This window comes from Pelagibius sp., assembly GCF_028281305.1.
Taxonomy (GTDB): domain Bacteria; phylum Pseudomonadota; class Alphaproteobacteria; order Kiloniellales; family Kiloniellaceae; genus Pelagibius.
Genome location: NZ_JANQKD010000023.1, coordinates 56,588 through 112,595 on the forward strand (window position 1 = coordinate 56,588; position 56,008 = coordinate 112,595).

The following is a 56,008-nucleotide window of genomic DNA, read 5'->3' on the forward strand; positions in this document are numbered from 1 at the left end:
CGCATCGCCGCCGCAGGACGACCGGGCGCCCACTCCCAAGACCGATGGACCTTCCCTATGACCGACCGCATTCTCATTCTCGACTTTGGCTCCCAGGTCACCCAGCTCATCGCCCGGCGTGTCCGCGAAAGCGGTGTCTACTGCGAGATCTTTCCCTTCAATACCGACCCCGCGAAGATTGCCGACTTCGCGCCGAAAGGCGTGATCCTCTCCGGCGGCCCGGCCTCGGTCACCGGCAGCGACACGCCGCGCGCGCCCCAAGCGGTCTTCGACCTGGGCGTGCCGATCCTCGGCATCTGTTACGGGCAGCAGACGCTCTGTGCCCAGCTGGGCGGTGAAGTCGAGGGCTCCGACCATCAGGAGTTCGGCAAGGCCTTCGTCGAGATGCAGGAGAGCTGCACCCTGACCGAGGGCGTCTGGGCGCCGGGCGAGAAGCACCAGGTCTGGATGAGCCACGGCGACCGGGTGGTGCGCCTGCCGGAGGGCTTCAAGGTCTATGGCACGTCCGAAGGCGCACCCTATGCGGTGGTGGCGGACGAGGCGCGCCGCATCTATGCCGTGCAGTTCCATCCGGAGGTGGTGCATACGCCCGACGGGGCGAGGCTGCTCGCCAACTTCACCCACAAGGTTGCCGGCTGCGGCGGCGACTGGACCATGGCGGCCTTCCGCCAGCAGGCCATCGAGGCGATCCGCAATCAGGTGGGTGACGGCCGCGTCGTCTGCGGCCTCTCGGGCGGCGTCGACTCCTCCGTGGCGGCGGTGCTGATTCACGAGGCGATCGGCGACCAGCTCACCTGCATCTTCGTCGATCACGGCCTCTTACGCCTGAACGAGGCGGAGGAGGTCGTGAGGGTCTTTCATGACCACTACAACATCCCCCTGGTGCACCGCGACGCCAGCGCCGTTTTCCTCGGTAAGCTGGAGGGGGTCGCCGACCCGGAGCAGAAGCGCAAGATCATCGGCTCCACCTTCATCGACGTTTTCGAGGAAGAGGCGCATGAGATGGGCGGCGCCGAGTTCCTCGCCCAGGGCACGCTCTATCCCGATGTCATCGAATCGGTCTCCTTCACCGGCGGGCCCAGCGTGACCATCAAGTCGCACCACAACGTGGGCGGCCTGCCGGAGCGCATGAACATGAAGCTGGTGGAGCCGCTGCGCGAGCTCTTCAAGGACGAGGTGCGTGCCTTGGGGCGGGAACTGGGCCTGCCGGAGCGCCTGGTCGGCCGTCACCCCTTTCCCGGACCGGGCCTGGCGATCCGCATTCCCGGGCCGGTCACCCGCGAGCAGGCGGACATCCTGCGCAAGGCCGATGCGGTCTATCTGGACGCCATCCGCAAGGCCGGGCTCTACGACGCCATCTGGCAGGCCTTCGCCGTGCTGCTGCCGGTCAAGACCGTCGGCGTGATGGGCGACGCCCGCTCCTACGACTACGTCTGCGCGCTGCGCGCCGTCACCTCCACCGACGGCATGACCGCGGAGAGCTATCCCTTCGATCACGAGTTCCTGGCAGCGGTCGCCACCCGCCTGATCAACGAGGTGCGCGGCATCAACCGGGTGGTCTACGACGTGACCTCGAAACCGCCGGGGACGATTGAGTGGGAGTAGGGGGACCCCGGCTTAGGCGTGGCCGACCTGGAGGCAGCGCTGGGGCAGCAGGGCGGCCATGATGCTGGCCACCTTCTCCGGGTCGTCATGGAAGCAGATGCCCAGGGTCTCGCCGCGGCGCCACACCACGGTGCCGCCGAAGTGCACCGCGCCGGCGAGGACCAGCGTCACGGCACTGCCGACCGGCACGTCGCCGGCGGTCCAGACCTTGACGCCGTTCAGGGAGGCATCGAGGACGGTTCCCTCGAAGGCGCCCCGGCGGGTCAGCAGCCGGGCGCTCAAGACCGTGGTGGCGCGGATGAAACGCCGCCGCTCGGACCCATCGGACCCTTCGTCGGGGGCCTGGTCGATCTCTGTAATCTCCGAATCCCGCGCCATGGTCTGCACCTCTCCTCAGCGGCCCGACTTCTCCCAACCCGACCCGCAAGAGGGGGCAGCGCCTGCGCCGATCTGCACGCGCGTCGATACCGGTCCTCAGGGTCGGGGTGGGCCAGCGGCAGTTGGGGGAGTCCGCCGCTGGCCCGATCGAGACAGATACTCTTCCTCAAGCCGATTGGGGAAAGCTCAGGAATTGTCTCATGGTCCCACGAAGAGATTGCCCGCAGCTTAAAGGTTTAGGTTAAGAATTCTATCGATGCGATAGCGGGCAAATACGCTTCCGGCGTATCTAATCAGTATTTTATGAAGTATCTCGGGGAAATGACTTGAGGATTGGACACACCGCGATCACGCGGTGTGAGTGTGCCTTAGGAGACGACCTTCAGGTGATTTCTGAAGACTTTAAGAGCGTCCGACAAGGTCTTGGCCCGCTTCAGTTTTTCGCGGCCGGAGAAGACCACGAATTCCGGGCTGCGGCTGCTGCCCTGCTTGGCGATGGAGAACAGCGGCGCATCATGGGTGTGCCGGAACACCGAGAAGATGGCGGTGCCGCCGATCTGGTCGATGGCGTAGTCGCGCCAGTTCCCATTGGCGACGTTGCGGCTGTAGAGCGACAACAATTGATTGAGTTCGGAGCGGCTGAAGAATACGCGCCTGGGCGCTTTGCGGTGTTCGCTGAAGCGGTACAGCTGGCTCATGGACGCGGACAATCTCCCAGGCGTCATAGTCCCTAAGGCTTTTAGTGTTCCCGAATTTTCAGCCGCCGTCCAGAGAGGACATTTGTGCGGTGCGGCATGACGGCAGGTTTCCGCCTGAGGTGCCTAAAGCCAGGGCCGGCAGGGCTGCGGCTGGGGTGCCGTCGGGGGATCCGCGATCAGCGGACCCGGGCCTGGGTGCTGGCGAGACTGTCGGCCTCGCGGAAGCAGTTGATGGCGCCTAGCGTCCGATAGCAGTAGATGTTGGCCTGCTGGGCTGCGGCGGCCGCTTCGGCGGCGCGGCGCTCCTCCTCGGTGACGAAGCGCTGGCAGTAGGGCTCGCCGTCGGCCGCATAGAGGACCGAGCAGTCCTGGTCGAAGGCCCAGGTGGCCATATGATCCCCGAGCGTCTTGTCGGTGTGCACGAAGGTCACGAGGCTGGCGCCGGCCAGCATGGCCTGGGAGGCGGGATCGCAGGCGCCCAGGCTGAGCCCCAGTACAGGGACGGCGGTGCGCAGAAGGGCGGACAGGCGACGGCGTCTCATACCTTGATCCTCTCGGGCCTGGGGTTTTCCGCGACCTGCATCCTGCAGATCCGGGCCAGCCTAGGGCCAAACCCCCAGCCGTCAGTTTGTCCTGCCGCCTTGAAAAAAATGTTAACGTGCGCCGCTTGTCAGAAGCTGTCATACCAACCACCTAAGCTTCTGAATTAAAAGACTCTTGTGGAGGACAAAAGATGGCGGCGGTGCCACCGATTTGCGACTTTGGATGGAAGGCGGTCGACTTCTCCCTGCAGGGGATCGACGGACGGACCTACAACCTGGCCGACGTGGCGGGCCCCAAGGGGACCGTGATCGTTTTCATGTGCAACCACTGCCCCTACGTGCGCTCCGTCGCCGGGCGTCTGGCCGAAGAGGCCCGGGCCCTTCAGGCGATCGGGATCGGCTTTGCCGGGATCAACGCGAATGACGCCTCCGCCTATCCAGAGGACTCCTTTGAAAACATGAAGGAATTCGCCAGGGAACACGGCTTCGGCTTCCCCTACCTGGTGGATCCGACGCAGGAAACGGCGCGGGCCTACGATGCGATCTGTACCCCGGATTTCTTCGGCTTCAATGCCGACTGGGAACTGCAATACCGCGGACGCCTGGACGAATCCCGGACCACGCTGGTGCCCGACGCCCGGCGGGAGCTCTTCGAGGCCATGCAGGCGGTGGCCGAAACCGGGCGCGGACCGGAAGAGCAGGTCGCCTCAATGGGCTGCAGCATCAAATGGAAGGCGGCCTGATCCGCCGAATCTGATCCGGGCGGGCTCGCTTGGCTGCGGGACGGGCGCGGCCTGGTAGCACGAATAGAAGGTTGATGACGGCCCCCCGGGGCATTATCAAACGGGGCGCGGTCGTGTTGCAGAACGATGACCCGCTGGGATGAATCCCTGGGATAGCTCCCTGGGATAGCTCCCTGGGATAGCTCCCTGGGATAGATCCCTGGGATGACCTCCGGACTCGTGAATGAGAACCCCATGCGGGGCAGTCTTGAGGCCGGTCGGGGAGAGAGCGTCGAGGAGTCTTGAGTGTCCGACATCTTTAAGGAAGTCGAAGAGGACCTGCGCCGCGATAAGGCGGCCGACTGGTGGAAGCGCTACAGCCTTTACATCTATCTGGTCGCCGCGGTCGTGGTTCTGGGTACTGCCGGCTATCAGGGCTGGCGGGCCTACGACGAGAAACTGCGCGGCGAGCAGTCGGATTCCTATTCCGCAGCCCTGGCGCTGATCGAGGACGGCAACGAGGCCTCGGGCCGACAGGCCCTCCGGGCGCTGAGCGATCCCAGCGGCAGTGGCTATGCGCTTCTGGCCGCTCTGACGGAGGCGCACCTGGCCGCCGAAGCGGGGGACCTGGCTACAGCGCAGGACATCTGGAACCAACTTGCGCAGAACGGCTCCGCGCCCCAGGCTGTCAGCGGCCTCGGCGCGCTCAACGCCGTGATGCGCGATCTGGATGACGGCGACCCGGCCGACCTGCGCGGCCGTCTACAGCCGTTGGCCGCTGCCGGCGCGCCCTACCGCTTCACCGCTCTGGAACTCCTGGCCGCGGTGGCCCTGAAGGAGGGGAATGAGCAGGAAGCGCGTGAAATCCTGACCGAGATTACCGACGATCCCGAAGCCCCCGCCAGCAGCCGAACCCGTGCCGCCCAGTTGCTTGCCGCACTGCCTGGATGATCCCGCTGATGTCTTTTCCCCGCCTGCGCGCACGCGCGCTGCCGACCCTTCTGTTCGGTCCGCTGGCCCTGGTGCTGAGCGGCTGCAGCTTCGATGATTTCTTCGGTGCGCCGGAAGATCCGCCGCTGCCGGGTGACCGGATCGCTATTCTGGCCATCGAACGCGGCCTGCGCCCGGACCCCAGCATCGCCGATGTGGCGGTGCGCCTGCCGGAGCCCTATGTGAATACCGACTGGGCGCAGCCCGGCGGGTCGGCGGCCCATGCCATGTATCACCTGTCGCTGAGCGCCAATCCGCGGCGCATCTGGAGCGCGGATATCGGCGAGGGATCCGGCGATGTGGCGCAGGTTTTGGCCCAGCCCCTGGTGGTCGGCGATCTGGTGTACACCATGGATGCGCGCTCCGTCGTCTCCGCCTTTTCCGCCAGTAACGGCAGCCGCGTGTGGCGCGTCGACCTGGAGGACGATGACGAGGATGACGGCTTCTTCGGGGGCGGGATTGCCTATCAGGACGGCAAGGTCTTCGTCGCGACCGGGTTCGCCAAGCTCTTCGCGCTGAATGCGCGCAGTGGCGAGATGCTGTGGGAGCACAAAGCGCCCGCCCCGATGCGCAGTGGGCCTGCGGTGAACGACGGCCGCGTCTTCGCCGTCACCTTCGACAACCAGATGATCGTGGTCGACGCCGACAGCGGCGACCGGCTGTGGAACCATGTCGGCGTGCAGGAAACGGCGGGCCTGCTGGGTTCCGCCAGCCCGGCCGCTGCCGGGAACCTGGTGGTGGTGCCGTACTCCTCCGGCGAGATCCTGGCCATGCTGGCCGACAGCGGCCGCGTCGTCTGGTCGGAGAACCTGAGTGCGATCCGGCGCATCGATCCGTTGGCCGACATCGCGCAGATCCGCGGCCTCCCGGTCATCGACCGCGACATGGTTCTGGCGGTCAGCCATGCCGGGCGCATGCTGGCCATCGACACGCGCCAGGGGGTGCGGGTCTGGCAGGCCGATCTCGGCGGTATCGAGATGCCCTGGCCGGCCGGTGACGTGATCTACGTCCTGACCAAGGATTCCCAGCTTGTCTGCCTGCAGCGCCGGGACGGCCGGATCCGCTGGGTTCAGCCTTTGCCGCGCTTCGAAGATCCCGACGACCAGGACGATCCGATCCGCTGGACCGGGCCGGTGCTCGCCGGGGACCGTCTGGTTGTGGCCGGCTCTCACGGTCAGGTGCTGTCTGTCTCGCCTTATGACGGCAAGCCGCTGGGGTTCTTCGATGTGGGCAGCGGTGTCGCGGTGTCTCCCGTGGTGGCGAACAACAGCCTCTACGTTGTGACCCACTCGGGCACGCTGGTGGCGTTGCGCTAGAGTGCGCCCCGGCGCGCGCATCCGGCGCCCGCCTTCAGCGCTTGCCAAGTTCAGGCCAGGACCATGACCATCACAGTCGCCATCCTGGGTCGTCCGAACGTCGGAAAATCGACCCTCTTCAACCGGCTGGTCGGGCAGAAGCTCGCGCTGGTGGACGACACGCCGGGGGTCACCCGCGATCGGCGCGAGGGGGAGGCGAACCTCTTCGGATTTTCCTTTCGCGTCATCGATACCGCCGGCCTCGAAGAGCGTTTCGACGACAGCCTGGAAGGGCGGATGCGCAGCCAGACGGAGCGCGCGCTGGAAGACGCCGACATGGCCCTGCTGGTGATCGATGCGCGCGCCGGGCTGACGCCCCTCGACGAACACTTTGCCAACTGGCTGCGGCGCAGCAACCGGCCGGTGGCGCTGATCGCCAACAAGTGCGAGGGGCGGGAGGCCGAGACCGGGCTGGCGGAAACCTACGCGCTGGGCCTGGGCGATCCCGTACCGATCTCCGCCGAGCATGGCCTCGGCATGAGCGATCTCTTCCATACCATCCGCTCCGCCCTGCCGGAGGCTGTGGACGCGGAAGCGCTGGAAGAAGGCGAGGAGGGAGATCAGGCCGGGGGGCCGCTGCAGCTTGCCATTGTCGGCCGGCCCAATGTGGGCAAGTCGACGCTGGTGAACCGCCTGCTGGGGGAGGACCGTCTGCTCACCGGTCCTGAAGCCGGTATCACCCGGGACTCCATCGCCGTTGACTGGGTTTTTGAGGACCGTCCGGTGCGCCTCGTCGACACCGCCGGGCTGCGCCGCAAGGCCCGGGTCACCGAGAAGATCGAGAAGCTCTCCACCGCCGACACCCTGCGCGCGATCCGCTTCGCCCAGGTCGTCGTGCTGCTGCTGGATGTGGACGAGGGGCTGGAGAAGCAGGACCTCACCATCGCCCGCATGGTGGTGGACGAAGGACGGGCCCTGGTCATCGGCGTCAACAAGTGGGACGCCTGCCGCGATCGCGAGGCCGCGCTGAAGGGCATCCGCGACCGGCTGGAACGCTCCCTGCCGCAGACCCGCGGTATTCCGCTGGTGACGCTCTCCGCGAAGCAGGGGCAGAACGTCGACCGTCTGATGCGCGCTGTCTTCGCCGCCTACGACGTCTGGAACCGCCGGGTAGCGACCGCCGATCTCAACCGCTGGCTGGATGCGGTCACCGCGGCCCATCCGCCGCCGGCCAGTGCCGGCCGGCGAGTCCGTCTGAAGTACATGACCCAGGCCAAGACCCGCCCGCCGACCTTCGCGATCTTCTGCTCCAAGCCGCAGGAACTGCCGACCTCCTACCTGCGCTATCTCGAAAATGGCCTGCGTGACGCCTTCGACCTGCCGGGCACGCCGATCCGCATCAACATCCGCAAGGGCGACAACCCTTACGCCAAGACCAAGACCAAGACCAAGACAAAGGCCAAGGCCAAGAAAAAGAAGTAGTCTGCCCGCGACAGGATCTGCGGGAGGCGGTATGGCGACGGTCGAAACCGAGGGGGCAAGGCTCTACTACGAAGTTCACGGCGACGGGCCGGCGGTCGTGTTCGCTCATGGCCGCGGCGGTAACGCAGCAAGCTGGTGGCAGCAGGTCCCCGCTTTCGCCGCGCGCTACCGCGTCATCGTCTTCGATCACCGCGGCTTCGGGCGCTCGCGCTGCGATGCGGCGCAGTTCGACTGCGGCCACTTTCACCGCGACATCCTGGCGATCCTTGATGCCGAGAGCATCGACAGGGCCAGCCTGGTCTGCCAGTCCATGGGCGGCTGGGGCGGCCTCAAGCTGGCCGCGACCCACCCGGAGCGCGTGGTGGCGCTGGTCCTCTCCAACACGCCCGGCGGCGTGGATGCACCCGCTGTCACCGCGGCGATCGAGCATCTGGCCTCCGGTGCGGTTCCACCCGGCACTGCCCAGCTCGGCGCCAGCTTCAAGGCGGCAAACCCGGAGGCGGCCTATCTCTGCGCCCAGATCTCCGGCCTCTACAGCAACTTCCCGAAGCCCTTCGGGCGTATCACCCGGGCCGGTTTCGTGACCGCCGAGGACCTGCGGGGCTATGCCGTGCCGACGCTGATGATCACCGCGCCGGAGGATCCGCTGTTTCCACCTGCGGTGATGGCAGAGGCCGCTGCCGCGATTCCGGGCGCGCAGTTGGTAGAACTCCCCGGGGCTGGACATTCGCCCTACTTCGAGACGCCCGAGGCATTCAATGAGGCCGTGCTGGGTTTTCTTGCGGAGTTTGGACAGGCAACCGCGATCTCGACGTAAAGGCTTCGAAGGCGGTTGGTGCCTGACGTCGCTGAAGGACGACTCCGTCACCGAGCCCTTGGTGAATGCTGATACGCCGAAACAAAAGATGTCGTCAATTTGAAGGAGTTCTGAGCGCAATGACAGACAAGGGAGCGAACGATCGCGATCACTTCAGGATCTGCCTGTGCAGTGACATCGACTACGAGCGCCTTTTTGCGGCAGTCGAGTACAAAGGGCAGGAGGTGGCTCTGATTACGCAGGAAGAAGGACGCGAAAACCTGAAGCTTGAACTGGTAACTGCTAAAGAAGTTCGTCCCGGGATCGCCTGGATCGTGGAGTTCGATGGATTTGTCGAGGCGGTACTGAAGGCGAGAGAACGGCTTCTGGAACGGTAAGATCGTGCCGTGGACGCTTGCACGATGCCGGCGTGCCGGCTTTGCCGGGCCTCACTTCGCCGTGACTGTCGCGCCGCTGCGCTGGCAGGCGGGGCTGGCGAGTTCGACGAAGAGGTCGCCGAGCGCCTCGGGCGGCTGCACGCTCGCCGGGTCCTCGCCGGGGAAAGCGGCGGCGCGAAAGCCGGTGCGCACCGGCCCGGGGTCGATCAGGTTGGCGCGCACCGCGGTCTTGCCGAGTTCCGCCGCGTAGCTCGTGACCAGCGCGTTGAGGGCGGCCTTGGTGGCGGCCAGCAGACCCCAGTAGGCCGTGTGTTCCTGCGCCGCTGCCGCGGTCACGAAGACCGCCCGCCCTGCATCGGAGAGGCGCAGCAGCGGGTCGAGGCTGCGGATCAGGCGGTAGTTGGCGGTCACGTTGACATCGAAGGCTTCCTGCCAGGCATCCGGCGGAATGTGGCCGACCGGCGTCAGCGGTCCGAGGATCCCGGCGTTGCCGACCAGAATGTCGAGCTTGCCGTAGCGCTCATTCAGGGAGGCGCCGAGACGGTCCAGCCCGTCGAAGTCGCGCAGATCGTGCGGCACCAGCACCGGCTGGCGCCCGCCGGCGGCGCGGATCTCGTCGTCCAGTTCCTCCAGGGCGCCGACGGTGCGGGCGATGAGGATGAGCTGCGCGCCTTCGGCGGCAAAGCGCCGGGCGACCGCGGCGCCGATGCCGCGCGAGGCGCCGGTGACGACCGCGACGCGGCCGTCCAGGGCTGCCGTCTCTCGTGCCATCAGGCCGCCGCCTGCTTGGTCTTGCGCCGCCGCAGGACGCGGCGCGATCCGCCGAAGAGGAGAAGGCCGACAACGGCCCCGACCCCGCCGTAGATCAGCCCTTCTGAGGTCAACGGCACGGCCGGGGCGAAGTCGCCGATGGTGGCACTCACAAGGCCGGAGTCGAAGTGCTGAGCGAAAGCCAGCGGCCGCTCAAACGTTGTGGCAGTACTGAGCGCGGTATAGGCGGCCTCCATGTCGGCCAGTTCGAAGAAGCTTTCACGCATGCGCTCGCCCTCCAGGCTGTGAGGGTCGCTGGCAGTGAAGCTTGCGATGTAGTCGGGAACGGACATGTCCTTGGCGGCGGCGTCTTCTTCGATTTCCTGCACGCGAACGCGGGCCTGGTCTATGCGCCCGCCCAGGCGTTGCAGGTAGTGGGCGAGATACTCGGGGAACTGCGAGAAACTGGCACCACCTGCGGCGGCAAAGAGGCTGTAAAAGAAGCGGGCGAACATCGGTCCTCTGTGCAGCCGTTGATCCTGGCTAGGCGCCCTCCGCCAGCAGCGAGAGCTGGGCCGGCTTGTCCGAATGTTCAAAGTCGGTCAGGCGGACCGGATAGTCACCGGTGAAGCAGGCGTCGCAGAAGCGCGGCGCTGCCGGGTCGCGCCCGCTTTCTCCCATGGCGCGGTAGAGGCCGTCGATAGTGATGAAGGCGAGGCTGTCGACGCCGATGTGGTCGGCCATGGCGGCCACATCCATGCTGGAGGCCAGCAGTTCCTCGCGCTGAGGCGTATCGATGCCGTAGAAGCAGGAGTGGGTGGTCGGCGGGGCGGCGATGCGCATGTGCACCTCTGCGGCGCCGGCGGCGCGCACCATCTCCACGATCTTGATCGAGGTTGTGCCGCGCACGATGGAATCGTCCACCAGGATAACCCGCTTGCCCTCGATGGACTGACGGTTGGCGTTGTGCTTCAGGCGGACGCCGAGGTGGCGGATCTGCTGTGCAGGCTCGATGAAGGTGCGCCCGACATAGTGGTTGCGGATGATCCCCAGTTCGAAGGGTACGCTGGCCTGCTCGGCGTAGCCGATGGCTGCCGGCACACCGGAGTCCGGCACTGGGATCACCACGTCGGCAGGGACGCCGCTCTCCTGGGCCAGCTCCATGCCGATGCGCTTGCGCGCCTGGTAGATGCTGGTGCCCTCCATCAGGGAGTCGGGCCGGGCGAAGTAGATGTATTCGAAAACGCAAGGGCGCCGCGGCGCCGGCGGGAAGGGACGCAGGGAATGAACGCCGGACTCGTCGAGCACGATCATCTCGCCGGCCTCGACGTCGCGCACGAACTCGGCGCCGATGATGTCCAGGGCGCAGGTCTCGGAGGCGACGACGTTGGCGTTGCCGACCCGTCCCAGCACCAGGGGCCGCACGCCTGAGGGATCGCGCACCGCGATCAGGCAGCTTTCGGTCATCGCCACCAGGGAGTAGGCGCCCTCGATCTGACGCAGGGCGTTGGTCATGCGGTCGATCAGCGCGCTGGCATCGGAGGTGGCGATGAGGTGAATGATCACCTCGGTGTCCATCGTGGACTGAAAGATGGCGCCCTGGTCGACCAGGCGGTGGCGCAGCTGGCGGGCGTTGGTCAGGTTGCCGTTATGGGCGAGGGCGAAGCCGCCGCAGGAAAGATCGGCGAAAAGCGGCTGCACGTTGCGCAGCGCCGTCTCGCCGGTGGTGGAGTAGCGGTTGTGGCCGATCGCGGCATGGCCCGCCAGACGCGCCATGACCTCCCCGGAGGAAAAGATGTCGCCGACATGGCCGAGGTCGCGGTGGGCGTTGAAGTGCTGCCCGTCGAAGGCGACGATGCCGGCAGCTTCCTGACCGCGATGCTGCAGGGCATGCAGGCCGAGGGCGGTGTGGGCCGCCGCGTCCTCGTGACCGTAGATCCCGAAGACCCCGCATTCCTCATGAAACTTGTCGTCGTCGGTCGTGTGGTCGTCTGGGCCGGCGCCCGATTGGGGAACCAGCGGGTTGGTGGTGATCACTGCTCGGTCCCTCCTGCTGCGGGCTCCTGGGTCATCAGGCCCTCGATGGCCCTTTCGATCTCGCCGCGCATGTCCTCGTTATACTCCGGCTCCGCTTTTGGCGCATCGGCTTTCCGGAGCGGGCTGACCAGAAGCTGATAGGTCTGTTCCTGGCGCCGCAGTTCTTCGGCGCGGCGCCGCGCATCGTCGGCCGCTTCGTTTCCGCGCTCCAGCATGCTCTCCGGCACCAGCGTCAGCAGCAGGTCGGCGCCGCGTTCGACCAGGGGCCGGCTCCTGGCTTCCTTCACCCAGTCGAAGATCTCCTCTTCCGGCATCAGGAAGGTGAGCGCCATCCAGCCCAGCACCACGATGACGCCGCCGCGGGCGAATCCGAAAAGCAGCCCCAGAGACCGGTCCAGCGCACCCAGGCTGCTTTGCTGAACCCGGTTGGAGAGCAGCCGGGTCAGCATGGAAAAGATGACCAGCGAGACCAGGAAGATCACCACGCCGGTGACCAGACTGGCGAAGAACTCGGTCGGGATGTACTGCTCGACCAGCGGCTGGGCGTGCGGGAAGGCATAGAGCGTCACGAAGGTGGCGGCAACCCAGGAGCCGATGGCAAAGACCTCGTGCACGAACCCGCGCACGAAAGCGAAGATGCCGGAAATCACCAGAACGATGATTATGAGCAGGTCCGCCAGATTGATCGGCAAGCTGTCCATCGGGTCTTTGTCTGTCCTTCGACGTCGATCTAAGGCGCTCTGGCTCTCGCTGGGCTCTAAGGCGCCGAGGTCCGGAACCCAATGGGGTCCGCCTGCGGGCGGGCCAGGCGCGCGACCAGGTCCTGAAGATGCGCGATCTCCTCGATCGCGAGGCCGCCGCTCTGCGGCCGGCCCTTACCGGCGCCTCGCTTGGCCCGGGGGGCCACCCAGGCGCGGGAGAATCCAAGCTTTTCCGCTTCTTTCAACCGCAACTCGACCTGGCTGACCGGTCGAATCTCCCCGGAAAGGCCGATCTCGCCGAAAATCACCGTTTCTTCCGGCACTTCCTGTCCCGTTGCTGCCGATACCAGGGCCGCCGCGACGGCCAGATCCGCTGCCGGCTCACCGATCCTCAGCCCGCCGGCTACGTTCAAATATACCTCTTGGCCGGCCAACGCCAGCCCGCATCGCGCCTCCAGCACGGCCAGCACCATGGCCAGGCGGCCCGAATCCCAGCCGACCACGGCGCGCCGCGGGGTGGCGAGGGGAGAGGCGGAAACCAGAGCCTGGATCTCCACCAGCAGGGGACGCGTGCCCTCCAGCCCCGCGAAAACCGCCGCCCCGGCGATGTTGCCGCGGCGCTCTGCCAGGAACAGCGCCGAGGGATTGGAGACCTCTTCCAGCCCGCCGTCGGTCATCTCGAAGACGCCGATCTCGTCGGTCGGCCCGAATCGGTTCTTGGAGGCCCTGAGGATACGGAAGTGGTGCCCGCGGTCGCCTTCGAAAGTCAGTACCGTATCGACCATATGTTCCAGCACCTTCGGCCCGGCGATCTGGCCCTCCTTTGTCACATGGCCGACCAGCAGCAGGCTGAAGCCGCGCTTCTTGGCGAGGCGGATCAACTCCTGCGTGGCGGCGCGCACTTGTGAGACCGTGCCGGGCGCGGATTCGAGGCTGTCGATGAAAAGGGTCTGCACCGAATCGACCACGACGACCGCCGGACCCTTCGGCTGGTCGAGGCTCGCCACCATGTCCCGCACCGCTGTCGCCGCCGCAAGCTGCACCGGGGCGGCCCCCAGCCCCATGCGCTGCGCGCGCAGGCGCACTTGGTCGATGGACTCCTCGCCGGAGATGTAGGCACAGCTGGCCGCCTCTTCGCCGCCCACCCCTTTATCACCGGCAGCAAGCCGGGCTGCGACCTGCAGCAGCAGGGTGGACTTGCCGATCCCAGGATCGCCGGCGACCAGTACGGCCGAGCCGGGAACCAGGCCGCCGCCGGTCACGCGGTCGAACTCGCCGATGCCGCAGGTCAGACGCGGCGGGGCCGGGCTGCGGCTCTGGAGATCGACGAAGGCGAGCCGTTGCGCCGAGCGGCCGGCGCCCGACAGCCCGCCCGGCGTCTTCTCTACCACCTCCTCGGAAAGCGAATTCCAGGCGCCGCAGCTCTCGCAGCGGCCGGCCCACTTGGCCGAGACGGCGCCGCATTCCTGGCAGACGTAGCGCGACTGGGTTTTCGCCATGATTACTGCCTGTCCTCCGCCGGCCCATGCCGCGGCGGGCACCGGAGCTTCGCATGAGACCGCGAAGCTATAGCGCCCGGACCTGCATTTGGATCGGCCCTTCGGCGCGACCGTTGATGAACTGATCGACGTAGGGATTGTCCGAGCGGTCGATCTCCGCCGTGGGGCCGACCCAAATGATGTTGCCGCGGTAGAGCATGGCGGTACGGTCGGAAATGCGCCGCGCCGAGGCCATGTCGTGGGTGATGGAAAGTGCCGTGGCGCCGAGTTGCTTCACGCACTTCACGATCAGCCGGTCGATCACATCGCCCATGATGGGGTCAAGGCCCGTGGTCGGCTCGTCGAAGAAGATGATCTCCGGTTCCGTGGCGATGGCGCGCGCGAGGCCGACGCGCTTGCGCATGCCGCCGGATAGTTCGGCCGGCATCAGGCTGCCGACATCCTCGCCCAGGCCGACTGCGGCCAGCTTCTCCAGGGCGGTCTTGCGTGCCTCGGCCCGCGGCCTGCCCTGGCCCTGAATCAGGCCGAAGGCGACGTTCTCCCAGACCGTCAGCGAGTCGAAGAGGGCAGCGTTCTGGAACAGCATGCCGAACTTGCGCCGGATCCGGTCCAGGTCCTCGCCCATCAGGCCGACCACCTCTTCACCGTCGACCTCGATCGAGCCAGAATCGGGATGCAGCAGCCCCAGAATGCATTTCAACAGCACGGACTTGCCGCTGCCCGATCCGCCGATCACCAGCACGGACTCGCCGGGAAAGATGTCGAGATTCACGTTGTCGAGAACGACCTTGTCGCCGAAAGCCTTGCTGAGGCCGCGGATCTTGATCTTTGGAGTCCGGTTGCTGCTGGCGTCGTTCATCGGGCGAAGAACAGCTCGGTGATGAAGTAGTTGAAGCAGAGAATCAGGATCGAGGCGGAGACCACCGCGTTGGTGGTGGCCGTACCCACGCCCTGGGCTCCGCCACGCGAATTGTATCCGTGATAGCAGCCCATGAGGGTGACCAGGAATCCGAAGACCGCGGCCTTGACCAGGCCCGAGACAACATCCTGGACCTCCACGAAATCACGGGTGTTCTTCAGATAGGTCGCCGGATTGAAGTCCAGCTTCTGGGTCGACACCAGATAGCCGCCGAACACGCCGATGATGTCGGCGATCAGCACCAGGATCGGCAGCATGGTGAGCCCGGCGATCAGGCGCGGCGCAATCAGGTACTTGAAGGGGTTGGTCGCCAGGGTGTCCAGGGCATCGATCTGCTCTGTGACCCGCATGGTGCCGATCTCTGCGGCCATGGAGGCACCGACCCGGCCCGCGACCATCAGTCCCGCCAGGACCGGGCCCAGTTCGCGGGTGATGGAGACGACGACCACATTGGGAATGGCGCTCTCCGCCGAGAAGCGCTCGAAGCCGGTGTAGCTCTGCAGCGCCAGCACCATGCCGGTAAAGATCGCCGTCAGCCCGACGACAGGCAGCGAGTAGTAGCCGATCTCGATCATCTGGCGGACGACGAGGCGCGGATAGAACGGTGGCCGGACGCAGTGAGAGAGCGCAATGACGGTGAAAAGGGTCAGCCGGCCGGTGGCTTCCAGAAACGACAGAAAGGTCCGGCCGATCGGCTGGAGAATCGGCATCAACAATCAGCCCAAATAAGCGCGGTGATAGCGCTTTCCGAGAGCGGTCAGAATTTCGTAGCCGATCGTCCCGGCTTCCCGCGCCAAGTCGTCGACCCCGTGCTGTGGGTCAAGGAGGTCCACCATCGCGCCCGGATGCACTTTATCCGGCGCAATCCCAGTAACGTCCAAAGTAATCAGATCCATCGAAATCCGCCCCACCACGGGAACCTCGTGACCGTTAATCCAGGCTCGCGCCCGACCCGAAAGAGAGCGCAGGTAGCCATCCGCATAGCCCGCAGCAACTGTGGCAATTCGAGCCGGCCCGGTGGCGCGGTGGGTCGCACCATAGCCAACGCTCTGGGGGGCGTCAATTCCGCGAACCTGCAGGATTCGCGCCTTCAATCCGACCACCGGAAGGACCGGATTCGGGGCTGCGGGGGTTGGGTTGACGCCATAGACGGCTGCCCCCGGCCGGGCCAGATCGAAGTGGTAATCGGGACCCAGAAAGATCCCCGGGGAGTTGCAGAGAGAGGCCGGGGCGTCCGGCAGCTTCTGCAGGGCGGCGCGAAAGGCGGTGAGCTGTTGGGCGTTCTGCGGGTGCTGTGGCTCGTCGGCGCAGGCGAGGTGGCTCATCACCAGGGTCGGGACGATGCCCTCCAGGCGCTCCGGCGCTGCCTGCAGGGTCTCCAGGTCCGCCGGCTGCAGCCCGAGGCGGCTCATGCCGCTGTCGACCTGAAGGGCCGCCGGAAGTGCCCGGCCGCGCCGGCCGGCCTCCGCGCGCCAGGCGTCGATCTCGCCCAGCGAGTTCAGCACCGGCAGAAGATTGTGCTCGACGCAGGCCGCTTCGGTGCCGGGCATGAGGCCGTTGAGGACATAGAGGCTAAGGGCCGGATGGCAGGCATCCAGCAGCGGGCGCAGCGCAATTGCCTCGTCAGGCTGGGCGACGAGGATCGAGCGGGCGCCTTCCTTCACCAGGACCGGCGCAACCTGTGCCGCGCCCAAGCCGTAGGCGTCGGCCTTCACGACGGCGGCGAGTGGCTTTTCCAGAAAGGCGGCGCGCAGGCGGCGAAAGTTTTCGGCGACGGCGGCGAGGTCGATGGTGAGCGCCCCGGCCGCCGTGGCGGGGATGGCGGCCTCGCCGGAGGTCGTTCGTTCGCGGTCAGAACTGCTCGGGGAGATGGTCATCGGCGATCAGGTCGCTGAAGCGGGTGGTGTCCCCGTCGAAGGAGAACTCGCGCGAGCCGATGGGGCCGTGGCGCTGCTTGGCGACGATGATCTCGGCTTTGCCGTAGGCGCGCTCGCAGCGTTCCTTCCAGCGCTCGAGGCGCTCGTGGAATTTGTTGTCGTCCTCGCCGTCGCGCTGTGTCGGCTCGGCGCGCTCCGCATAGTACTGCTCGCGATAGATGAACATGACGACATCGGCGTCCTGCTCAATCGATCCTGATTCGCGAAGATCGGCCAGTTGGGGATGCTTGTCCTCGCGCTGTTCGACGGCGCGCGAGAGCTGGGAGAGGGCGATCACCGGGACGTCGAGATCCTTGGCGAGCGCCTTGAGGCCGCGGGTGATCTCCGAGACTTCCTGAACCCGGTTGTCGGAACGCTTGTTGGGCGGCGGCTGCATGAGCTGAAGGTAGTCGACCACGACCAGCGAAAGGCCATGCTGGCGCTTCAGCCGGCGCGCGCGGGTGCGCATCTGGCTGACCGAAAGCGCCGGTGTGTCGTCGACGAAGAGCGGCAGTTCAAAGAGCTCGCGGCTGGCCTCGAAAACCTTGTCGAAGTCGTCGTCGCGAATGTCGCCGCGCCGCATGGAGTCGGAGCGCACGCCGGTGCGTTCCGAAAGGATGCGCGTCGCAAGCTGCTCTGCCGACATTTCCAGGGAGAAGAAGGCGACCGGCTGGCGCTGCTCCACGGGATTGCCCTCGGCATCCTTTTCGATACGCGGTGCCGAGGCCACGTTGAACGCGATATTGGTCGCCAGCGAGGTCTTTCCCATCGAAGGGCGGGCCGCGAGGATCACGAGGTCCGAACGATGAAAGCCGCCGAGCAGTCCGTCGAGATCCTGCAGTCCGGAAGAGACGCCGGAAAGCCCGTCGCGCTGCATGGCCGCTTCGGTCATATGAAGCGATTCCAGCACTGCGGAGCGGAAGCCGATCAGCCCGCCCTCTGTCTGGCCGATCTCCGCGAGTTTGTAGAGCCTGTCTTCGGCGCCTTCGATCTGCTGTGTGGCCTCGACATCCAGGTCATGCTCGAAGGCATCGTTCACCATGTCTTCGCCCAGGGTGATCAACTCGCGCCTGAGATAAAGATCGTGGATCGTCTTGCCGTAGTCGGCCGCGTTGATGATGGTGACATAGCTCGACTGAAGCTGAGCGAGATACTGTGCGCCGCCGACTTCGGCGAGCGCGCTTTCCTGCTCGAAGAGGTTCTTCAGTTGAATCGCGTTGGCCACCTGGCCACGTTCGATCAGCTTGCCGCAGGCCTCGTAGATGCGTGCGTGCACGCCGTCGGCGAAGTGTTCCGGCCGCAAAAAGTCGGAAACCTTCTCATAGGCGGCGTTGTTGGCCAGGATGGCGCCCAGCAGCGCCTGCTCCGCCTCGTCATTGGACGGGGGCAGACGCAGACTATCCCCGTTTTCAAGCGGGTCGGGGAGGGCGGTCAGGCTGGGGCTTGTCGATTCCATGGCCAGCTAGAATAGCAAACCGCGGCTGCAGTCCAAAGCGGTGGCGCCGAGAAGCTTTCGGGGATTGAGAGGAAGACGGGGATAAGCATCCTGCGATCCCGGGCCCCTGCCGGTTGACATAGAGACTGTGCAAAGAAAAAGCGGCAGTCCGATACCAGACTGCCGCTTTCGCTTTCGAAGTCGCTGATCCGGTCGCGCAGCTACGCGTCCTTCGGCGTCTCTTCGCTTTCGGCCTCGACCGGCTCGGCCGGGGCGGCTTCCTCCGCCGGCGCGGCTTCGTCGCCGGCGTTTTCCGAGTCGGCGGTCTCGGTCGCCTCTTCCTGTTCGACCGCCTCGACGACCGCCTCGATCTCTGCCTCGGCCGCCTCTTCGGCCTGTCGCAGGTCCTCGGCGGTGACCACGCGTCCGCTCTTCAGCTGGGCTTCCGCCTCTTCCTCCGAACGGGCGACATTCGCGGTGATCTCCACGGCCACCTCCGGGTGCAGCTGGACGCGCACGGTGTGGAGGCCGAGGGTCTTGATCACGGCGGTGAGGGCGACCTGCCGGCGGTCGATGGTGACGCCTGCGGCGGTCACCGCTTCGGAGATGTCGCGGCTGTTGACCGAACCATAGAGCTGGCCGCTTTCGCCGGCCTGGCGCACCAGCGTGACGGTCATGCCCTCGAGGTCGCCGACGATCCGCTCCGCCTCTTCGCGGCGCTTCAGATTGTCGGCTTCCAACTGCGCACGCTCCTGTTCGAAGCGGGCGAGGTTGCCCTTGGTGGCCCGCAGCGCTTTTTTCTGCGGCAGGAGAAAGTTTCGCGCATAGCCCGGCTTGACGGTGACCACGTCACCCATCTGGCCGAGCTTCTCGATGCGCTCCATCAGGATCACTTCCATCTCTTTGACTCCCGACTGGCCGCTATTTCAAGACGTAGGGCAGGAGCGCCAGATAGCGTGCGCGCTTGATGGCGCGCGCCAACTCGCGCTGCTTCTTGGTCGACACCGCGGTGATCCGGCTCGGCACGATCTTGCCACGCTCGGAAACGAAGCGCTGCAGCAGCCGCGTGTCCTTGTAGTCGATCTTTTGCGCCTTGGGCCCCGAGAAAGGGCAGCTCTTGCGGCGGCGAAAGAACGGACGGCGGGCTCCCCCGCCTGAGCTGACGATACGGACGGTCATTCTGCTGCTCCTTCACTGGCTTTGGCGTTGGCGCCGGCAGCGGTTGCTGCACTGCCCTCGGAGCCGCCGCGCGGTGCGCCGCCCCGGTCGCCGCCCCGGTCACCACCCCGGTCACCACCGCGATCGCCGCCCCGGTCACCGCCGAAACGGCCGCCGCCGCGGCGGTCGCCACGGTCACCCCGGCCGCCGCGGTCATCGCGGCTGTGGCGCTGCTGCATGACGATCGAGGGGCCCTCCGTCAACTCCTCGACCTTGACTGTCAGGTAGCGGATCACGTCGTCGCTGAGCCGGATGTTGCGCTCCAGCTCGTGGAGGGCCGGGGCCGGGGCCTCGATGTTCAGGAGGACGTAGTGGCCCTTGCGGTTCTTCTTGATGCGATAGGCGAGGGTGCGCAGGCCCCAGTACTCGGACCCGGCAACGCGGCCGCCGTTGTCTTCAAGGATTTTGGTGTAGTCCGCCACCAGGTTCTCGACCTGGGAAGACGAGACATCTTGGCGCGCAATCAGCACGCATTCGTAGAAAGCCATATTGTAACTCCTTTTGGCTCTTCATGGGCCGGCGCTGGCCATGCCAGCCGCCCGGCCCTAGCCGACCCCGTGAGAGAAGCCGGCAAGGAGTGTTCACGCCCCAAGGACGCGAAGCGGGCGGACTATACACACTCCCCCCCGCGGCGCAAGCCGCTATGCCCCCCAAAGGCGCAAGCGGCTATCCCGCAGCCGCCGAGGCCTTTCCGGGTCCGCGAAGCGTCTTGACAGTTAACGCAGCCTCGCTATCTCTGGGCTGCAATTGGGGGCGGCGATCGGGGCCGGCGTTCCGCCCTCCTGCAGCCGGCTGTTTCCGCCACTTTACCCAGACAAGGGTTCCGGGACCCAGACAAGGGTTCCGGGAAAGGGACCGAGAAGAGGGAGTTGTCCATATGAGCCTGGCTTTCGTCTTTCCGGGACAGGGGTCCCAGGCGGTCGGCATGGGCCAGGCCCTGGCCGAAGCCTTTCCCCTGGCCAGGCATACCTTGGAGGAGGTGGACGACGCCCTGGAGCAGCATCTTTCGCGGCTCATGTTCGAGGGGCCGGAAGAAGACCTGCGGTTGACGGCCAACGCGCAGCCGGCCCTGATGGCGGCCAGCATCGCCACAGTCCGGGTACTCGAGGCCGAGGGCGGCAAGCCGTTGGCAGAGCGGGCCGCTTTCGTCGCCGGCCATTCTTTAGGAGAATATTCCGCTCTCGCGGCGGCGGGCTCCCTGGAGCTGGCAGACGCGGCGCGCCTTCTGCGCCGACGCGGCCAAGCCATGCAGGAGGCGGTACCGGTCGGCGAGGGGGCCATGGCGGCGCTCCTCGGCCTCGACCTGGAGCCGGCGCAGGAGATTGCCGAGGCGGCGGCAGAAGATCAGGTCTGCGCTGCCGCCAATGACAACGCGCCGGGTCAGGTGGTGCTCAGCGGCCATGCAGAGGCTATCGACAGGGCAATGGCGCTGGCCAAGGAACGGGGCGCCAAGCGGGCGGTGCAGTTGCCTGTCAGCGCCCCCTTTCATTGCCCGCTCATGGCGCCGGCTGCCGATGCGATGGCCGATGCCCTGGCCACGGTGGCTGTCAAGATGCCAGCCGTACCGCTGATTGCGAACGTGACCGCCGGGCGCCTGAGCGACCCCGACGAGATCCGCCGCAAACTGGTGGAACAGGTGACCGGGATGGTGCGCTGGCGCGAGTCCGTCGCCTTCATGGCCGCGGAGGGGGTGACCAAGACCGTGGAACTGGGTACCGGCAAGGTTCTGACCGGTCTCAGCAAGAGGATCGACCGCAGCCTGGAGGCCCAATCCGCCGGCACCCCCGAAGAGATGGAAACGCTCCTGAAGCAACTCTAGCCCGCCACGCGGCCGCCGCGGCTGAGTGGCCGCAGGGGATCGCGGTGGGCTGTCCAACACAAAAACAACCTCCAGAAGCGCGGAGAAGGCGTGATGTTTGATCTCAGTGGAAAGACCGCCCTGGTGACGGGCGCATCGGGTGGCATCGGCGGGGCGATCGCCAGACAGCTGCACGCCCAGGGTGCCAGCCTGGCCTTGAGCGGCACCCGGACCGAAGCGCTGGAGGCCCTGGCGGGCGCGTTGGGCGAGCGGGCCCAGGTCATCCCCTGCAACCTGGGCGACCCGGCAGAGGCGGATGCGTTGCCCGGCAAGGCGGAGGCTGCCCTGGGTCAGCTCGACATTCTGGTCAACAACGCGGGGCTGACCCGCGACGGCCTGATCATGCGGATGAAGGACGAAGACTGGGCCCAGGTTCTGGAGGTCAACCTGACCGCCGCGTTCCGCCTCGCCCGCGCCAGCCTGAAGGGCATGATGAAGCGCCGCTGGGGGCGCATTATCAGCATCAGTTCGGTGGTCGGGGTGACAGGGAATCCGGGCCAGGCCAACTACGTCAGTTCCAAGGCCGGACTGATCGGCCTGACCAAGTCGCTGGCCCAGGAAGTAGCGACCCGGGGCATCACCGTGAACACCGTCGCGCCGGGCATGATCGAAACCGCCATGACCGACGCCCTGAACGATCAGCAGCGTGACCGCATCCTTTCCGTCATACCTATGCAACGTCTTGGGAAATCAGACGAAATTGGGTCGGCGGTGGTGTTCCTTGCGAGCGGAGAGGCCGCCTATGTGACGGGCCAAACCTTGCATGTGAACGGTGGAATGGCCATGATATGAGCAAACCCGGGGGATCCCACCTCAACTATGCGTCTCTGGGGCGTTGGCAAACCTTTAAGAACTGTGATAAGAGGCGGCGCCTTGCGCAGCAGCGGGGACGCTATCCGCAAGACCATTACCTGTTGTGACGGTATCCGTGTCCCGCAAGGATGCGCAAAAGAACCTAAGGACAAAGTCAAATGAGCAACGACATCGCCGATCGCGTCAAGAAGATCGTCGTCGAGCATCTGGGCGTCGACGATGGAAAGGTAACCGACACCGCCAGTTTCATCGACGACCTGGGTGCAGACAGCCTGGATACGGTCGAACTGGTGATGGCTTTTGAAGAAGAGTTCGGCTGTGAGATCCCCGATGACGCTGCCGAGAAGATCGTGACCGTCAAGGACGCGATCGACTTCATCCAGGAACACTCCTGAGCCGGTGAAGCAAGCGGCAGGCGTGCGGTTTCGCGCGCGGCCGCCCAGAAGTGGTGCCGTGCGAGGATTTCAGGGCGTATGAGACGCGTTGTCGTTACAGGGCTGGGATTGGTCACACCGCTTGGCAGTGGGGTAAAGCCGGTGTGGGACCGCCTGATCAACGGTAAGTCGGGACTGCGGGGTATCCAAAGCTTCGATGTCTCTGATCTGCCGTCGAAGATCGCCGGCCAGGTCCCGCAGGGCGAGACCGCTGAGGGTCTGTTCAATGCGGACGACTACGTGGCACCGCGCGACCAGCGCAAGCTAGACCGCTTCATCGTCTTTGGCATGGCCGCTGCGCAGCAGGCCATCGAGGATTCCGGATGGGTTCCTGAAGACGAGGAAAGCCTCTGGCGCACAGGTGTCATGATCGGCTCCGGCATCGGCGGTCTGGAGACTATCTACGATGGTTCCATCACCATCCATGAACGCGGGCCGCGGCGCCTCTCACCGTTCTTCATTCCTGCCGCGCTGATCAATCTGGTCAGCGGTCAGGTTTCGATCCGCTACGGTTTCAAAGGGCCGAACCATGCCGTCGTCACGGCCTGTTCAACCGGGGCCCATGCGATCGGCGACGCGGCGCGCCTGATCATGCTGGACGATGCCGACGTCATGGTGGCCGGCGGCGCTGAGGCGGCAGTCTGCCGTCTGGGCATTGCCGGGTTCTCGGCCTCCCGCGCGCTCTCCACCAACTTCAACGACACGCCGGAACGCAGCTCGCGCCCCTGGGACGAAGACCGCGACGGCTTCGTGATGGGCGAAGGGGCTGGCGTGGTCGTGCTGGAGGAACTGGAGCACGCAAAGGCCAGAGGCGCGACCATCTACGCCGAGGTGGTCGGCTACGGACTCTCAGGCGATGCGCATCACATCACCGCTCCGCCCGAAGACGGCAACGGCGGCTACCGCGCCATGCAGTCGGCGATGCGCCGCGCCGGGCTGGAGCCCAGCGACATCGACTACATCAATGCCCATGGAACCTCTACGCCGCTTGGCGACGAGATCGAGGTGGGCGCCGTGCGCCGTCTCTTCGGCGATGCCGTCGAGGACATCACCATGTCCTCGACCAAGTCGGCGATCGGGCATCTCTTGGGGGCGGCCGGGGCCGTGGAGTCGATCTTCTCGATCCTCGCCATCCGCGACAACGTCGCACCGCCGACCCTGAACCTGGACAATCCCTCGCCGGCCTGCAACGGGGTTGACCTGAACCCGCACCAAGCCAAGGAGCGGCCGATCCGGCGGGCCCTCTCGAATTCCTTCGGCTTTGGTGGAACGAACGCCAGTCTCATCCTGGCCGACTACCAGTAGAGCGCGGTTTATGCGGCGATTAGGCGGCCTTGCCGTTCTCATCGTCCTTATGCTCGCCGCCGTTTCCGGCGGCGCCTGGGTCTATCTGAAGGGGCAGTTCACCCAGCCGGGTCCGCTGGCCGGCGAGGCGATGTTGGTGATCCCGCGCGGCGCCGGGCTGGAGACGATTGCCGCCGACCTGACCGATGCAGGGGTGGTATCCGATGCCCGCGTCTTTGCGATCGGCGTGCGCCTTTTCGGAGACGCCACGGCCCTGAAAGCCGGCGAGTACAGTTTCCCTCCCTCGATCTCCATGGCCGATGTCGCGGCTCTGATCGCCAGCGGCCGTACCGTGGTTCACCGCCTGACTGTGCCCGAAGGCCTCACCAGCACCGAGGTGGTGGCGTTGCTTCAGGAGGCCGAGGTCCTCGAAGGCGAAGCAGGAGCGGTGCCGGCAGAGGGTGCGCTGCTGCCGGAGACCTATCACTTCCATCGCGGCGACACCCGGGCGGAGGTGCTGCAGCGCATGAACCGCTCCATGGAGCAGGTCGTCGCCGAAGTCTGGGAGGGCCGGGCCGAGGGCCTGCCGCTTGCCAGTCCGGAAGAGGCCGTCATCCTGGCATCGATCATCGAGCGCGAGACAGGCGTTGACGAAGAGCGGGCGCTGGTCGCCGGCGTCTTTGTCAACCGCTTGAACAAGGGCATGCCGCTGCAGTCTGACCCGACCGTGGTCTACGGAATAACCGAAGGCAAGGCACCGCTTGGCCGCTCCCTGACACGCAAGGACCTCGCGACCCCGACGCCCTACAACACCTATCAGATCAACGGCCTGCCGCCAGGGCCTATCGCCAATCCCGGCCGTGCGTCTCTGGAGGCAGCGGTCAATCCGGCGGAGACCGAGTACTTCTACTTCGTTGCTGACGGCACCGGCGGGCACGCCTTTGCCAGGACCCTGGCCGAGCACAACAGCAATGTCGCCAAGTGGCGCAAGCACCTGAAGAGCCTGCGGCGCAAAAGCGAATAGACACTCTGCTAGCCTTCAGAAGCCGGTTTTTCCGGTAGGCGGGTCAGCAGCGGATCGGTCCAGGACGGCGGCAGCAGCGAAAGCAGCCAGACCACGGCAAACAGGCGGCGCGGAAAGACGATGCGGGCCTTTCCCGCTGCGAGGCCGCGTTCGATGATGCGCGCGGCCCGTGCACTGTCCATCAGGAAGGGCATGGGAAAGTCGTTGACCGCGGTCATCGGGCTCTTGACGTAGCCGGGGCAGATGACCGAGACCGTCAGTCCCTCGCCGGCGACCATGCCGCGCAGGGCTTCGCCCCAGACCCGCACGGCGGCCTTGGAGGCGCAGTAGGCCGGCGCTCCGGGAAATCCGCGAAACGCGGCAAGCGACGACATGATGGCGATCTGGCCGCGCCCGCGCGGGCGCATCAGTGCGACGGCTGAGAGGACCGTCGAGACGACCCCGTCGACGTTGACGGAGAGAATCTGCCTGGTCTGGGTGGCGTCCTCGCCGAACGTCCCGGTTCCGGCAGAGATCCCCGCGTTCGCAATGACGAGATCCAAGGGATGGCGCCCGTCCGCTTCGCGCAGCCAGCTCTCCAGCGCCTGCTGGTCCGTGACGTCGAAGGCCGCGGTTTCTACCACGGCGCCGGCGGCCCGGCAGTCGCGCGCCACCTCTTCCAGACGGTGCGGATTGCGCCCGCTGAGCGCGAGAACGCGCCCCTGTCCGGCATAGCGGCGTGCCAGGGCCGCGCCGATTCCGCTCGACGCACCGGTGATTGCGATCGAATTGGGGTCCCGCATAACGCTCCAGCATCCCAGCCATCAGACAGATACCGGGATAGGCTGCTCCGCGGTCCCGGCGCAAGCTTGTTGTGCTTCTGGGGGGTCAGTATATATGGGGCCGGCATTCGGGGCGCCTGCCAGGCACGGCAAGGCGCAAGCGGATGCGACAGCGCGCAGAGGGGGGAAGGCTTCGGTGACCGGACAATCCGCGGTGGTGCACAGCATGACCGGTTTCGCACGCCAGGAGGGCGGCGACGACAGTGTCGCCTGGGCCTGGGAGGTCAAGACCGTCAACGGACGCAGCCTCGACGTCCGCTCGCGCCTGCCCAGCGGCTACGAGGCGCTCGATCCGATCGTCCGTAAGGCGGTGGCGGCGGTATGCCACCGCGGCAACGCCCAGGTGAACCTCGTGGTCAAGCGCAGCGAGGCCGCGCAGGCCTGGCAGCTCAACGAGGACCTTCTGCAGCAGGTTCTTGAGGTCATGGAGGGCTTGCGTGTGCGCCTGGATGCGGCGCCGCCACGGTTGGACGGATTGCTGGGCCTGCGGGGTGTGTTGGAGCCAGTCGAAGACGAGGAGAGCCCGGAGCAGCGCGACGCCCGCCTCCGGCGCATCGAAGGCGACCTGCACCAGGCGCTGAAGGGGCTGATCGGGATGCGCTCGGACGAGGGCGCGCGCCTGGCCGAACTGGTGCAGGGACACTTGGCGTCGATCGAGACTCTCTGCGCGGCGGCGGCGGACTGCGCTGCGACTCAACCGGACGCCCTCCGTCGCCGCTTGCGCGAACAACTCGATCTGTTGCTCTCCGAGACCAGTGGCATTGCTGAGGACCGCCTTGCCCAGGAGGCCGCCATTCTGGTCAGCAAGGCCGACGTTCGCGAAGAGCTGGACCGTCTGACCGCCCATATCGGGGCCGCGCGCGACCTGTTGGAGCAAGGCGGCGCTATCGGCCGCAAGCTCGACTTTCTGTGCCAGGAGTTCAATCGCGAGGCCAATACGCTGTGTTCGAAGTCCGCAGATGTGGAACTTACGCGCATCGGTCTCGACCTTAAGTCGGCGATCGAACAGCTGCGCGAGCAGGTTCAAAACATCGAGTAGCGCAGATGAACGAAGCCAAGATCAAGCGGCGCGGCCTGATGCTCGTCCTGTCATCGCCCTCGGGGGCCGGCAAGACCTCCATCTCTCGGCGCCTTCTGGAGCTGGACGAGGGCCTCTCGCTTTCCATTTCGGCAACCACGCGGCCGCGGCGCCCTGGCGAGACCGAAGGTGTCCATTACTTCTTCCTGAGCGATGAGGGCTTTGCCGAGATGGTTGCCGCCGGCGCTCTGCTGGAACATGCGACGGTCTTTGGTCATCGCTACGGAACGCCGCGCGCGCCGGTGGAGAGTGCCCTGGAAACAGGCCAGGACGTGCTCTTCGACATCGACTGGCAGGGGACACAGCAGGTCGCAGAACGGGCGCGGGAGGACCTGGTCAGTGTGTTTATCCTGCCGCCGTCAACGGCCGAGCTCGAACGGCGTCTGCACAGCCGTGCCCAGGACAGCGAGGAGGTGGTCCGCGGGCGCATGGCGAAGGCCGCGGACGAGATGAGTCACTGGCCGGAGTATGACTACATCATCATCAACCACGACATGGACGAAAGCGTCGCCCAGGTTCAGGCCATTCTGACGGCCGAGCGCCTGAAGCGAGAGCGCCGCATCGGCCTGCGGGATTTCGTCGAGGACCTGCGGCGTGGCGGTTAGGCGCCTGGCGGGTTCTTGGCCTCACCCTCTGAACGACTGAGCAGGCGCGCCAGGCAGCAGAACTGTTCGACGCTCAATGCCTCCGCCCGGGCGGTCGGGTCGATACCGGCGTCGGAAAGCGTTTCTTCGCAGCGGGCGAAGAGGGGCTTCAGGCTTTGCCGCAGCATCTTCCGGCGCTGGCCGAAAGCGGCGGCGGTCACCCGTTCAAGGCTCTTCAACTCCGCTGCTGCCAACGGTGCTTTGCGCGGCCGGAGCGCGACCACGGTCGACGTCACCTTCGGCGGCGGCGTGAAGGCGCGGGGCGGAATGTCGAACAGGGTGCGCACCTCGCAGAGCCACTGCGTAATGATCGTCAGCCGCCCGTAGTGGCGGCTGCGCGGTTCTGCCGTCAGGCGCTGCGCCACTTCCTTCTGGAACATCAACGTAAAAGCGCTGAACGCAGCAGGATTGCTGGCAAGCGCCGTCAGCCAACCGATCAAAAGCGCCGTGGAGATGTTGTAGGGCAGATTGCTGACGATCTGGCGCGGCGCCGTCCCAATCTCCGCGAGCGGCAGAGTGAGGGCGTCGCCTTCGACGACTTCAAGCCGCTCCGGATAGAGGTCAGCCAGCTCACGGAGTGCCTCCAGGCAGCGGCGGTCCTTCTCCACGGCGATCACGTGATGCGCACCCTCGCTCAAGAGGGCGCGCGTCAGACCGCCGGGGCCGGGCCCCACTTCGACCACGGTCCCGGTGTCGATCTCCGGGGCGGCGCGTGCGATCCGCCGGGTCAGGTTGAGGTCGAGGAGAAAGTGCTGGCCCAGGGCCTTGCGCGCGCCCAGGCCGTGGCGTGCGATGACCTCGCGCAGGGGCGGGAGGTTCGCCGGTTCTCCGGGGAGCGGCCTGTCAGGCATGGTCGTAAGCGGCCGACTCCTCGGTTCCGCTGGCCTGCTTGTTGGCAGCCAGTGTTCCCGCCAGGGTGATCGCCGCCAAGAGGCTCACGGGCGAGGCGAGGCCTTCGCCTGCGATGTCCAGCGCCGTCCCGTGGTCTGGTGACGTGCGGACGATCGGCAGGCCGAGCGTTACGTTCACCCCGTGCTCGAAATCCAAGGTCTTGACCGGTATGAGGGCCTGATCGTGATACATGCAGAGGGCGGCATCGTAGCCGCGCCGCGCTGCCGGGTGGAACAGGCTGTCGGCGGCAACGGGGCCGAAGGCGTCGATGCCCTCAGCCTGGAGGCGGGCCACCGCTGGGGCGATCACCAGCCCGTCTTCGGCGCCCAGCTTGCCGTCCTCCCCGGCATGAGGATTGAGCCCGGCGACGGCCAGCCGAGGGTTTGCGATCCCAAACTGCTGCTGCAGTCCGATTGCTGCTGTTCGCGCGGTCTCGACGATCAGGGCGCCCGTCAGGCTGGACGGCACTTCGGCCAACGGCTGATGGACCGTGACGGGAACGGTGCGCAGGCCTGGGGTGGCCAGCATCATGACCGACCTGCCGGGGCAGCCGCAAAGCTCCGCCAGGAACTCGGTGTGGCCCGGATGCGCAAAGCCGGCATCGAGCAGTACCTTCTTGTGGATCGGATTGGTGACCACGGCTGACGCCTCGCCGCTCAAGGTCAGGCTGGTGGCGAGCCTGATGGCCTCCAGAACCTCGCCGGCAGTCGCTGGAGAGGGCCGGCCGGGTTCGGCTTTCACGGCAGCACCCAACGGCAGGACGGGCAGGCCCCGCTCAAACGCGTCGAAGGCGGATGCCGCTGCGTCGATTGGGACCACCGGAACGCTCATGTCCAGGCTCTGTGCAAGGGCGGCAAGCCGTTCCGGGTCGTCGATCACCAGGAAGGGGGGCAGGTCGTGGTCCTTGCGTCGCTGCCAGGCGCGCAGACTGAGTTCGCCGCCGACGCCTGCAGGTTCCCCCATGGTGACCGCGAGCGGCGCATCAGGACGATGGCGTTCTTTACCAGCTTGCCCAGAGAAGCTCATGTTTCGGTGCCGGTCACGAGCGCCCGTTCACGGGTGTCGGCTCACTGTTGCCGTCTCATGGGTCCGCCTCATGGGTCCGCCTCATGGGTCCGCCTCATGGGGCCGCAGTCATATGCGAACGTCGACGTTCGCGGTTCTGCGCAGTTCCTGGATGGAGCGTTGCGCCAACTGGTTTACCCGCTGATCGGTGAGGTTCTGCTGGATTCTCTGGCGGTCAATCTCTTGTCCCTCGTTCCTGCGCATGTCGCGCAGCAAGAGGATGTGGAAGCCGGCGAGCGTGCGGATCGGCCGGGAGACGTCGCCAGGGCCCATCTGTGCAAGGGCTTGGTTCAGAGAGTCGTCCAGTTCGCCGTCCTGGATCCAGCCGCGGTCGCCGCCAAGGCGCGCGGTGCTGGACTGGGAGAACTGCCGGGCCAGCCCGCCGAAATTGGCCCCTGCGCGCAGCTGTTCGAGGAGCCGATTGGCATTGGCCAGGGCCTGCTGCTCCTGCGCAGCCGACTCGACGGCGACGAAGATTTCGGAGACGCGCCGCTCGATGGAGCCCTGGCGCGCGGCCAGCCGATCGACAACCTCCTGAACCTCCTCGCTCGAGACCACCACCGTCGGGCGCAGGCGGCGCTGGACGACGGTTTGCCAAGCGATCTGAGCGCGGATCTGGTCGATGAGCGTGGTCGGGATGACGCCCCGGTTGCGCAGCATGGAGAGGAACTGGCCTTCGGACATTCCGTTCTGCTGGGATATCTGCTGGAGCGCATCCGCCACCTGGTCGTCGGTCACTGCGATATCCAGCCGAGTGGCCTCCTGCATCTGCAGGCGCTCGTCAATCAGGCCGCGCAGGACCTGAGGGGTCAAACGGCGCCGAACCTCCTGGGAATCCTGGACACCGGCACCAATGATCGCCAGACGCACGCGCATCGACAGATCGAGGACCGAGATCACCTCGTCATTCACGACGGCAGCGGGACGAAAAGCATCCTGAGCGCGCACGGAGGAGGGCGCAGCCAGCGCGGCGAGCGCGATGCAGAGCAGCGCAAGCGCGCTAAGCCAAAGGCTTGGCGCCGGTCGGTAGGGCGGTCGGTAGGCCGGGCGGGCGAACAGTAAAGCAGCCATCGTCAGTTCCCAGAAAAAAGCACCGCGAACTATACAGTTGTCACCCGCAGGTGTTCAAACGGAAGCTGGGGTTCCAGTGCAGCTTTGAGGCGATTGCAGGTGTCAGGCAATCACCCGCCTGACGCTTCTCCAAGATGCTTGAAGACGATCCGCACAAAGATGCTGTCTTCGGCCTCCAGGTCGCGGTCCTCGAAGAAGGACCGCTCGGCGACGCCTTCGATCAGGAAGCACTCGTCCTGATAGGCAAGGCTGACCGCAGTTTCGAGCGAAGAGTCCTCGAAGAGGTCGCGGCGATGACGGAAGCCAACGGTCCAGTGCTCCGTGACCCTCGAACTGAGCGCGATCTGCAGTTCTTCGCGCTCGTCGAATTCGTCGTCACTCGCTTCCTGATCGATGAAGAAGTACGACAGGTCGAGGTTGAGGGCGTCGGGTCCAAGGCTCAAATCCACTTCGCTGCGGTCGGCGTTGAAATCGTCCTTGTCCAGGCGGAAGCGGTAAAGGAAATCGACGTGCTCGAACGGCTGGAGCAAGACGCGGCCGACGATATCGGACTCGTTGTCCTCAAGACCGGAGCCTTCGGAGAAGGCATCCCTGTTTTCCGAGAAGCGGTAGCTCTGGCCGATGAAGGCCCCAGCCGCGCCTTCGCTGCCGAAAGTCCCGGTCCACTTGACGCCATAGTCAACGCGGCTGCCGGAATCGACCCGGTCATTGCCGGCAAAGCGGTTGAGGTTGAAGAGATTGGTGTCGTCGAACTCGAAATCGAGGCTGTCCTCGTTGGGGATGGTGCCCGGGTTCGATCCGTTCGGGGCCAGGACGGCCTGGAAGATCGGCTCGATCACCTGTTGTACCGGGCCATCCCGGCGCGCCCAGGGATAGCGCCACTTGACCGCAAGCTGCGGGAAGACCCGTCCTTCCGTGTCGCTTCCGGGTGCTCCGCTGGGATTGACGTCCGAGGAACCGGACACCACACCATCGGTCCAGTATCCGTCGGTCTGAACCTGCGCGGTCACTTCGTAGATATCGCCCAGCGGACTGGTGTAGGGAATGTGATAGCCGCTGACCAGGGAGACACGCCGGCTGTCGCGGCCTTCTTCGCGGGTCAGCACCTGCAAGTTCGCATCGACCGTGTAGCGCGCCCCCGGAAGTCCGACTCCGGGCTCGCTGATGAAGTTGTAATCTGCCAGCGGCACGACGATGGGCGTTTCCGCATCGACATCCGAACTGCGCAGGCCCTGATAGGTCAGGCCGCGCACCGCCGCGTGGTTTCGGCCTTTCAGCCCCTCCAGATAGGCCGTGCTTGTAAGGGTTCGCTCGGTGTCGAAGTCGAACGCGCGCAGATAGGTATCGTCCGACGTCCGCTTGACGTCGAACCCCCAGCGCCAGGTGTCGTCCAGCTCGAACTGTCCCTCGGCATCAATGTGGCCGCGGAAGCGGTCGTCGGCGATGTTGCCGCCGCGCTCGTCACGATCGGCGATGGTTGCGCTGCCGGCGATTTCGATCTTCCCGTTCTCGAAGAGCTGCCGGTATTCGCCGGTCAGGTTGATACCCTGCTCGGTCGACAGCAGCGGCGCTATGGTCAGATCCTTGTCGTCGTCGATGACCCAATAGTAGGGAATCGTGGTCGCGGTGCCGAGAAAGTCGCTGCTGCCGATGGTCGGCGCGAGAAAACCGCTCCTGCGGTCGACTGTCGGATCGGGGTGCGAGAAGTAGGGTGTGTAGAGAACCGGGATGCCGAAGAACTCGAGCCAGGCATCGCGATAAATGATGTCCTGCGCTTCCTGATCGTGAATCACTTCGTTGGCTTTGATCTGCCACAACGGGGCGCGGCTGGGATCGTCGCGGCAGAGCTCGCAGGGACTGAAGACGCCCTTGCGGAACTCGGTCCGGTTTCCGCCGCTGCGCGTGCCGCTGGCCGCCGCGATGCGGGTGTTGTCAGCCATCAATACCCGAATGTCGCGGACGAAACCCTCCTTGAGATCGCCGGTTACCTCGATGAAGTCGGCGAAGACGGTGTCGCCGCTGGGCTCGATCAGCGTCACGTTGCCTTCGGCCGCCACGATATCGGAGTTCAGATTGTAGGTGACCTTGTCGGCCAGCAGCACCCGGCCTTCTTGCGAGATCTCCACATTGCCGGAAGCGATGACGAGGCCGTTTTCCTCGTCATAGGTCAGCTGGTCAGCCGTGATCAGGGCCGGAACGTTCTCAAGCGCGTCGATATTGACGTCCTGCGCAGCCGCTTCGCTGCCCCCGAAAAGCAGCACAACAGAAATCACGGCAGCTGCCGCTGCCGCACGCCCCAGTCCCCCCTGCATCGCCTCTAGCCTATCCGTCCTCCAAGTGAAGCAACATTGCCACCCCCAGCATCAACGACACGCCCGCCGGAGTCCAGGCCGCCAACACCACCGGTATGGTACCCGAAAGTCCGATTGCGAACACGAAATTGGATAGGAAGTACAGCAAGAAGCCTGTCAGCAGGCCCGCCATGATGACCAGGCCCACCCGGCCCCTGCGTTGCGGGCGCATGGAGAAGGTCGCAGACAGCAGGACCATCGCAGCAAAAAGCATCGGCAGAGCAAGCAGTCTATTGAGCTGCAGCCGGTGCGGAAGCGCGGAAAACCCGGCGGCATCCATGATCTCAATGAATTCCGGCAGGTTCCAGAAGGAGATCGTTTCCGGCGGTGCGAAGCTCTCCTGGATCTTGTCGACGGTCAGATCCGTCGGCAGATCGAGTGTCTCGTGAAAAGCCGAGGGCTCGCCGGGTCTGGACAACCAGGCTTCGAAGAGTTTCCACTGGCCCGACTCCAGTTGGGCGCTGTCGGCGTCGATTCGATCGAGAAAGCGGTCTTCGTCGGCATAACGGAAGACAATCACGTTGTGCAGCAGCGCCGATTCGGCGCTCACTCTCGCTGCATGGATGACCGACTGGCCTTCTGCGTCCACTTGACGCAGCCAGAGCCCGGTTTTGGAGACCGCGAGAAAGCTGGCTTCATTGCGGATATAGTTGGCCTCCATGCGTTCGAAGCGGCTGAGGAGAATTGAGGCCAAGGGGTTGAGCGCGGTCACTGTCAGGACGCCGACCAGCAGCGCACTGCCCAGAACCGGCAGCAGAAACTGCCAGACCGACACGCCCGCCGCGCGGGCTACGACCAGCTCATGGGACCGGGTCAGCCGCCAGAAGGTCGTCATGGCGGCAAACAGCACCGTAAAGGCCATGACCTCCTGGCTCAGGTGCGGCAGCTTGAGCAGCGCCATCTGAAACACGATGCCGAGCGAGGCGTCCTTGGCAGCCAGGCGGTCGATCAGATCGACGACAGTGGCCAGAAAGATGATGCCGACAATGGCGAAGGCAAAGCTGGCGAACCAGAAGAAGAACTGCCGGGCGATGTACTTCGTCAGGGTCGGCGAGATGCGCAGACGGCGCATCGCGGGCTGGGTGGCGGCGATGCTCATGCCGTCTGCGCCCCGGCCGCCGGTTCCTGGGAACGGCGAGCAGGGCGCCGCAGCAAGACGAAGAAGGCGAGGCCCAGAGAGATCGCCACGGCGGCATACATCGCCGGGATCGCCGCGACGTGGCGGCTCGCCAAATCGTGAAGCGCGAGCGAGATGCCTTCGAGCGCGGCAACGCAGGCGATCGCCGCCAGGACCCGCTTGATCTGACCGCGTCGGTTGAACTCGCCGGCCAGCAGTGCTGCCATACCGATCACTACGAACACGAGGCTGTAGAGCGGACCGACGATGCGGTGATGCCCCTCGGCCACCAGTTCCAGCCTGTAGCGCTGATCGCGCCTGTCATCCGCCGGGTTCAGCAGTTCCGGCAGGAAGCGCTCCTTCGGCTCGCGCCAGCGCGTCTGGGGCGCATTGTCGAAGTCGGACAGCTCTACGGTATAGCGGTCGAAGTACAGCAGGGAAAACCGTCCGGTTCCGGGCTGCACCTCCTGGCGGTTGCCGTTTTCCATGACCACCCGTGGTCCTGCCTCGCTGGCGACCAGGGCGCCGCGCTCCGCCATCATGGTCACCGGCTTCTCGGGATCGCGGTTGTCGTGGACCAGGATGCCGCGCAGTTCGCCCTCCGAAGAGCGTTCGCGGACATAGACGGTGATCTCGTCGGTTACCGTGGTGAACACGCCCTCCTGCAGCAGGATAGCTGAGAAATCACTTCGGAAGGCGTGCTGCAAGTCTTTGAAACTTCGGAAAGATGCCGGCAGAAAATACAGGGAGATCGCATAGACCGACAGGGTCACGATCACACCCAGGATGAGCGCCGGCCTGGCCAGTTGCAGCTGCGACAAGCCGGCGGCCCGCATAACCACCATTTCGCTGTCCATGGCCAGTTTGTGATAGACGAACAGGGCTGCCACGAAGCAGGCCACCGGCAGCACCACGCCCAGAAACGACGGCAGCAGCAAGGCCACGAAGGTGAGGAAGGTGGAAGCGGGCAGACCGCGATTGACGATGTAGTCGATCAGCCTCAGAGACTGGGTCAGCCAGATCGCAAAGGTAAGGGCCATGGTGACGAACAACGTCGCCGCCATCAGCTGGCCGAGGACGTAACGCGTAATGGAAGGCATCGGATCCAGTTGCTGCGGTCTGGAAGCCCAGAGATAGCCCGGCGGCCCGGCGTCCGTCCAGCGAATTTCCGCCAGCGAATTCCCGGGGCTTTCGGCTTCGGCATCTGCGCCTTGCGGCTGCGCATCAGGGCTGCGGGGCTTGAACTTGCGTGCCCCGGCTGACAATTTACTTTGCCAATCAAGACTCGTTCGATTTTCAATCTATCGGAGCCCCGACGGCGGCCACCCGACAAAGCTCTCCGTGAGGACTTTCATGAACATCTCCTTCGCTACGCCCAGCGTCCCGACGTCCGGTGCCCTGATCGTCGGGGTTCTGGAGGGTGGGAAACTCACCCCGTCCGCCGCCAGCCTGAACAAGACAACGCAGGGGGCGCTGGAGAGGGCCATCGACGCAAATGCTTTCTCCGGCAAGCGAGGCGAGCTTTTGGACGTGGTCGCGCCGGCCGGCCTCAACAACAGCCGCGTGCTGATGGTTGGCATGGGGGCCCCGGCGAAGCTGACGGAGAAGGACCTGCAGGACATCGGCGGCAACATCGCTGCACACCTGACGCGGGTCCGTGAACAGAAGGCTGCCGTCCTGATGGACAAGCTGCGCGGCGGAAAGCAAGCCGCTGAGCGCGCGGCGAACGCGGGCTTCGGGGCTGTTCTGCGCAGCTACCGCTTCAACCGCTACAAGACCAAGCAGAAAGCGGAAGAGAAGCCCCGCCTGAAGGAGATCCGTTTCCACCTCGACAACCCGGCCGCGGCCAAGCGGGCCTTTCAGCGGCTGGAAAAGGTGGCGGACGGCGTGTTCATGACCCGCGATCTCGCCAGCGAGCCGGCCAACATCCTTTATCCCAAGTCCTTTGCTGCCGAGGCCAAGAAGCTCACCAAGCTTGGCCTGAAGGTGCAGGTGCTCGGCGAGAAGGAGATGCAGAAGCTCGGCATGGGCTCTTTGCTGGGGGTCGCCCAGGGCTCCGCGCACGAACCGCAGATGCTGGTGATGCAGTGGCAGGGTGCCCCGAACGCAAAGGACAAGGCACCGCTCGCCTTTGTCGGCAAGGGGGTGACCTTCGATACCGGTGGTATTTCCCTGAAGCCGGCGGGCGGTATGGAGGACATGAAGTGGGACATGGGCGGCGCCGGTGCGGTGGTCGGTCTCATGAAGGCACTGGCGGGCCGCAAGGCCAAGGTCAATGCTGTCGGCGTCTGCGGACTGGTCGAGAACATGCCCTCCGGAACCGCCCAGCGGCCCGGTGATGTGGTGACCTCCATGGCCGGTCTCACCATCGAGGTGCTGAACACCGATGCCGAGGGCCGCCTGGTGCTTGCGGATGCGCTCTGGTACACCCAGGAGAAGTTCAAGCCCAAGCTCATTGTCGACCTGGCCACCCTGACCGGCGCCATCATCATCTCGCTTGGCCACGAGAATGCCGGCCTGTTCAGCAACGACGACAAGCTGTCCGAGCAACTGACGAAGGCCGGCAAGGAAGTGGGCGAGGAGGTCTGGCGCCTGCCGATGAGCGCGGCCTACGACAAGCTGATCGACTGCGACATCGCCGACATGAAGAACATCAGCGGCGGGCGCGCCGGCGGCTCGATTACGGCCGCACAGTTCCTGCAGCGCTTCATCAAGGACGGCACGCCCTGGGCGCATCTGGATATCGCCGGCACGGCCTGGACCAGCAAAGACAAGCCCACCGTGCCGAAGGGCGGCACCGGATTCGGCGTGCGGCTGTTGGACACCCTGGTTTCCAAGTACTACGAGAAATAGGGTACTACGAGAAATAGGGTACGACGAGAAACAGGATCCGGCGCGCAGAGCTTGCCAGCCAAGCCCTGCCACCTGCGCGCTGACGGTCCGGAGGACACCGCGATGACCGAGGTCCGCTTCTATCATCTGACCCGCACGCCTTTGCATCAGGCGCTGCCGCAGATGCTGGAACGGACCCTGGAGCGCGGCCAGCGGGCCGTGGTCAAAGCCGGTTCGGAGGAGCGGGTGGAAGCTCTGGCCGCGGGCCTTTGGACCTACAACGACCGCTCCTTCCTGCCCCATGGCAGCATCAAGGACGGGCGCGGCGAACTGCAGCCGATCTGGTTGACGACCGAGGATGCCGTGCCCAACGGCGCCGAGGTGCTGTTTCTGACCGACGGCAGCACCAGCGAGGAGCTTTCGCGCTTCAGCCTCTGTGCCGTTCTGTTCGACGGCAGCGATCCAGATGCGGTTTCAGCAGCGCGCGCGCAGTGGACGGCGCTGAAGAACGACGGCCATGGCGTGACCTACTGGCAGCAGGACGAAAGCGGCCGCTGGGGGCAGAAGGCTTAGCCCAGCGCCAGATTGTCAGTCCGTGCCTGGCCGGCTGCTGCCGCCGCGCGCAGCCAATCCCGAAAGGCTTCCAGTTCCGGGCTCAGGTTCCCGCTGTCGCGAAACACCAGGAAGTAGGCCCCGATCTCGGTCGGCGGCCGGTCGAAGGGCATCACCAGGCGGCCTGCCTTGAGATCCTCCTCGATCAGCATCAGATCGCCCATGGCGACTCCATAGCCCTGGACGGCGGCCTGCAGCGTGGCATCGAGAAAGTCGAAGTCCTCGCCGCTCTCCGGATCGACGCCGTCGACCGTGTTGCGCGTCAGCCAGAGCCGCCAGTCGCGGTGGTCCGGCACGGCGTGGAGCAGGCGGTGACGGGCCAGATCCTCCGGCCTGCGCAGGGCGTGCGGACCCTCCAGCAGGGCCGGTGCGCAGACCGGTGCCATGCGCTCGACCATCAGCAAGTCGGCGTTGGGCCGCTCCTCGCGGTTTTCGAACACCATGATCCCGGCATCGAAGTCCTCGCGCGCGAAGTCGACGTGCCTCCACGCAGTGGTCAGCCGGACCTGGATGTCCGGCCGCTCGGCCTGAAAGCGCAGGATCTGCGGAACAAGCCAGCGCACGGCGATGGTCGGCACCGACTTGAACTTCACCTCGCCGGAGCGTTCCTTCACCCGCTCGGCGGCCACCATGATCTGGTCGAAGGCTGCGCTCAAAGCGGGGAGCAGGCGGTTTCCGGCGGCCGTCAGGTCGACCGAGCGGTGGCCCCTGGTGAACAGGTCGGCGGCGAAGTAGTCCTCAAGGCCCCGCACTTGGCGGCTGATCGCGCCCTGGGTGACGGACAGTTCCTCTGCGGCCTTGGTGAAACTGCCAAGGCGGGCAGCAGCCTCAAAGGCCCGAAGGGCGTTCAGGGGCGGCAGACGGCGTCTCATCTGGATGACTTTTCCTCATGCCAAGAATGAGTAATCATCGATTGAGAGATGAGGATGTCAAGCCTATGTCACTGATAGTGAGAGATTTATGGAGACTTGAAGGAGGCGGAGATGAAAGACCTACGCGCATTTGCCGGTGCTGAGGTAATCTCATTTCCTGAAGGAAGCATGGCGCGAAACGGCGCAGCCGGGCCCTGCGGAGCCCCGGGCTCCCTGGCTGACCGGGCGGCAGGCTTGCTGAGACGCCGGGCCTTTCGGCGTGAGCTCACCCGTCTTCTGGAAGCTTCGCCCCACCTGATCCGCGATATCGGCCTGGACGAGTCGGCGGTGCGCCGCGAAGTCCAGCTTCCCTTCTGGCGGCAGGGGCCCCTGGTCCCGGGGAGCTTGCGTCACCGGACCTAGGCGCCTTCCAGGGCGGTCTGCAGGGTGAGCCAGCGCTCCTCCGCCTCCGCCAGCTTCTGTTTGACCTGGCCGAAGGTGATTTGCAGGTCCTGCAGGGCCGCGGTCGGGCCTTCATAGACCTCTGGGTCGGCAAGCTTGGCCTCCAGGCGGGCTTTTTCCTTTCCGAGCTTCTCTATCTCCGCTTCGGCCTGTTTGGCCGCCTTGCGCAGATCCGCCACCGCGGCACGGGCCTCCGCCGAGGCCCGCCGGCGGTCCTTCTTGGACAGAGTATCGGTGTTCTTCGGCCGATCGTTGCGCTGCCGCGAGCGTTCCTGCCGGCGCTGTTCCATCAGCAGCTTGCGATAGTCTTCCATGTCGCCGTCGAAAGCCGTCACCGTGCCTTCGGCGACCAGCCAGAGACGATCGGCGGTGAGTTCGATCAGATGCGGGTCGTGGCTGACCAGGATGACCGCGCCCTCGAAGGCGCCCAGGGCCTGGATCAAGGCCTGGCGCGAGTCGACGTCCAGGTGGTTGGTCGGCTCATCGAGGATCAATACGTGTGGGGCATCGCGGCTCATCAGGGCAAAGAGCAGGCGCGCCTTTTCCCCGCCGGAAAGCTTGCCGACCTTCACCTCCGCCCGGTCGACGCCGAAGCCGAAACGGCCGAGCTGCGCGCGCAGCTTGGTCTCGGTTTCCAGCGGCATGAGCCGTTCCATCAGCTGCAGCGGCGTGGCCTGCAGGTCCAGTTCTTCGGCCTGGTCCTGCGAGAAGTAGCCGATCTTCAGCTTGCCGGAGCGGGTCATGCGCCCCTCCATCGGCTTCAGACGGCCGGCCAGGAGGCGCGAGAGCGTGGACTTGCCGTTGCCGTTGGCGCCCAGCAGCGCCACCCGGTCGTCCATGTCGAGGCGCAGGTCCAGGCGCGACAGGATAGCCTTGGCGGGCTCGTAGCCGACTGCGGCGTTTTCGAGGGTCACGACCGGTGGCGAGAGACGCCCGGGCTCCGGGAAGTTGAAGGTGATCGTGCGCTCCTCCATGACCGAGGCGATCGGCTCCATACGGTCCAGGGCCTTCAGCCGTGACTGCGCCTGGCGGGCCTTGCTGGCCTTGTAGCGGAAGCGGTCGACAAAGGCCTGGATGTGGCGGCGCTCGGCCTGTTGCTTGGCGTGGAGGGCGGCCTGGCGTTCCAGGTGTTCGCGGCGCAGGCGCTCAAAGCGGTCGTAGTTGCCGCTGTAAGCGGTCAGTTTGCGCTGCTCCAGGTGGATGATCCGATTGACCGCCCGATTCAGCAGCCCGCGGTCGTGGGAGACCAGCAGCAGGGTGCCGGGGTAGCTCTTCAGAAAGCCTTCCAGCCAGAGCGCGGCCTCGAGGTCCAGATGGTTCGTCGGCTCGTCCAGCAGCAGCAGGTCAGGGGCGGCAAACAGCAGGGCAGCCAGGGCGACCCGCATGCGCCAGCCCCCCGAAAACTCGGCGCAGGGCCGCTGCTGGGCCGCTTCGTCGAAGCCCAGACCGGCCAGGATGCGGGCCGCCCGGGCTGGCGCGCTGTCGGCCTGGATCGCGGCCAGCCGCTCGTGCAGCTCGGCGATCCGGGCCGGATCGCCGGTCTCTTCCGCTTCGGCAAGCAGAGCGCTGCGCTCTTGGTCCGCGGCCAGCACAGTGTCGATCAGGCTGGTCTGGCCGGAGGGCGCGTCCTGCGCAACCTTGCCGATGCGCATGCGCCGCGGCACGGAGATGCTGCCTTGGTCGGGATGAAGTTCGCCGGAGATCAGCTTCAGCAGGGTCGTCTTGCCGCTGCCGTTGCGCCCGACCAGCCCCACACGCTCCCCGCCGTTGACCGCGACCGTGGCGTGGTCAAACAGTGGGTCGCCCTGAACGCGATAGGATAAGTCGTTAATATGTAACATTAATCCGGCTACCGGCGCCTCGTTCGGGCCCCTTGCGGGGGGACAGCTTTCGCGGCGCAGGGTGATAGCACGGCGATCCGTGTGCCGAAAGGGCCGCGGACCCGGGTTTCGGCATCACGCCCGGCTGGCCCGGGGCCGTTGCCCCTGCCTTACAAAGCGTCTATAAGCCCGGCGAAAATCAGCGCTGTCCGGCTTCCGCCGGCAGGCGTCACCCTGCAAGCGAGCGTCAATCAGAAGGAGAGCCGGAGTCCATGGCCATCGAGCGGACCTTTTCAATCATCAAGCCGGATGCGACCAAGCGCAACATCACGGGCAAGATCGTCGATCGCCTGGAGGAGGCCGGCCTGCGTGTCATCGCCAGCAAGCGCATCCATATGACCCGCGACCAGGCCGAGGGCTTCTATGCCGTGCACCGGGAGCGGCCCTTCTTCGGCGATCTCTGCACCTTCATGACTTCGGGTCCGGTGGTCGTGCAGGTTCTGGAGGGCGAGAGTGCCATTGCCAAGAACCGCGAGGTTATGGGCGCCACCAACCCGGCCGATGCGGCGCCGGGTACGATCCGCGCCGACTTCGCCGAGTCCATCGAGGCCAATTCGGTGCACGGCTCAGACGGGGCCGACACGGCAGCGGTCGAGATCAAGTTCTTCTTCAGCGACGACGAACTGGTCGGATAAGCGCCCCAGTCGGTTCGCCGCGGGGGGCCGGCAAGGCCGGGCCGAGCGGGAGACCGGTCAGCAGAGTTGGGCGGCAGACATGCAATGGGCGGGTCCGATAGACCCGCCCATTGTCGTCCGGCTTGGGCCGGAAAGTCTTTCTGCAACTCAGACCAGGAAGAGCGCCATCCCCACGAGAATCAGCACGACAAACGCTGTCGAGTAGGTGATGAGGCGCACGAAGCCCTTCCAATTGTCCTGGTGCTCGCGGAGCAACGGGTCGTCCGACATATCTTTTCCCTGTTCTCTGTTGTCCTCAGAAGGTTCTGCCATTGCCGTTCCTGAGTTCCCGGAACCCCCCTTTGTGACCGGGAACTCCTAGCGAATCGTCGCTTGAGGTTCTAGCGCGAGACAGCTTGTGCGGGCAAGTCCTGCCGGCCGGGCGCCGGCGGCTTCAGGCCGAGAGGTCCGGACTGAACAGCGCGGAGCCGGCTTCGGGTGCCCCGTCGATCCGGGCCTGCCCGTCGTCCAGGCGAACCCGGCCCTCCGCCAGCAGGCGCAGGCAAAGCGGATAGAGGCGGTGCTCGGCCTGCAGCACCCGGGCTGCCAGGCTCTCGGCGTTGTCGCCGGTCTGCACCGCTACGGCGGCTTGGCCGATGATGGCCCCGCCGTCGACGGTCTCGTTGACGAAGTGGACGCTGCAGCCGTGAAGCTTTACCCCGGCGGAGAGCGCCCGGGCGTGGGTGTCGAGGCCGGGAAACAGCGGCAGCAGCGAGGGATGGATGTTGACGATCCGGTTCTCCCAGCGCCGGACGAAGGCTCCGGAGAGCACCCGCATGAAGCCGGCAAGGCAGATCAGGTCGATCCCAGCGCCGTCCAGTGCCTCGGTGAGGGCGGCTTCGAACGCAGTTCGGTCGGCATAGGACCTGTGGTCGACGACCTGCGCGGCGATCCCGAATGCCGCGGCGTGGTTCAGGCCGCCGGCATCCGGACGGTTGGCGATCACGCAGACGATCTCCGCCGGGTATCCAGGCACTGCCGCAGCCTCCAGAAGAGACAGCAGGTTGCTGCCGCGCCCGGAAATCAGGACCGCGACCTTCATGACGGCCAGCTGCGCTCCAGGTTCTCGATGCGGACGGCCGGCTCGCCGGCGCCGCGGTCCTCGATACGGCCGATGGCGAAGGCCTGCTCGCCGGCCTGTTCAAGGATGCCGGTGATCTGCTCAAGACTGTCGGGCGAGACGACCAGCACCATGCCGATCCCGCAGTTGAAAGTGCGCAGCATCTCGGCGGCCTGGATGCCGCCTGCCGCCGAGAGCCAGCGGAACACCGCGGGGACCGGCCAATCGATTCCAGGCAGATGGGCTGCGAGACCGTCCGGCAGCACCCGCGGCAGGTTCTCGGGGAAGCCGCCGCCGGTGATGTGCGCCAATGCCTTGACGCCGCCTGTCGCCAGGGCCTGGAGGCAGGGTCTCACGTAGATGCGGGTCGGCTCCAGCAGCGCCGCGCCCAGCGTGCGCTCCGGGTCGAAGGGGGCAGGGGCGTCGTAGTGGAGGCCCAGGGTGTCGACCACCTTGCGCACCAGGGAATAGCCGTTGGAATGGAGGCCGGAGGAGGCGATGCCGAGCAGCAGGTCCCCGGGCACGACATCGGCACCGGTGACAACCGCATCCCGCTCCACCGCCCCGACGGCAAAGCCGGCGAGGTCGTAGTCCGCGCCCGCGTAGAGCCCCGGCATTTCGGCCGTCTCGCCGCCGATAAGCGCGCAGCCTGCCTGGCGGCAGCCTTCGGCGATGCCGGCGACGATGGCCTGACCGGCTGCGACCTCCAGCCGGCCGGTGGCGTAGTAGTCGAGGAAGAACAGAGGCTCGGCGCCTTGGACCACCAGATCGTTGACGCACATTGCCACCAGGTCGATGCCGACACTGTCATGGCGCCCGACCTCGATGGCGACCTTCAGCTTGGTGCCTACGCCATCGTTGGCGGCAACCAGCAAGGGGTCCTTGAAGCCCGCGGCCTTGAGGTCGAAGAGGCCGCCGAAACCGCCCAGCCCGGCATCCGCCCCGCTGCGCGCCGTCGAGCGCGCCAGGGGTTTGATGGCTTCAACTAGGGCGTTGCCGGCATCGATGTCGACCCCGGCATCCTTGTAGCTCAGCGTGTTGTGGTGGGGATCCCGGCTTGTTATGGCTTCCTCCCATCACATGGAGTATTTAGGTGGGACGCGAGAGAGCCCGCTTTGCCGGGCGACCATAGAGAATCCGGGACGGTTTGCAATGCGGTTTCGCCAGCGCTCCGGCGCTTCGATTCCAGCCTTCCTCTTGGCCCTCGGGGGGCTTGCCGCACTGATTTTGGTGCCCGTGACCCCGGCGCAGGCGCAGGGCGAGATCTACACGGTGCGGGGGGTTCCGGTGGACAAAACCGCCGGCACCGCCGCCGAAGCCCGCCAGGCCGCCATCAGCGCAGGGCATCAGGCTGCCTTTGCCCGGCTTGTCGAGCGGCTGGTTCCCAAAGCCCAGCAAGGGACGGTCCCGGTTCTGGGTCCGGGCCTGGTGGAGTTTTACGTGCTCGATTTCTCCGTCGACAACGAGCGGACGTCCGCCGTGCGCTATCTGGCCGAGCTCAGCTTTCGCTTCAACCCTCAGGAGGTCCGCACCCTGCTGCGCAACAGCGGCGTGGGATTCGCCGAGACGCGCAGCAAGCCTCTGGTTGTGCTTCCGGTCTTCGAGGGCGAGGGAGAGGTGCCGCGCCTCTGGCTCGACCCCAATCCCTGGCGCGCTGCCTGGGCCCAACGCGGTCCGGAGGAAGGCCTGGTGCCGCTTCAGGTGCCGCTGGGCGATCTCAGCGACGTAGCCTCGGTGGATGCCGCCCGCGCCCTGGCCGGCGATGCGGGCGCGCTGAACGCCATTGCCGCCAACTATCGGGCCGGCGCCGTTCTTGTGCCCCACGCGACGCTGAGCGGCGATGCGGCCTTGGGCAATGCGCGCCTGGACATCGTTACTGCCCGCTATGAAGGGGGGCAGCGCCTGGCCACGACCCGCGAAGCCTTCACGCAGCAGGCCAGCGAAGGGGCCGCGGCCTTCTTTGCGAGAGTTGCGGGCGCGGTGGATGCGACGGTTCAGGAAGCCTGGAAGCAGCAGAACGTGCTGCAGTTCGGCAACCGCCGTTCCATCGCCGTCTTCGTTCCTCTGACGGGTCTGTCGGACTGGCTCGAGGTCAAACGGCGCATCGAGGGTGTGGCGGCCATCGAGACGGTCGGCGTCAATACACTGACACGCAACGAGGTGGCAATGGACATCACCTTCGTCGGTGACGAGGGGCGCCTGACGCGGGCGCTTGCGCAGCGCGACCTGTTTCTGGCGCTGCGTGAAGACAGCAACTGGGAACTGACGTTGACCCGAGGTGGCGGGAGCCTGAGGCCGGTTCAGCCTCTGCCGCCCGACTCCGGTCAGGCCCCCGCGTCCGATCAGCCCCCCACATCCGATCAGCCTTTGGTGCCCGAGACGCAATGACGGCGCCGCGGGAAGACCCACCGCTTCTTGGCGCTTCTGCGCCAGCGGGCGCGGCCGCACCAACGCCTGGCGGGCCAATCGCCCGCAGCCTGCGGTTCTGGCTGATCCTGCTGGTCGTCGTGCTGGCCTGCGTCTACCTGCTGCGCAGCGTGCTGCTGCCCTTTGTGGCCGGTATGGCCGTGGCCTATCTGCTCGACCCCGTCTGCGACCGGCTGGAAAAGTGGAAGCTGTCGCGGACCTGGGCGACCACCATCGTCACCATCGCCTTTCTGCTGATCTGCGTGATCATCCTGCTGATTCTGGTGCCGGCCATCATCAGCCAGATCGCGACCCTGATCGAACGGGCGCCGGTCTATCTGAGTGCGATCCAGCGGGAAATCGGCGAACTGATCGCCATGCTGAAGGACCGGCTTCCGCCAGAGACATTGAACCGGCTGCGCGACGCCTTGGGCGGGTCCGCGGACAGGCTGGTGTCCTGGCTGACGCAGCTCCTGGGCGGGGTGATTTCGGGCGGCGTCGCTTTCTTCAACTTCATCGCTCTGCTGGTCATCACCCCCGTCGTCGCCTTTTACCTGCTGCGCGACTGGGACCGCATCGTCGATCAGGCCGACGACGTCCTGCCGCGCAGGCACCTGCAGACAATCCGGGGGCTGGCGCGGGAAGTCGATCAGACCCTTGCGGGTTTTCTGCGCGGCCAGGGCCTGGTCTGCGTCATCCTGGCCGTGTTCTATGCGGTCGGGCTGACCCTGGCAGGCCTCGACTTCGGCTTGGTGGTGGGGCTTATCGCGGGGTCGCTTTCCTTCATTCCCTATGTCGGATCGCTGGTCGGTCTCTTCCTTTCGGTCGGCCTTGCCCTCGTGCAGTTCGACAGCTTTGTCGACGTTGCCATTGTCGCGGCGGTCTTCTTCGTCGGCCAGGCCGTCGAAGGCAACTTCCTCACTCCCAAGCTGGTGGGCGAGAAGGTCGGCCTTCACCCCGTCTGGGTGATGTTCGCCCTGCTGGCCGGCGGTGCACTCTTCGGCTTTGTCGGTGTTCTCCTCGCAGTGCCGGTCGCCGCGATCGTCGGCGTGGGGGTGCGCTTTGCCGTCGGACAGTACCGCCTGAGCCACCTCTATACCGGAGAGGACGGGCCGCCGGGCGCCGAGCAGCTGCCTGCGGACGTTCAAGAGGCGGGACCGGACGACAAGGCGTGAAGGCAACACGGCAGCTTGCCCTCGACCTGAGGCACCGCCCGGCGCTGGGGCGTGAGGACTTTCTGGTGGCGCCCAGCAACGAACTGGCGGTTGCCTGGATCGACCGCTGGCCGCGGTGGCCGGCACAGGCGCTGGCCGTCTATGGGCCGCCGGGCAGCGGCAAGACCCACCTCTGCCAGGTCTGGCGGCACAGCAGCGGCGCGGTCGCGGTCGACGCAGCCGCGCTGCGGCAACACGAGCCGCCCGCGCTTCTGGGCGATGCCACCGCCTGCGTCGTCGAAGCGGTCGCGGAGGTGCTTGAGCGGGAATCGGAGGTCGCCCAGCGCCTGCTGCACCTCTACAACATGATGCTGGAACGCGGCGGCTATCTGCTGGTGAGCGACCGCCTGCCGCCGGCGCGCTGGATCTGTCCCCTGGCGGACCTGCGCTCGCGGCTTTCGGGCATGCAGGCCGTGGCGTTGAGCGAGCCCGACGAGGCGCTGGTGCAGGCGGTTCTCGTAAAGCTGTTCTCGGACCGGCAACTGACCGTTACGCCGGAAGTCATCCAGTTTCTCGCCCCGCGGATCGATCGGTCTTTGGACGCGGCCCGCAGCATCGTGTCGGCAATCGACAACCGGGCGCTCGCGGCGAGGCGCCAGATCACTGTGCCGTTGGCGCGGCTGGTGCTCTCGGAAGTCGGCGACGATCGTCACCAAGGATCTCAGGAAGACAACAGCAATTAGATTGGCAAGGGAGGCCCGGATGGATCTCGGAATCAAACGCCGCAAGGCTCTGGTGTGTGCGGCAAGCAAGGGGCTGGGCAAAGCCTGCGCCATGTCGCTGGCGCGTGAAGGCGTGGACGTTACCATTGTCGCGCGCACGGCCGGCCCGCTGGCGGATACGGCCGAGGAAATCCGCAAGGCGGCAGATGTGCACGTGACCGCAGTGGCGACCGACATCACGACGCCGGAGGGCCGCGCCGAAGCGCTTGCCGCCTGTCCGGCGCCGGACATCCTGGTCAACAACGCCGGCGGCCCGCCGCCCGGCGATTTCCGCGACTGGGATCGCGACATCTGGATCAAGGCTCTGGATGCCAACATGCTGACCCCCATCGAACTGATCAAGGCGACGGTCGATCATATGATCGAGCGGCGCTTCGGGCGGGTGGTGAACATCACCTCCGCAGCCGTCAAAGCGCCCATCGACATTCTCGGCCTGTCCAACGGCGCGCGTGCCGGCCTTACCGGCTTCGTCGCCGGGTTGGCGCGCAAGACCGTCCGCCACAATGTCACCATCAACGCGCTGCTGCCCGGCCCCTTCGATACGGACCGGCTGCGCTCGAACCTTCAGGTGGTGGCGGACAACGCAGGCCGGCCGGTGGAAGAGGTTGCCAGGGAGCGTGCCGACGGCAATCCGGCGGGCAGGTTCGGCGATCCTGCAGAATTCGGAGAGGCCTGTGCCTTCCTCTGTGCCGCTCAGGCAGGCTACATCACCGGCCAGAACATTCTGTTGGACGGCGGCGCCTTTCCGGGGACGCTGTAGGCTCGGGTGAAGTTCATGCGCGCTGCGCGTTGACGTGGCGCGCAATCACGTTGCTGTGACATTAAACGGCTGCGGGGATGCGCGGCGCTGCAGCGGCGTAGCACCGATCACACCATGGCTTCGAGGCAGCTTTGGAAGGATCGGGAAAAATGATAAGAACTCTTGCGCTCGCCGCCTGCGCGGCTCTGCTGCTGACCGCAGCGCCGGCTCATGCCGACGACGACGATGACGACGGTCACCGCTATCACCGCTGGTACGACTACGACGACGACCACCGGCACAAACACAAGCACAAACACTACAAGAAGCACCGCAAGCACCATAAGAAGGTGGAGAAGCACGTCTACCATCATCATGGCGGTCATCACGATCATCACTGGCACAAGCCGAAACGCAAGAAGGCCAAGAAAAAGGTCTACGTCGAGAAGCACGTCTATCACCACTATCCGAAGAAACACCGCCACAAGAAGAAGCACTACCACCGCCACGGCGGCCATCATCATCACCACTACTACAAGCATGGTCACAAGAAGCGCTACCGCGACGATGATCGCGACTGGGCGATCTTCGCGATCCTGGCCCTGCAGATCGTCGACGTGCTGAACGACAGCCAGCGGCACAGCTATGCCTTGGCGCAGCAAAAAGCGACGGTAGCACCGCTGGGCGATTCCATTCGCTGGCATGACGGCCGTGCCTCCGGGCAGGTCATTCCGGTCCGCGAAGGCAGCGACCCGAACGGCAACTACTGCCGGGAATTTCAGCAGGAAGTCATCGTCGGGAACCAGCGTCAGGCCGGCTATGGCGTCGCCTGTCTCAAGCCTGACGGATCCTGGGAGATCGTCTCCTAGTAATCTGATTTTATTGGAAGATTTTGCCTTCGCCGTGGTGGCGCCCCCATCTGCTTTCCGGCAGGCGGGGGCGCTCGCGTCGCTGTCTGCCGGGGGTACTTTGTTCCGCCGGTCGCAAGCTGTTAAGCTTTCATCGTCAGGGTTGTTGCCGCGATCTCTGCAGGCGACACCAATCTGTCATCACGTCCGGAGGGGAGCCGTGCTATAGGGAGCGGCCTTATTGGCCGGTAACAAGACGGGAGGCTTTCAGGTGGTGAAGAGCGAGAGCGTGGCGCTGGAGATTGAGCAACTCGAGCAGGAGTCCGACCTGCCCGCAGGGTCCCAGGTCGCTGCGATCGATCTTGACGCGCCGGAGCGGTTCATCAACCGCGAGATCTCCTGGCTGGCCTTCAACGAGCGTGTGCTGGAGGAGGCCTATAACGCCAACCATCCACTCTTCGAACGGCTGCGGTTCCTTTCCATCTCCGCAAGCAACCTCGACGAGTTCTTCATGGTACGCGTTGCCGGCTTGTTGGGCCAGATCCGCGCCGGTGTGAAGACGCGCACGCCCGAGGGACTGACGCCCGGCCAACAGCTCTCCGCCATCAACGAGCGCGTCGCCAAGCTGATGCGCTGGCAGCAGGAGAAGTGGCACGACCTGATCGGCGAGCTGAAGGCCGAAGGGATCGAGGTCGTCAGGCCGAAGGAATTGAAGCGCGTCGAGCGCCGCTGGCTCGACCAGTACTTTACCGAGCAGCTCTATCCGGTTCTGACCCCCATCGCCATTGATCCGGCGCATCCCTTTCCCTTCATCCCCAACCGCGGCCTCTGTCTCGTCGTCGAGTTGCTGCGTGCCGAGGACAACACCCACATCAACGGCCTGATTTCGCTGCCGGGCAAGATCGAACGCTTCCTCCGTCTGCCGGGGGAGGGCGCGCGCTTCATTCGCCTGGAAGAGGTGCTGCTGCTTTACTTCGACGAACTCTTTCCCGGATTCGAGGTCAAGTCCACCGGCTACTTCCGGGTCCTGCGCGACAGCGACCTGGAGGTGGAGGAAGAGGCCGAGGACCTGGTCCGCGTCTTCGAGACTGCCCTGAAGCGGCGCCGGCGCGGTTCGGTCATCCGCCTCACGGTCAACACGAACATGCCGACGACGTTGCTCGACTTCGTGATCCGCGAGCTTCAGGTCGAGCGGGCGAATGTCTTTCCCCTGGACGGCATGCTGGGACTGGTCGACACCAAGGAAATCATCCTCGACGACCGCCAGGACCTGTTGTTCACACCCTACAACCCGCGCTTCCCAGAGCGCATCCGCGACTTCGGCGGGGACTGCTTCGAAGCCATCCGCGAAAAGGACTTCGCGGTCCATCACCCCTACGAGAGCTTCGACGTGGTTGTCCAGTTCCTGCGGCAGGCGGCCATGGATCCGGCGGTCGTTGCCATCAAGCAGACGCTCTACAGGACGTCGGAGAACTCCCCCGTCGTGCGCGCGCTGGCTGAGGCCGCCGAGGCCGGCAAGTCGGTCACTGCGCTGGTGGAGCTGAAGGCGCGCTTCGATGAGGAGCGCAACATCCGCTGGGCGCGCAACCTGGAGCGGGCCGGCGTTCAGGTGATCTACGGCTTCATCGAGTTGAAGACCCATGCCAAGATCTCATTGGTCGCGCGCCAGGAGGGAGCGTCCCTGCGCACCTATGTGCACTACGGAACCGGCAACTATCACCCGATCACCGCGCGGATCTATACCGACATCTCATACTTCTCCTGCGACCCCTTGCTGGCCCGCGATGCGACGCGCCTGTTCAACTACATGACCGGCTACGCCAAGCCGAAGGGGATGGACAAGGTTGCCTTTGCACCGCTGACGCTGCGCTCGACACTGCTGAAACTCATCGACGATGAGATCGCTCATGCCAAGGCCGGCCGTCCGGCGACGATCTGGGTCAAGCTGAACTCCCTGGTCGATCCGGAGATCATCGATGCGCTCTATAAGGCGTCTCAGGCCGGGGTGTCCATCGACCTCGTGTTGCGCGGTATCTGTTGTCTTCGGCCTGGTGTGCCGGGCCTCTCGGAGAACATCCGGGTCAAGTCGATCGTCGGCCGTTTTCTGGAGCACAGCCGAATTGTTTGCTTCGGCGCCGGCAAGCAGCTACCGTCCCGGGACGCCAAGGTCTTCATCTCCTCCGCCGACTGGATGCCCCGCAACCTGGACCGGCGGATCGAGACCCTGGTGCCGATTGAGAACGCGACGGTCCACCAGCAGATTCTAGACCAGATCATGATTGCCAATCTCAACGACGAGGCGCAGTCCTGGATTCTGGAGCCCGAGGGCACCTATCGCCGCGTCAGGTCCACCACCAACTCCTTCAGCGCTCACACCTACTTCATGACCAACCCCAGTCTCTCCGGGCGTGGGTCGGCTCTGAAGAAGTCGAAGAAGGCGCCGAGGCTGGTCCTCAAGAAGACGTAAAGGCTCCATGGATGTAGCTTCCCGCGCGACGGTCTCCAGGCTTCCGAAATCAGCGACCAAGGATCGGCGGATCGCGGTCATCGACATCGGGTCGAATTCGATTCGCCTGGTTGTCTTCGACGGACTGAAGCGGGCGCCGGCCACCGTCTTCAATGAAAAGGTCCTCTGCGGCCTGGGCCGCGGACTGCAGAGCAGCGGCCAGTTGAACCCGGAGGGCGTCGAACTGGCGGTGCCCAACCTGATCCGCTTTACGGCGCTGACCCATGCCATGGGCGTGGAGCGCGTCGACCTGATCGCAACGGCGGCCGTGCGCGATGCGCAGAACGGGCCGGATTTCGTAAAGACGGTCGAACAGGCCTGCGGCCATCCGGTGAACGTGCTCAGCGGGGCCGAGGAAGCGCGGCTGTCGGCTCTGGGGGTTATTGCCGGCAACCCGCAGGCCGACGGCATCATGGGCGATCTCGGCGGCGGCAGCCTGGAACTGGTCGACGTCAAGAACGGCAAGATCGGTGCGGCGACGACCTTGGCGCTGGGACCCCTGCGCCTGATGGAAAGCTGCGGCGACAACCGGCAGAAGGCACGTGCGAAGATCGATGACACCCTGGAGGCGGTCGACTGGCTGGCGGCCGGGGAGGGGCGCTTCTTCTATCCGGTGGGCGGGGCCTGGCGCAATCTTGCGCGGCTTCACATCGAACAGAAGCGCCATCCGCTGCATTCCATTCACGGGCACATGATCGCCAGCGACGAGGCCATCAAGCTGGCCCGCCTGGTCAGCCGCCAGGGCAAGAGTTCGCTCTCCGGGATCAACTTCATTTCACGCCGCAGGCGCGAGACCTTGCCTCTCGGTTCGCTGGTGCTGGGACGGCTTCTGCGGAAGACCAAATCGCAGACCGTGAGCTTTTCCACTTTCGGACTGCGCGAAGGCTATCTCTTCGATCAGCTCTCCAAGCGCCAGCAGGCGGCGGACCCTCTGCTCGCGGCGGCGCGGGAGTTTGCGGAACGGGAAGGCCGCTTCGGCGGCCTGGGCGACGCGCTCCTGCACTGGAGCGATCCGCTCTTCCCGGAAGAGGATGCCGAAGAGCGGCGGCTGCGGGAGGCCGTCTGCCATCTCTCCGACTTCGCCTGGCGGGAGCATCCGGACTTTCGCGCCAGCCAGGCGATGCGACGCATCCTGCACCATCCGCTGGTGGCCATCGATCATCGCGGCCGCAGCTTCCTGGCTTACACCATCTTCCTGCGCTATGGCGGTCTGCCGACGGCGCGGGAAAGCGAGGCGGCGGTTCTGTTGTTGAGCGAACGCTGGAAGACACGGGCAAGCCTGCTGGGTTCGGCCCTCCGGCTTGCCTTCCGGGTTTCCGGTGCGACGGGCGAGATCCTCGACCGCTGTCGGCTGCGTGTGGATGGCAGCACGCTGGAATTGGTGTTGCCGAACGACGGGACGGTGCCGGACGGCGAGGCCGTTCACCGCCGCCTGCGCGCGCTCGCCGCCATCGGCGGCTTCGACGATTGCCGGATTGTCGTTTAGCGAACGGCGACTGTCTTGCGTACCGCGAGAACCGTTTTTGCCCAGTCGGCGCCGGGACGTTGAACCCTGTAAAACCCGACGTACTCGCCGGGCTGCAGGTTCTCGCCTCTTTTTCGCAGGCCGAAACTCACCGTCCAGACCGCCCTGTTTCTCTCAAGCACACGTTTGTTGTTGAAGAAGGTTCGTCCGTCCGGGTCTAGAATCATGAGTGTTTCCAGGTCGCCTTCGCGGACTCCCCAGGTTCCCGCCCAGAAAACGAGCACCCTCCCGTCTGTTGAGATTTCCGCAGGCGCTTCGATGCCTGCCAGGATCTCTTGGTGGTCCGGCTGACGGTCAAGAAAGCCAGCCGAGAGGAGCCCTCCAGCCTGGTACGGAATCTGCGCCTGGGCTGCCTCCGACCAGAGACTTTGCCCTGTCTCGCCGCAAGTCGCTGAAGGCTCCAGCCCGGTGAAGGGATCGAGCAGCTTGTTCCGGTGGGTGACGGCGAAGTGGACATGGGGGAACTCGCTGTTGCCGGAGAGGCCGATAAGGCCGAGCCTGTCGCCCCGTTTCACCCGGTCCCCCTTCTTCACCGCAACGGTCCCCTTCATCAGGTGAGCGTAGGTGGTGACCCAGCCGCCGCCATGACTGATGGCGACCCAGTTGCCGTTCCTTTCCTCCCGGGTCTTCCCCGGCCCGGTCTCGCTCATGAGGATGTCGGGCTGGTCGTCGAAGGCGAAGATCACCTTGCCGTCGGCTGCGGCGATGACGGCGGTGCCTTCGCGCATCTCGATCTGGGTCGGGACGCGGAAATCGATTCCGCGGTGGCCGTCATAGCTGAGGCTGCCGCAGGTATGGTCTTTCCAGCCCTTGCCGTCGTCATAGTCGACGTAGTTCTGGATGCTGCAGAGCTCGCCCATCACGCAGTCGACGGGCAGCCCGAAGCCGCCGCCGGGAGGGTCCAGGTCCTCAGCGGTGGCTGGAGACTGGGCGAGAACGGTTAGGCCGGCGAGGATACCCAGGCCGGCCTGCAGGGAGGAAAGGGCGCTACGGGCGGTCAATCCGCGTCCTCGCGTTCCTTCAAGGTGACCAGACGCACCTTGTTGCCCCGGGCCGAGAGGGCGACGGCGCCGCGTTTCAAGGCGAGCGCGTCGCGGCCGAAGATCTCGTAGCGCCAGCCCTTCAGGGCCATCACGTCGGCCTTGTCGTTCGCTGCGATCTGGTCCAGGTCGGCGGAGTTTGCGATCAGCTTCTGCGCCACGTCATGCTCGTCGCAGCGCAGCTTCAGCAGGACCTTGAGGAGGTCGATCAGCGGCCCCGCACCATTGGGGGCGGGGCCTTTCGGTGCCGGCGTCGGCAGCTCGCTATCCGGCAAAGCCAGCGCGCGGCCGACGGCCTCCAGAATGGCCCGGCCGAGGCGGCCGCGGGCCATATCCTTGCTGACGCCGCGGGACCGCGCCAGCTCCTCCTCCGACGTCGGGCGGTGGGCGGCGATGTCGAAGAGCTGCTCGTCGCGCAGCACGCGCCCGCGCGGGACGTCGCGCTGCTGCGCCTCTTCTTCGCGCCAGGTCGCCAGCGCCCGCAGGACGGCGAGATAGCGCCGGTCGTTGGAGCGGGTCTTGAGGCGGCGCCAGGCGTTCTCGGGCTCCAGCCGGTAGGTCTCCGGTGACGTCAAGACCGACATCTCTTCCTCGAGCCAGCCGGCGCGGCCCGACTTGGACAGGCGGCCGGCCAGCTTGCGGTAGATCTTGCGCAGATGGGTTACGTCGGCCAGGGCATAGTTGAGCTGGCGCTCGGCCAGCGGGCGGCGCGACCAGTCGGTGAAGCGGGACGACTTGTCCACATGGGCGCCGGTCATCTTGCGCACCAGCGTGTCGTAGCCCACGGACTCGCCGAAGCCGCAAACCATGGCAGCCACCTGGGTGTCGAAGATCGGCGCCGGCAGGCGGCCGGTCAGATGAAAGAAGATCTCCATATCCTGGCGCGCGGAGTGCAGCACCTTCAGGATCTTCGGATCGTCGAACAGCGCCAGCAGCGGCGCGAGATCGAGCTTCGGGGAAAGGGAATCGATCGCGGCCACGTCGTCGGGGCCCGCCACCTGGACGAGGCAGAGCTTCGGCCAGTAGGTCGAATCGCGGAGGAATTCGGTATCGAGGGTGATGAAGTCGGCTTTTGCAAGGCGCCCGCAGAGGACTTCCAGCTCCGCGGTTTCGGTAATCAGGCTCATGCCAGCGGTATACACGTTATCGCTAGGCGGTGGAAGCGCCGAGACGGCCGCAGCCAGGGAAAGAAGTCGGCTGCCGAGTGCCAGCCGCTGCCCCGCCGGCCGCCGCCTCCGGACTTGACAAAGCGGCCAATTCCCGGCCTTTTGCGCGCTCGTTGACGGCCCCGCCGACCACATCCCAGGACCTCTTCCGATGCACCCCTATCGTAGTCATAGCTGTGGAGAACTGCGTGCTGCCCACGCCGGCGAACGTGCGCGGCTTTCCGGATGGATCCACCGCAAGCGCGACCACGGGCAGTTGCTTTTCGTCGACCTGCGCGACACCCACGGCATCACCCAATGCGTGATCGATGTCAGCAGCCCCCTGTTCCAGGACCTGGAGCAGACCCGGGTCGAGAGCGTCATTACGGTGACTGGGCCGGTGGTCAAGCGGACGCCCGATACGGTTAACGCCACGGTCCCGACCGGCGAGGTGGAGCTTCAGGTCGAGGAACTGGCGGTTCAATCCCGTGCCGAAGTGTTGCCGCTGCAGGTCAATTCCGAAGAGGACGCGGGGGAGGAAACCCGCCTGCGCTACCGCTATCTGGATCTGCGGCGGGAGAAGATGCAGGCGCGGATCCGGCTGCGCGGCGCGGTTATCAACTCGATCCGGCGGCGCATGGTGGAGCAGGGCTTCCAGGAGTTCCAGACGCCGATCCTGACCGCCAGCAGTCCGGAAGGCGCGCGGGACTACCTCGTTCCGAGCCGATTGCACCCCGGCAAGTTCTATGCCCTGCCGCAGGCCCCGCAGATGTTCAAGCAGCTGCTGATGATGGCCGGCTTCGACCGCTATTTCCAGATTGCCCCCTGCTTTCGTGACGAGGACAGCCGTGCCGACCGCTCGCCGGGCGAGTTCTATCAGCTCGACCTGGAGATGAGCTTCGTTACGCAGGACGACGTTTTCGCCGCCCTGGAGCCGGTCCTGGGCGGCGTCTTCGAGGAATTCAGCAATGGCCGCGCCGTGACGCCGCAGCCTTTCCCGCGCATCCCCTTCCGCGAGGCCATGCTGAAGTATGGCTCCGACAAGCCGGACCTGCGCAACCCGGTGGAGATCGCCGACGTGACCGAGGCGTTCCGCGGTTCCGGCTTCGGTATCTTCGCCAAGGCGGTCGAGGGCGGGTCGGTGGTGCGGGCCATCCCAGCCCCCGGGGCAGCCGGGCGGCCGCGCAGCTTTTTCGACAAGCTGAACGACTGGGCGCGCAGCGAGGGCGCAGCCGGTCTTGGCTACATCATCTTTGCCGAGGACGGCAGCGCCAAGGGGCCGATCGCCAAGAACCTGGACCCGGAGCGCACGGCGCAGATCAAGGCCGGGGCGGGACTCGCGGACGGCGATGCCGTGTTCTTCGCCTGCGACAAGGAATCCGCGGCTGCCAAGCTCGCCGGCCAGGTGCGAAACCGGCTGGGCGAGGAACTGGACCTGCTGGAGAAGAACGCTTTCCGGTTCTGCTGGATCGTCGACTACCCGATGTTCGAACTGGACGAGGACAGCGGCAAGATCGAGTTCAGCCACAACCCCTTCTCCATGCCGCAGGGCGGGCTCGAAGCGCTGGAGACCAACGAGCCGCTGGAGGTCCTGGCCTATCAGTACGATATCGTCTGCAACGGCGTCGAGCTGTCCTCCGGGGCGATCCGGAACCACCTG

General features: G+C 65.7%; 54 protein-coding genes (1 of these 54 only partly in view). 25 read left to right on the forward strand and 29 right to left on the reverse strand.

Going from position 1 to position 56,008, the window contains the following annotated elements:
• The first annotated feature begins 57 nt into the window (after positions 1-57).
• Complete coding sequence (gene guaA, locus Q0982_RS06155) at positions 58-1,605, forward strand: glutamine-hydrolyzing GMP synthase (RefSeq protein WP_299392966.1); 1,548 nt, start codon at positions 58-60, stop codon at positions 1,603-1,605.
• Between the two features lie 12 nt (positions 1,606-1,617).
• On the opposite strand, the gene Q0982_RS06160 is transcribed toward guaA, so the two are convergent.
• The 3 genes from Q0982_RS06160 to Q0982_RS06170 form a co-directional block, all read right to left on the reverse strand.
• Complete coding sequence (locus Q0982_RS06160; RefSeq protein ID WP_299392968.1) at positions 1,618-1,983, reverse strand: PilZ domain-containing protein; 366 nt, start codon at positions 1,981-1,983, stop codon at positions 1,618-1,620.
• Between the two features lie 368 nt (positions 1,984-2,351).
• Positions 2,352-2,681, reverse strand: coding sequence for a DUF2794 domain-containing protein (locus Q0982_RS06165; RefSeq protein WP_299392971.1), 330 nt, complete (start codon positions 2,679-2,681; stop codon positions 2,352-2,354).
• A 176-nt stretch (positions 2,682-2,857) separates the two neighbouring features.
• Positions 2,858-3,223: a hypothetical protein gene (locus tag Q0982_RS06170; protein WP_299392974.1), complete on the reverse strand. Its 366-nt coding sequence runs from the start codon at positions 3,221-3,223 to the stop codon at positions 2,858-2,860.
• Positions 3,224-3,414: 191 nt separating this feature from the next.
• Here Q0982_RS06170 and Q0982_RS06175 point away from each other — a divergent pair, with 191 nt between their 5' ends.
• The 6 genes from Q0982_RS06175 (at position 3,415) to Q0982_RS06200 (ending at position 8,906) form a co-directional block, all read left to right on the forward strand.
• A complete protein-coding gene (locus tag Q0982_RS06175) occupies positions 3,415-3,966 on the forward strand; it encodes a thioredoxin family protein (RefSeq protein ID WP_299392976.1) in 552 nt (183 codons plus the stop codon).
• A 285-nt stretch (positions 3,967-4,251) separates the two neighbouring features.
• Positions 4,252-4,896, forward strand: coding sequence for a tetratricopeptide repeat protein (locus tag Q0982_RS06180; RefSeq protein ID WP_299392979.1), 645 nt, complete (start codon positions 4,252-4,254; stop codon positions 4,894-4,896).
• Positions 4,897-4,904: 8 nt separating this feature from the next.
• Entirely contained in the window at positions 4,905-6,251 is a 1,347-nt protein-coding gene (locus Q0982_RS06185; protein WP_299392982.1) for a PQQ-binding-like beta-propeller repeat protein, read from the forward strand.
• A gap of 63 nt (positions 6,252-6,314) precedes the next feature.
• A complete protein-coding gene (gene der, locus Q0982_RS06190) occupies positions 6,315-7,712 on the forward strand; it encodes a ribosome biogenesis GTPase Der (protein WP_299392984.1) in 1,398 nt (465 codons plus the stop codon).
• A gap of 31 nt (positions 7,713-7,743) precedes the next feature.
• Positions 7,744-8,529 carry an alpha/beta fold hydrolase gene (locus tag Q0982_RS06195; protein WP_299392987.1) on the forward strand — a complete coding sequence of 262 codons (786 nt, stop codon included), beginning with the start codon at positions 7,744-7,746 and terminating at the stop codon, positions 8,527-8,529.
• A 119-nt stretch (positions 8,530-8,648) separates the two neighbouring features.
• Positions 8,649-8,906 carry a hypothetical protein gene (locus Q0982_RS06200; RefSeq protein WP_299392989.1) on the forward strand — a complete coding sequence of 86 codons (258 nt, stop codon included), beginning with the start codon at positions 8,649-8,651 and terminating at the stop codon, positions 8,904-8,906.
• 51 nt (positions 8,907-8,957) lie between these two features.
• Here the strand turns inward: Q0982_RS06200 and Q0982_RS06205 are convergent, their stop codons facing one another.
• From Q0982_RS06205 to rpsF, 12 genes are all read right to left on the reverse strand, one after another.
• Positions 8,958-9,677, reverse strand: coding sequence for an SDR family NAD(P)-dependent oxidoreductase (locus Q0982_RS06205; protein ID WP_299392992.1), 720 nt, complete (start codon positions 9,675-9,677; stop codon positions 8,958-8,960).
• Complete coding sequence (locus tag Q0982_RS06210; protein WP_299392994.1) at positions 9,677-10,171, reverse strand: DUF2937 family protein; 495 nt, start codon at positions 10,169-10,171, stop codon at positions 9,677-9,679. The genes Q0982_RS06205 and Q0982_RS06210 overlap by 1 nt, the downstream gene beginning before the upstream one ends.
• Before the next feature lie 28 nt (positions 10,172-10,199).
• The gene (gene purF / locus Q0982_RS06215; protein WP_322096967.1) at positions 10,200-11,693 is read right to left on the reverse strand and encodes an amidophosphoribosyltransferase; all 1,494 of its coding nucleotides are present in this window, start codon (positions 11,691-11,693) and stop codon (positions 10,200-10,202) included.
• The gene (locus Q0982_RS06220; protein ID WP_299392996.1) at positions 11,690-12,394 is read right to left on the reverse strand and encodes a CvpA family protein; all 705 of its coding nucleotides are present in this window, start codon (positions 12,392-12,394) and stop codon (positions 11,690-11,692) included. Before Q0982_RS06220 ends, purF begins: the two co-directional genes overlap by 4 nt.
• Positions 12,395-12,450: 56 nt before the next feature.
• Positions 12,451-13,893: a DNA repair protein RadA gene (radA, locus tag Q0982_RS06225; RefSeq protein WP_299392999.1), complete on the reverse strand. Its 1,443-nt coding sequence runs from the start codon at positions 13,891-13,893 to the stop codon at positions 12,451-12,453.
• 67 nt (positions 13,894-13,960) lie between these two features.
• On the reverse strand, positions 13,961-14,752 hold the full coding sequence (locus Q0982_RS06230) for an ABC transporter ATP-binding protein (protein WP_299393002.1): 792 nt from the start codon (positions 14,750-14,752) through the stop codon (positions 13,961-13,963).
• The gene (locus tag Q0982_RS06235; protein ID WP_299393005.1) at positions 14,749-15,522 is read right to left on the reverse strand and encodes an ABC transporter permease; all 774 of its coding nucleotides are present in this window, start codon (positions 15,520-15,522) and stop codon (positions 14,749-14,751) included. Before Q0982_RS06235 ends, Q0982_RS06230 begins: the two co-directional genes overlap by 4 nt.
• A 6-nt stretch (positions 15,523-15,528) precedes the next feature.
• A complete protein-coding gene (alr, locus tag Q0982_RS06240; protein WP_299393007.1) occupies positions 15,529-16,689 on the reverse strand; it encodes an alanine racemase in 1,161 nt (386 codons plus the stop codon).
• The gene (locus tag Q0982_RS06245) at positions 16,664-18,184 is read right to left on the reverse strand and encodes a replicative DNA helicase (protein WP_299393010.1); all 1,521 of its coding nucleotides are present in this window, start codon (positions 18,182-18,184) and stop codon (positions 16,664-16,666) included. The genes alr and Q0982_RS06245 overlap by 26 nt, the downstream gene beginning before the upstream one ends.
• A gap of 200 nt (positions 18,185-18,384) precedes the next feature.
• Positions 18,385-19,062 carry a 50S ribosomal protein L9 gene (gene rplI / locus Q0982_RS06250; protein ID WP_299393013.1) on the reverse strand — a complete coding sequence of 226 codons (678 nt, stop codon included), beginning with the start codon at positions 19,060-19,062 and terminating at the stop codon, positions 18,385-18,387.
• 22 nt (positions 19,063-19,084) lie between these two features.
• Positions 19,085-19,342 carry a 30S ribosomal protein S18 gene (gene rpsR, locus Q0982_RS06255; RefSeq protein ID WP_299393015.1) on the reverse strand — a complete coding sequence of 86 codons (258 nt, stop codon included), beginning with the start codon at positions 19,340-19,342 and terminating at the stop codon, positions 19,085-19,087.
• Positions 19,339-19,869, reverse strand: coding sequence for a 30S ribosomal protein S6 (rpsF, locus tag Q0982_RS06260; protein WP_299393018.1), 531 nt, complete (start codon positions 19,867-19,869; stop codon positions 19,339-19,341). The genes rpsR and rpsF overlap by 4 nt, the downstream gene beginning before the upstream one ends.
• Positions 19,870-20,258: 389 nt before the next feature.
• Here rpsF and fabD point away from each other — a divergent pair, with 389 nt between their 5' ends.
• The 5 genes from fabD to mltG all read left to right on the forward strand — a co-directional run bounded on the left by fabD (position 20,259) and on the right by mltG (position 24,794).
• Positions 20,259-21,200, forward strand: a complete 942-nt coding sequence (gene fabD / locus Q0982_RS06265; protein ID WP_299393019.1) for an ACP S-malonyltransferase — start codon at positions 20,259-20,261, stop codon at positions 21,198-21,200.
• 93 nt (positions 21,201-21,293) lie between these two features.
• Complete coding sequence (fabG, locus tag Q0982_RS06270; RefSeq protein ID WP_299393022.1) at positions 21,294-22,031, forward strand: 3-oxoacyl-[acyl-carrier-protein] reductase; 738 nt, start codon at positions 21,294-21,296, stop codon at positions 22,029-22,031.
• A gap of 179 nt (positions 22,032-22,210) precedes the next feature.
• The gene (locus tag Q0982_RS06275; protein ID WP_299393023.1) at positions 22,211-22,447 is read left to right on the forward strand and encodes an acyl carrier protein; all 237 of its coding nucleotides are present in this window, start codon (positions 22,211-22,213) and stop codon (positions 22,445-22,447) included.
• 78 nt (positions 22,448-22,525) lie between these two features.
• Positions 22,526-23,791 carry a beta-ketoacyl-ACP synthase II gene (gene fabF, locus Q0982_RS06280; protein WP_299393026.1) on the forward strand — a complete coding sequence of 422 codons (1,266 nt, stop codon included), beginning with the start codon at positions 22,526-22,528 and terminating at the stop codon, positions 23,789-23,791.
• Between the two features lie 10 nt (positions 23,792-23,801).
• Entirely contained in the window at positions 23,802-24,794 is a 993-nt protein-coding gene (gene mltG / locus Q0982_RS06285) for an endolytic transglycosylase MltG (protein WP_299393028.1), read from the forward strand.
• 8 nt (positions 24,795-24,802) lie between these two features.
• Here the strand turns inward: mltG and Q0982_RS06290 are convergent, their stop codons facing one another.
• Positions 24,803-25,576, reverse strand: coding sequence for an SDR family oxidoreductase (locus Q0982_RS06290; protein WP_299393031.1), 774 nt, complete (start codon positions 25,574-25,576; stop codon positions 24,803-24,805).
• Between the two features lie 175 nt (positions 25,577-25,751).
• On the opposite strand from Q0982_RS06290, the gene Q0982_RS06295 reads away from it, so the two are divergent.
• Both Q0982_RS06295 and gmk read left to right on the forward strand, forming a co-directional pair.
• Positions 25,752-26,654, forward strand: a complete 903-nt coding sequence (locus Q0982_RS06295) for a YicC/YloC family endoribonuclease (RefSeq protein WP_299393033.1) — start codon at positions 25,752-25,754, stop codon at positions 26,652-26,654.
• Positions 26,655-26,659: 5 nt separating this feature from the next.
• The gene (gene gmk, locus Q0982_RS06300) at positions 26,660-27,298 is read left to right on the forward strand and encodes a guanylate kinase (protein ID WP_299393036.1); all 639 of its coding nucleotides are present in this window, start codon (positions 26,660-26,662) and stop codon (positions 27,296-27,298) included.
• Here gmk and rsmA read toward each other — a convergent pair.
• The 6 genes from rsmA to lptF form a co-directional block, all read right to left on the reverse strand.
• Positions 27,295-28,188, reverse strand: coding sequence for a 16S rRNA (adenine(1518)-N(6)/adenine(1519)-N(6))-dimethyltransferase RsmA (rsmA, locus tag Q0982_RS06305; protein ID WP_299393037.1), 894 nt, complete (start codon positions 28,186-28,188; stop codon positions 27,295-27,297). The two genes, gmk and rsmA, sit on opposite strands and share 4 nt — an antisense overlap.
• The gene (gene pdxA, locus Q0982_RS06310) at positions 28,181-29,254 is read right to left on the reverse strand and encodes a 4-hydroxythreonine-4-phosphate dehydrogenase PdxA (RefSeq protein ID WP_299393039.1); all 1,074 of its coding nucleotides are present in this window, start codon (positions 29,252-29,254) and stop codon (positions 28,181-28,183) included. Before pdxA ends, rsmA begins: the two co-directional genes overlap by 8 nt.
• A gap of 108 nt (positions 29,255-29,362) precedes the next feature.
• Positions 29,363-30,364 (reverse strand): peptidylprolyl isomerase, encoded by a 1,002-nt coding sequence (locus Q0982_RS06315; RefSeq protein WP_299393042.1) that lies wholly within the window; start codon positions 30,362-30,364, stop codon positions 29,363-29,365.
• A gap of 110 nt (positions 30,365-30,474) precedes the next feature.
• Positions 30,475-32,676, reverse strand: coding sequence for an LPS-assembly protein LptD (locus tag Q0982_RS06320; protein ID WP_299393044.1), 2,202 nt, complete (start codon positions 32,674-32,676; stop codon positions 30,475-30,477).
• 10 nt (positions 32,677-32,686) lie between these two features.
• The gene (lptG, locus tag Q0982_RS06325) at positions 32,687-33,814 is read right to left on the reverse strand and encodes an LPS export ABC transporter permease LptG (RefSeq protein WP_299393047.1); all 1,128 of its coding nucleotides are present in this window, start codon (positions 33,812-33,814) and stop codon (positions 32,687-32,689) included.
• Positions 33,811-34,932, reverse strand: a complete 1,122-nt coding sequence (gene lptF, locus Q0982_RS06330) for an LPS export ABC transporter permease LptF (protein ID WP_299393049.1) — start codon at positions 34,930-34,932, stop codon at positions 33,811-33,813. Before lptF ends, lptG begins: the two co-directional genes overlap by 4 nt.
• Positions 34,933-35,185: 253 nt before the next feature.
• Here lptF and Q0982_RS06335 point away from each other — a divergent pair, with 253 nt between their 5' ends.
• Both Q0982_RS06335 and Q0982_RS06340 read left to right on the forward strand, forming a co-directional pair.
• Complete coding sequence (locus tag Q0982_RS06335; protein WP_299393052.1) at positions 35,186-36,685, forward strand: leucyl aminopeptidase; 1,500 nt, start codon at positions 35,186-35,188, stop codon at positions 36,683-36,685.
• A gap of 102 nt (positions 36,686-36,787) precedes the next feature.
• Positions 36,788-37,237: a DNA polymerase III subunit chi gene (locus Q0982_RS06340; protein ID WP_299393053.1), complete on the forward strand. Its 450-nt coding sequence runs from the start codon at positions 36,788-36,790 to the stop codon at positions 37,235-37,237.
• Here the strand turns inward: Q0982_RS06340 and gcvA are convergent.
• Positions 37,234-38,148, reverse strand: coding sequence for a transcriptional regulator GcvA (gene gcvA, locus Q0982_RS06345; RefSeq protein WP_299393056.1), 915 nt, complete (start codon positions 38,146-38,148; stop codon positions 37,234-37,236). The two genes, Q0982_RS06340 and gcvA, sit on opposite strands and share 4 nt — an antisense overlap.
• A gap of 398 nt (positions 38,149-38,546) precedes the next feature.
• The gene (locus tag Q0982_RS06350) at positions 38,547-40,430 is read right to left on the reverse strand and encodes an ABC-F family ATP-binding cassette domain-containing protein (protein ID WP_299393058.1); all 1,884 of its coding nucleotides are present in this window, start codon (positions 40,428-40,430) and stop codon (positions 38,547-38,549) included.
• Between the two features lie 251 nt (positions 40,431-40,681).
• Between Q0982_RS06350 and ndk the strand changes: the two genes are divergently transcribed.
• Positions 40,682-41,104: a nucleoside-diphosphate kinase gene (gene ndk, locus Q0982_RS06355; protein ID WP_299393061.1), complete on the forward strand. Its 423-nt coding sequence runs from the start codon at positions 40,682-40,684 to the stop codon at positions 41,102-41,104.
• Positions 41,105-41,251: 147 nt separating this feature from the next.
• Here ndk and Q0982_RS06360 read toward each other — a convergent pair whose 3' ends face one another.
• The 3 genes from Q0982_RS06360 to purM all read right to left on the reverse strand — a co-directional run bounded on the left by Q0982_RS06360 (position 41,252) and on the right by purM (position 43,237).
• Positions 41,252-41,374 (reverse strand): aa3-type cytochrome c oxidase subunit IV, encoded by a 123-nt coding sequence (locus Q0982_RS06360; protein WP_299393063.1) that lies wholly within the window; start codon positions 41,372-41,374, stop codon positions 41,252-41,254.
• 163 nt (positions 41,375-41,537) lie between these two features.
• Complete coding sequence (purN, locus tag Q0982_RS06365; RefSeq protein ID WP_299393066.1) at positions 41,538-42,185, reverse strand: phosphoribosylglycinamide formyltransferase; 648 nt, start codon at positions 42,183-42,185, stop codon at positions 41,538-41,540.
• The gene (purM, locus tag Q0982_RS06370) at positions 42,182-43,237 is read right to left on the reverse strand and encodes a phosphoribosylformylglycinamidine cyclo-ligase (RefSeq protein WP_322096970.1); all 1,056 of its coding nucleotides are present in this window, start codon (positions 43,235-43,237) and stop codon (positions 42,182-42,184) included. Before purM ends, purN begins: the two co-directional genes overlap by 4 nt.
• 118 nt (positions 43,238-43,355) lie before the next feature.
• Between purM and Q0982_RS06375 the strand changes: the two genes are divergently transcribed.
• The 7 genes from Q0982_RS06375 to Q0982_RS06405 all read left to right on the forward strand — a co-directional run bounded on the left by Q0982_RS06375 (position 43,356) and on the right by Q0982_RS06405 (position 52,124).
• Positions 43,356-44,591 carry a DUF2066 domain-containing protein gene (locus Q0982_RS06375; RefSeq protein WP_299393068.1) on the forward strand — a complete coding sequence of 412 codons (1,236 nt, stop codon included), beginning with the start codon at positions 43,356-43,358 and terminating at the stop codon, positions 44,589-44,591.
• A complete protein-coding gene (locus Q0982_RS06380) occupies positions 44,588-45,784 on the forward strand; it encodes an AI-2E family transporter (RefSeq protein ID WP_299393071.1) in 1,197 nt (398 codons plus the stop codon). Before Q0982_RS06375 ends, Q0982_RS06380 begins: the two co-directional genes overlap by 4 nt.
• Positions 45,781-46,506, forward strand: a complete 726-nt coding sequence (locus Q0982_RS06385) for a DnaA/Hda family protein (protein WP_299393078.1) — start codon at positions 45,781-45,783, stop codon at positions 46,504-46,506. Before Q0982_RS06380 ends, Q0982_RS06385 begins: the two co-directional genes overlap by 4 nt.
• 19 nt (positions 46,507-46,525) lie before the next feature.
• A complete protein-coding gene (locus Q0982_RS06390) occupies positions 46,526-47,305 on the forward strand; it encodes an SDR family oxidoreductase (RefSeq protein WP_299393080.1) in 780 nt (259 codons plus the stop codon).
• A gap of 149 nt (positions 47,306-47,454) precedes the next feature.
• Entirely contained in the window at positions 47,455-48,153 is a 699-nt protein-coding gene (locus tag Q0982_RS06395; protein WP_299393082.1) for a hypothetical protein, read from the forward strand.
• A gap of 307 nt (positions 48,154-48,460) precedes the next feature.
• Complete coding sequence (locus tag Q0982_RS06400; RefSeq protein WP_299393443.1) at positions 48,461-50,599, forward strand: RNA degradosome polyphosphate kinase; 2,139 nt, start codon at positions 48,461-48,463, stop codon at positions 50,597-50,599.
• A 7-nt stretch (positions 50,600-50,606) separates the two neighbouring features.
• Positions 50,607-52,124 carry a Ppx/GppA family phosphatase gene (locus tag Q0982_RS06405; protein WP_299393085.1) on the forward strand — a complete coding sequence of 506 codons (1,518 nt, stop codon included), beginning with the start codon at positions 50,607-50,609 and terminating at the stop codon, positions 52,122-52,124.
• On the opposite strand, the gene Q0982_RS06410 is transcribed toward Q0982_RS06405, so the two are convergent.
• Positions 52,121-53,164 (reverse strand): M23 family metallopeptidase, encoded by a 1,044-nt coding sequence (locus Q0982_RS06410; RefSeq protein ID WP_299393087.1) that lies wholly within the window; start codon positions 53,162-53,164, stop codon positions 52,121-52,123. The two genes, Q0982_RS06405 and Q0982_RS06410, sit on opposite strands and share 4 nt — an antisense overlap.
• Positions 53,161-54,330 (reverse strand): ribonuclease D, encoded by a 1,170-nt coding sequence (rnd, locus tag Q0982_RS06415; protein WP_299393090.1) that lies wholly within the window; start codon positions 54,328-54,330, stop codon positions 53,161-53,163. Before rnd ends, Q0982_RS06410 begins: the two co-directional genes overlap by 4 nt.
• 190 nt (positions 54,331-54,520) lie before the next feature.
• Here rnd and aspS point away from each other — a divergent pair, with 190 nt between their 5' ends.
• Positions 54,521-56,008: the 5' portion of an aspartate--tRNA ligase gene (gene aspS, locus Q0982_RS06420; protein ID WP_299393093.1), read on the forward strand. 291 nt of this gene lie beyond the right edge of the window; the window shows 1,488 of its 1,779 coding nt (coding positions 1-1,488); the start codon lies at positions 54,521-54,523; its stop codon lies off the right edge, out of view.

Bases quoted from the DNA above. Each gene is read 5' to 3' on its own strand.
- guaA (WP_299392966.1), top strand. From the start codon at position 58: ATGACCGACCGCATTCTCATTCTCGACTTTGGCTCCCAGGTCACCCAG.
- Q0982_RS06160 (WP_299392968.1), bottom strand. From the start codon at position 1,983: ATGGCGCGGGATTCGGAGATTACAGAGATCGACCAGGCCCCCGACGAA.
- Q0982_RS06165 (WP_299392971.1), bottom strand. From the start codon at position 2,681: ATGAGCCAGCTGTACCGCTTCAGCGAACACCGCAAAGCGCCCAGGCGC.
- Q0982_RS06170 (WP_299392974.1), bottom strand. From the start codon at position 3,223: ATGAGACGCCGTCGCCTGTCCGCCCTTCTGCGCACCGCCGTCCCTGTA.
- Q0982_RS06175 (WP_299392976.1), top strand. From the start codon at position 3,415: ATGGCGGCGGTGCCACCGATTTGCGACTTTGGATGGAAGGCGGTCGAC.
- Q0982_RS06185 (WP_299392982.1), top strand. From the start codon at position 4,905: ATGTCTTTTCCCCGCCTGCGCGCACGCGCGCTGCCGACCCTTCTGTTC.
- der (WP_299392984.1), top strand. From the start codon at position 6,315: ATGACCATCACAGTCGCCATCCTGGGTCGTCCGAACGTCGGAAAATCG.
- Q0982_RS06195 (WP_299392987.1), top strand. From the start codon at position 7,744: ATGGCGACGGTCGAAACCGAGGGGGCAAGGCTCTACTACGAAGTTCAC.
- Q0982_RS06200 (WP_299392989.1), top strand. From the start codon at position 8,649: ATGACAGACAAGGGAGCGAACGATCGCGATCACTTCAGGATCTGCCTG.
- Q0982_RS06205 (WP_299392992.1), bottom strand. From the start codon at position 9,677: ATGGCACGAGAGACGGCAGCCCTGGACGGCCGCGTCGCGGTCGTCACC.
- Q0982_RS06210 (WP_299392994.1), bottom strand. From the start codon at position 10,171: ATGTTCGCCCGCTTCTTTTACAGCCTCTTTGCCGCCGCAGGTGGTGCC.
- Q0982_RS06220 (WP_299392996.1), bottom strand. From the start codon at position 12,394: ATGGACAGCTTGCCGATCAATCTGGCGGACCTGCTCATAATCATCGTT.
- radA (WP_299392999.1), bottom strand. From the start codon at position 13,893: ATGGCGAAAACCCAGTCGCGCTACGTCTGCCAGGAATGCGGCGCCGTC.
- Q0982_RS06230 (WP_299393002.1), bottom strand. From the start codon at position 14,752: ATGAACGACGCCAGCAGCAACCGGACTCCAAAGATCAAGATCCGCGGC.
- Q0982_RS06235 (WP_299393005.1), bottom strand. From the start codon at position 15,522: ATGCCGATTCTCCAGCCGATCGGCCGGACCTTTCTGTCGTTTCTGGAA.
- alr (WP_299393007.1), bottom strand. From the start codon at position 16,689: ATGACCATCTCCCCGAGCAGTTCTGACCGCGAACGAACGACCTCCGGC.
- Q0982_RS06245 (WP_299393010.1), bottom strand. From the start codon at position 18,184: ATGGAATCGACAAGCCCCAGCCTGACCGCCCTCCCCGACCCGCTTGAA.
- rplI (WP_299393013.1), bottom strand. From the start codon at position 19,062: ATGGAAGTGATCCTGATGGAGCGCATCGAGAAGCTCGGCCAGATGGGT.
- rpsR (WP_299393015.1), bottom strand. From the start codon at position 19,342: ATGACCGTCCGTATCGTCAGCTCAGGCGGGGGAGCCCGCCGTCCGTTC.
- rpsF (WP_299393018.1), bottom strand. From the start codon at position 19,869: ATGGCTTTCTACGAATGCGTGCTGATTGCGCGCCAAGATGTCTCGTCT.
- fabD (WP_299393019.1), top strand. From the start codon at position 20,259: ATGAGCCTGGCTTTCGTCTTTCCGGGACAGGGGTCCCAGGCGGTCGGC.
- fabG (WP_299393022.1), top strand. From the start codon at position 21,294: ATGTTTGATCTCAGTGGAAAGACCGCCCTGGTGACGGGCGCATCGGGT.
- Q0982_RS06275 (WP_299393023.1), top strand. From the start codon at position 22,211: ATGAGCAACGACATCGCCGATCGCGTCAAGAAGATCGTCGTCGAGCAT.
- fabF (WP_299393026.1), top strand. From the start codon at position 22,526: ATGAGACGCGTTGTCGTTACAGGGCTGGGATTGGTCACACCGCTTGGC.
- mltG (WP_299393028.1), top strand. From the start codon at position 23,802: ATGCGGCGATTAGGCGGCCTTGCCGTTCTCATCGTCCTTATGCTCGCC.
- Q0982_RS06290 (WP_299393031.1), bottom strand. From the start codon at position 25,576: ATGCGGGACCCCAATTCGATCGCAATCACCGGTGCGTCGAGCGGAATC.
- gmk (WP_299393036.1), top strand. From the start codon at position 26,660: ATGAACGAAGCCAAGATCAAGCGGCGCGGCCTGATGCTCGTCCTGTCA.
- rsmA (WP_299393037.1), bottom strand. From the start codon at position 28,188: ATGCCTGACAGGCCGCTCCCCGGAGAACCGGCGAACCTCCCGCCCCTG.
- pdxA (WP_299393039.1), bottom strand. From the start codon at position 29,254: ATGAGCTTCTCTGGGCAAGCTGGTAAAGAACGCCATCGTCCTGATGCG.
- Q0982_RS06315 (WP_299393042.1), bottom strand. From the start codon at position 30,364: ATGGCTGCTTTACTGTTCGCCCGCCCGGCCTACCGACCGCCCTACCGA.
- Q0982_RS06320 (WP_299393044.1), bottom strand. From the start codon at position 32,676: ATGCAGGGGGGACTGGGGCGTGCGGCAGCGGCAGCTGCCGTGATTTCT.
- lptG (WP_299393047.1), bottom strand. From the start codon at position 33,814: ATGAGCATCGCCGCCACCCAGCCCGCGATGCGCCGTCTGCGCATCTCG.
- lptF (WP_299393049.1), bottom strand. From the start codon at position 34,932: ATGCCTTCCATTACGCGTTACGTCCTCGGCCAGCTGATGGCGGCGACG.
- Q0982_RS06335 (WP_299393052.1), top strand. From the start codon at position 35,186: ATGAACATCTCCTTCGCTACGCCCAGCGTCCCGACGTCCGGTGCCCTG.
- Q0982_RS06340 (WP_299393053.1), top strand. From the start codon at position 36,788: ATGACCGAGGTCCGCTTCTATCATCTGACCCGCACGCCTTTGCATCAG.
- gcvA (WP_299393056.1), bottom strand. From the start codon at position 38,148: ATGAGACGCCGTCTGCCGCCCCTGAACGCCCTTCGGGCCTTTGAGGCT.
- Q0982_RS06350 (WP_299393058.1), bottom strand. From the start codon at position 40,430: ATGTTACATATTAACGACTTATCCTATCGCGTTCAGGGCGACCCACTG.
- ndk (WP_299393061.1), top strand. From the start codon at position 40,682: ATGGCCATCGAGCGGACCTTTTCAATCATCAAGCCGGATGCGACCAAG.
- Q0982_RS06360 (WP_299393063.1), bottom strand. From the start codon at position 41,374: ATGTCGGACGACCCGTTGCTCCGCGAGCACCAGGACAATTGGAAGGGC.
- purN (WP_299393066.1), bottom strand. From the start codon at position 42,185: ATGAAGGTCGCGGTCCTGATTTCCGGGCGCGGCAGCAACCTGCTGTCT.
- Q0982_RS06375 (WP_299393068.1), top strand. From the start codon at position 43,356: ATGCGGTTTCGCCAGCGCTCCGGCGCTTCGATTCCAGCCTTCCTCTTG.
- Q0982_RS06380 (WP_299393071.1), top strand. From the start codon at position 44,588: ATGACGGCGCCGCGGGAAGACCCACCGCTTCTTGGCGCTTCTGCGCCA.
- Q0982_RS06390 (WP_299393080.1), top strand. From the start codon at position 46,526: ATGGATCTCGGAATCAAACGCCGCAAGGCTCTGGTGTGTGCGGCAAGC.
- Q0982_RS06395 (WP_299393082.1), top strand. From the start codon at position 47,455: ATGATAAGAACTCTTGCGCTCGCCGCCTGCGCGGCTCTGCTGCTGACC.
- Q0982_RS06405 (WP_299393085.1), top strand. From the start codon at position 50,607: ATGGATGTAGCTTCCCGCGCGACGGTCTCCAGGCTTCCGAAATCAGCG.
- rnd (WP_299393090.1), bottom strand. From the start codon at position 54,330: ATGAGCCTGATTACCGAAACCGCGGAGCTGGAAGTCCTCTGCGGGCGC.